We start from the raw sequence: 57,303 nt of genomic DNA on the forward strand, positions 1-57,303 counted from the left end.
CGCCCAGCTCGGCGACATGGTGGGCGTCGTCGGCGCCGGCGCCGTCGCTCTCGACCGGGTGGCGCCGTCCACCGTCCCCTCGACCCTTACGGATCTGCATGTCTGACGCCCCGGTCCCGGACTGGATGAACGAACAGCTCGGCGACCACGTCGCCACCGCGCGCGCCGTCGCGGAGCTCCTGCCCACCGTGCGGGAGGTGGGCGAGACCCTCGTGCGGGTCTACGAGAGCGACCGCGTGCTGTACACCTTCGGCAACGGCGGGAGCGCGGCCGATGCCCAGCACCTCACGGGGGAGCTCATCGGCCGCTACAAGCGCGAGCGCCGGCCGCTCGCCGCGGTCACCCTGACCACCGATCCCACGGTGATGACCTGCATCGCCAACGACTACTCCTACGACGACGCCTTCTCGCGACAGGTCACCGCGCTGGCGCGTCCCGGCGACATGGTCGCGGGGTTCACCACGAGTGGGCGGTCACCGAGCGTGGTCGCCGCGCTCGAGGCGGCGAAGCAGCGGGGCGCGACCACCGTCCTGTTCGGCGGCGGCGACGGCGGCCCGGCGAAGGACTTCGCGGACCACGCGCTGATCGTCCCCTCCACGGCAACCCCCCGGATCCAGGAGATGCACACCTTCATGCTCCACGTCATCAGCGAGATCGTCGACGCCTGGGCGGCGGGAGAGTGAGCGCCCCGGCAGGCGCTCGCCCTCACGGCGGAGCGCCGCTGACGAGCGCGGACACGGCCGCGCACGACGCGGCCGCCCGGGCCCCGATCGCGAACGCGCCCGCGGGGCCGCAGCCCCGGGACATGGCGCCGCAGCCTCGACCCCTGTCGACGCCGGACCGCACCCTCTACATGATCGGCAATGCGCACCTGGACCCGGTGTGGCTGTGGCCGTGGCAGGAGGGCTACCAGGAGGCGCGGGCGACCTTCCGGTCGGTCATCGACCGGATGGACGAGTACCCGGACTTCGTCTTCACGTGCGACCAGATCGTCCTCCTGAGCTGGGTCGAGGAGCAGGATCCCGAGCTGTTCGCCCGCATCACGGAGCGCGTGGCGGAGGGCCGCTGGGTCAACGCGGGCGGCTGGTGGGTCGAGCCCGACTGCAACATGCCGATGGGCGAGTCCTTCGCCCGCCAGGGCCTGTACGGCCAGCGGTACCTGCAGTCCCGCTTCGGCCGGCACGCCACCGTCGGGATGAACGTGGACCCGTTCGGGCACAACGCGATGATCCCGCAGATCCTGCGCGGCCACCGCATGGACTCCTACATGTTCCTCCGGCCCGGACCCCACGAGAGCGTCCTCGAGGAGACGCTCTTCTGGTGGCAGGCGCCGGACGGCAGCCGCGTCCTCGGCTACCGCATCCCCTTCGAGTACGGGAGCCCCCCGGGGGCTGTGGACGGGCAGACCGACAAGTCGCTCGGCGCCCTGGACCGGACCATCGGCGACGCGATGGTGTTCTACGGCGTCGGCAACCACGGTGGAGGACCGACCAAGGCCAACATCGAGTCCATCTACCGGTACGACCGGATGGGCTCCTTCGGAAGGATGCAGATGGCCTCCCCGCGCCGCTACTTCGACGAGGTCCTCGCGCGGGGCGACGGGTTCCTCTCGAGCCTCCCGGTCCGCCGCGACGACCTGCAGCACCACTCGCCCGGCTGCTACTCCGCCCACTCCGGCATCAAGGCGTGGCAGCGGCGGGCGCAGTACGCGGTCCTCACGGCCGAGCGCTGGGCGGCCGTCGCGGCCGTGCAGGCGGGCGTGCCGTATCCGCGGACGGACCTGGAGCGGGCCTGGAAGCAGGTGCTCTTCAACCAGTTCCACGACATCCTGCCCGGCTCGGCGATCGAGACCTCGTACGACGACGCCCGCGACCAGCTCGGCGAGGCCGTGTCGATCGCCAAGCGCATCACGACGCTCGCGCACAACACGATCGCGCGGCAGATCGACATCCCGGTCGATCCGGCGACCCAGCCGGTCGTGGTCTTCAACCCGCACCCCTGGGACGTCGAGACCGACGTCGACCTGCAGTTCGGCTCCAAGCCGAACGGAGCGCACGTCGTCGACGAGGACGGCCGCACCGTCCTGTCGCAGCGGACGCAGTCCACTGCGACCACCGACGATCGGAGCCGGGGCGCGCTCGTGTTCCGCGCCGACGTCCCCGCCCTCGGCTACCGGGTCTACCGGCTCCGCCCGGGCGACCCGGCTCCCGTCGACGGCTCCGCGCTGTCCGTCACCGAGACCGTGCTCGAGAACGCGCACGCGCGGATCGAGATCGACCCGGAGACGGGGTGGCTCTCGTCCTACCTGCTCAAGGACAGCGGCATCGACGTGCTCCGCGGCACGGATCCCTCGACCCACACCCAGATCTGCGAGGACCCCACCGACACGTGGGGCCACCGGGTCCTCAGCTACGCGTGGCCAGGGGCTGCCATGAAGGTCGAGCGGATCGTCGTCCGCGAGGCCGGGCCCCTCCGGTCGCGGGTCCGGATCGAGCGCTCGTGGGGCCGGTCCACGCTCGTCGAGGAGCTGTTCCTGGACGCCGACAGCCCGTACCTGACCGTTCAGGCGACGCTCGACTGGCGGGAGCCCGCCCACCTGATGAAGCTGCGCTTCCCGGTGGCCCTCGAGGACCCCGCGGGCACCTACGAGATCCCGTACGGGAGCCTCGAGCGGCCGGTCGACGGCGCGGAGGAGCCGGGCCAGTCCTGGGTCGACCTCACCGGCACCTCGGGCGGCAGGCAGGCAGGGCTGACGGTGGTGACCACCAACAAGCACGGCTACGACGTCTCGCCCGCTCAGGACGGCGGCACCCCGAGCATCGGCGTGACCGCGGTGCGCAGCCCGGTGTACTCCTGGCACGACCCCCGGCTGCTCTCCGACGAGAGCATCTACGCCTACCAGGACCAGGGCGTGCAGCGTTTCGGCTACCGGCTCGTCCCGCACACCGGCGACTGGCGGGTCGCGCAGCCCGCCCGGATGGCGGCGCTGCTCGGCCAGCCGGTCCGGGCGCAGCTGGAGTCCTTCCACGACGGCGCGCTTCCGTCCGCGTTCTCCTTCCTCTCGGACGGCGGCGGCCAGGTGATGGTGACGGCCGTCAAGGGCAGCGAGGACCCGTCGGACGGGCCCGGGGGAGCGGACGTAGTGGTCCGCGCCGTGGAGACGACGGGTGCTCCGGCGCGAGTGACGCTGGACCTCCCGCTGGTGGGCCGCGCGCTGGACCTGGAGTTCGGGCCGAGCCAGATCCGCACGTTCCGCATCCCGGCGGACCCCTCCGCGGCGGTCGTCGAGGTCGACCTCGTGGAGTGGCCGCTCACGGAGAGCCCGGCCGGCGAGGCCGGGACCCCCGGAACGCCGCAGGCGGAGCCGGTGCCCCCCGGCGGTCCCGTCGACGAGACCGAAGCTCTCACCCCGAGCGAGCGGCTCCTCGGCGGCCCGGAGGACGACCTGCGCGGCGAGACCCGCTAGCCCTCCCCGGCTCCGGCTCCCGGGATCCCGCAACTGCGCGGATCAGGAGATTCCACGCGGATCAGGGCCGGGTGCCGTTCTCGCACGCGGATCAGGACGACACGCCGCGAGGTGGCAGGGAAGTCCTGATCCGCGCAGGTGCGGGCGGGTGTCGAGCGGCTGAAAGCTCCTGATCCGCGCGCAGGTGCCGGGTCAGCCGACGAGCGCGGCGGGCTCCGGCGGCTGCGAGGACCGCGGCGGCGTGTGGGTGATGCGGATCGCACCCGTCGGGGGCGAATGCGGGTCCTGCGGAGGCACCGCGGCGATGTCGCCGACGTCCGAGTGCCAGGACGAGCGCCGCGGGCCGTCCGGTGCCGGCTGGGCCGGGCGGGCGAGACGGACGAGGAGCCGGACGAGCAGGAGTGACTGAGCCACCGTCGCGGCGAGACCCGCGACGGCGAGGACCAGGAGCGCCCGCTCGGTCGGCGTCGCCCGCCTGCTCACGACGAGGTCTTCCTCGTGCGCGGCGCGCGCTTCGGCGTCGACTGGTTCTTGTCCAGGGGGACGGCGCCGCTCTGCAGCGGAACCGTCGGCGCCTCGTGCGGCGCAGCCTCCTCCGCGGGGACGGGAAGCGCGACCGTGGGGGCGTCCGGCGTCGAGATCGTCGGCCGGCTGGGCTCGCTCGCGGTCGGCGCTGCCGGTGCTGGAGCGGAGGCGGGGGTCGCGGTCGGCGCCGCGGCCGCGGGCGACGAGGAGGGACGCCGGCCCGCAGCGGCGCCGGAAGCAGCGGACCGGGGCGGGGCCGCCTGCTGTGCGGCGGCGGGAGCCGGGGGAGCGGCGGGGGCGCCGGAAGGAGTCGGGGCGGCGGTCGCGCTCGGGCGGCTGCCGCTCGGGGCCGCAGCGGACGGCGCTCGTCCGCCGGTCGCGGGAGCGGAGCCGGCGGGGCCCGAGGCCACAGGAGCGGAGCCGGCGGGACCCGAGGCCACGGGAGCGGAGCCGGCGGGACCGGCGGGCGCAGGGCCGGACGGCGCAGGACCGGAGCCGACGGGACCGGAGCCGACGGGACCGGACGGAGCGGGCCCGGACGGAGCGGGGCTCCCGGGAGCCGGAGCACCCGGGGCCGGACCGGACACAGGCGAAGGTCCGCCGGGGCCCGGCGCGTGCGCCGGCGGCCGGGGCTCGTTGTGGCGCAGGTAGATCTGCGCCGCCTTCGTCGCGACCAGCAGGAAGCGCACGAGGAGCACCAGGATCGCGATGAGCGCGACCCAGAACAGGATCGAGAATCCGACGAAGAGAACCTGGATGAAGTTCACACCCCACCCGAACCTGTCAAAATCCATGACCCTCCTCGGCCATCTCCTTGGACTCCTTGTGCACGGTCCCCATCGCGACGGCGAGCGTCAGCAGGGACGCCACCACGCTGAGGTAGAACCGCCAGTCGCGCGGACCCGACGAGCCGGTCCGGTACGTGCTGATCGCGCTCACGGCCGCGCTGAGAATCGCGCCGTTCAGGAAGTACTTGCGCATGGGGGCCTCCTCGGTTCACAACATACCGCGCCCCCCACTGCCCAGTCAGCGGGGGCGCGGGGTTGATTTCTCCTGGTCGGCAGTCCATTAAACGAACCGACCCCTGTCCTGGGGGCGGCCATCGCCCCCATTTCCCCAGCGGACTGACCGATCGGACAGTATTGTCGGTCGAGTGACTGTCCCGTCCTCCGCCCTGGCGCTCCAGCGCATCGCTCTGGAGCAGTTCGCGACCGCCGGATTCGGCGGCACGTCGCTCGGGTCCATCGCGCAGGCGGCGGGGCTCTCGAAGTCGAGCGTCCTGTACCACTACGAGTCCAAGGAGGCGCTCCTCGCGGCCGCCGTGCAGCCGGCCGTCGACGCGCTCGGGGCCCTCGTCGCCGGGTATCCGGGGGATGGGAATCCCGACGAGCACGACCGCTTCGTCGAGCGGTTCATCGACTACCTCTTCGCGCACCGCCTGGCCGTGCACCTCTTCATGAACCAGGGCCGCTTCCTGCAGCACATCGAGCCGGTCGCGACGGCCGACGCCCTCCTCCAGCGCTTCGCCGAGGCCATCGCGGACAGGATCCCCGGTGTCGAGGACCGGATCCGCTTCGGCGTCGCCCTCGCCGGCGCGGCGTACTCCCTGGTCGCCGCCGCCAACTGGTCGTCCGAGGAGCTCGCCGACACCGACGACGTCCGGGATGCCCTGCTGCGAACCGTCTCGTCGCTGCTCTCCTCCTCCCAGCCCGCCCGCTGACACACCCGAAGGACACCGGCATGGCTACCCTCCTGTACCGACTCGGACGCTGGGCCTACGGCCGGCCGTGGCGGGTGCTCATCGCCTGGGTCGTGCTCGGCGCGGCGATCGGCACCGGCGCGGTCCTGCTGGGCGGGCAGACCCAGGAGTCCTACGCGATCCCGGGCACCGAGTCGCAGGAGGCGATCGACAAGCTCGACGCCGTGTTCCCGCAGGCCGCGGGGGCGAACATCCAGGTCGTGTACCAGGCCCCTGAGGGCGATCGGGTCGAGGACGACCGCTACTCCTCCGCGATCGATGAGATGGCGGCGGACCTCGAGCGGGTCGACGGCGTCGAGTCCGTGTCCACCCCGTTCTCCGAGTTCGCGACGGACGCCGTGTCGGACGACGGGCGGGTCGGCATCACCCAGGTCACCCTCGACAGCAGCTCCGAGGACGTGAGCGAGGCGACGATCGAGGAGGTCCTCGCCACCGCCGACTCCGCCCGGGACGCCGGGCTCACCGTGGAGTTCGGCGGGCAGGTGTTCCAGGACAACGAGTTCGGCATCACGATCATCGAGGCGTTCGGCGTCGTGTTCGCGGCGGTCGTGCTCGTGATGACCTTCGGATCCCTGCTCGCGGCCGGATTCCCGCTGCTGGTGGCGCTCGTGGCGGTCGGGATCACCGTCGGCGCCATCACGCTCGTCGCCTCGTTCGCGAGCGTCTCGAGCACCGCGCCGATGCTCGCCCTCATGATCGGGCTCGCGGTCGGCATCGACTACTCGCTGTTCATCGTCTCGCGCCACCGCAACCAGCTCGCCACCGGCATGGATCCGCGCGAGTCGGCGGGATCCTCGATCGCCACGGCCGGAAGCGCGGTCGTGTTCGCAGGGCTGACCGTGATCATCGCGCTCCTGGGCCTCCTCGTGGTCGGGATCCCGTTCCTCTCCGTCATGGGCGTCGCAGCGGCCGGCGCCGTGCTCGTGGCGGTGCTGGTCTCCGTGACGCTGCTCCCCGCGCTGCTGGGGCTGGCCGGGCGCCGCCTCGCTCCGAAGCCGGGATCGCGGGCGGCTCGCCGCGCGATCGCGGCCATGTCCGACAACGGCGCCGCCGCACCCGGCCCCGCGGGTGCATCCGCCGCCGCGTCCGGCCCCGAGGCATCGGACATCGACGCCCTCGCCACATCGGACATCGACACCCTCGGCGCATCCGACACCGACGCCATCCCGGCCGCCACGTCCCCGAGCACCGATGCCGCCGCCCCCACGCGCGACACCCCCGACACCGCCTCCTCACCAGGCGTCGCCGCGGTCCCCGTCCGCGCCCTGGACGCAGAGGACGCGAAGCCGTCCTTCGGCACCCGGTGGGTGCGCCTCCTGCTGAAGGCCCCGATCGTTCCCGTCGTGCTCGTGGTCGGCCTGCTGGGGGCCCTGCTCGTGCCGGCGCTGCAGCTCCAGCTCAGCCTTCCGGACAACGGCTCCGAGCCGCGCGACTCCACGCAGCGCAAGGCGTACGACATCGTGGCGGACGCCTTCGGGCCCGGGCGCAACGGGCCGCTGCTCGTGCTCGTCGACATCACCCAGACGACCGAGGTGCTCGAGGACCTCGAGGAGATCCGGGAGCGCCTCGGCGAGCTGCCCGACGTGAGCGCCGTGGGTCCGGGCACGCCCAACCCGTCGGTGGACACCGCCATCATCCAGGTGATCCCGGAGAGCTCTCCCGACTCCCCGGAGACCACCGCGCTCGTGGAGCGGATCCGCGACCTCGCGCCGTCGATCGAGGAGGAGTTCGGCACACCTCTCGCCGTGACCGGGACGACCGCGGTGATGATCGACATCTCGTCCACGCTCGGACGCGCGCTCATCCCGTTCGCCGCGATCGTGCTCGGGCTCTCGATCCTGCTGCTGATGATGGTGTTCCGGTCCCTGTTCGTGCCCATCAAGGCCGCGCTCGGGTTCCTGCTCTCGATCATCGGCTCGTTCGGTGTGGTCGTCGCGGTCTTCCAGCTGGGCTGGTTCGCCGACGTGCTCGGGGTCGAGCCCGGCCCGATCCTCAGCTTCCTGCCGATCCTCCTCATCGCCGTGCTCTTCGGCCTCGCGATGGACTATGAGGTCTTCCTCGTCAGCGGGATGCGCGAGACCTGGGTGCACACGCGCGACGCGCGCAGGGCGGTCGAGGTCGGCTTCGCCCACGCCGCCCGGGTCGTCACGGCCGCCGCGCTGATCATGTTCTTCGTCTTCGCGTCCTTCGTGCCGGAGGGGTCGGGACCGATCAAGCCGATCGCGCTCGCGCTCGCGACGGGCATCCTGTTCGACGCGTTCCTCGTCCGGATGACGCTCGTGCCCGCGGCCATGGCGCTCGCCGGGCGCGCCGCCTGGTACCTGCCGCGCTGGCTCGGCCGGCTGCTGCCGAACGTCGACATCGAGGGCGAGAGCCTCGGAGCGCACCGCACGGGGCTCGAGTGGGCGCGCGCCCGCGACGGCGCCGCCGTGTCGGCCGAGGGCCTCATCATTCCCGGAGCGGACGCCCCGCTCAGCATCGAGGTGCCCTCGGGCGGCATCGGCGTGATCGCCGCGGACCCCTGGGAGCGGCGCGCCGTCCTGTCCGCCCTCTCCGGGCGGCTTCCGATCATCGCCGGGCACGCCCAGGTGCTCGGGCTCCCGCTGCCGAGCGACGCCACCGGGATCGCCCGCCGTGTCGCGCTCCTCGACATCGCCCCGGTGGTCGAGCCGCCCGTCGGCGAGCTCATCAACGAGCGCCTGACGATGACGCGGCCGCCGTTCGGGTCCCGGAGGGCGTCGGCCCGCGTGATCTTCGAGCGGATGGCGAGCGCTCTCGACCTCGAGGGGCTGCCGCCCGTGCGCCGCGGCGACCGCACCGCCGCGCTGCCGCTCGAGGGGCGGATCGCCGTCGCGCTCGCCCTGGGTGTCGCGTCCGGAGCGGGGGTCGTCGCGATCGACCTGGGCGAGACCGAGGGACGCCGACTCGAGACCGCCCTCAGGCTCGCCGACGCGATCGTCCTGCCCGAGACCTCCGTGCTCTTCGCCGCAGCGGCCGAGCCGCAACCCGAAACCCGACAGAGCCGTCCCCTCGCGACGGCCTCCCTCCGTCGAAAGGCGGTCCTCTCGTGACCTCCCTCGCCTCGCGGCCCGCCCTCCGGGCGCTCGCCCTCGTGATCCTGATCCTGGTGCCGCTCGCGGTCGTCGCCCTGTTCGCGGGCGCGCTCTCGGAGGTCGGGTCGCGTGACGGGCGCATCCCCGCCGCCATCGTCAACCAGGACGAGATGGTCGAGCAGACCGAGGAGGACGGCACCGTCACGCCGGTCCTCGCCGGACGCCTGCTCGTGACCGAGCTCACCGGGAGCGGAACCGGAGGCGGCGCCGGCGCATTCGACTGGCGCATCACGAACGAGCGGGAGGCGGAGGACGCGCTCGCGAGGGGCGACGTCTACGCGGTCCTCCTGATCCCGGAGGACTTCTCCGCCGCGGTCACCTCGCTGTCGACCGAGGACCCGACCAAGGGGCAGGTCTCCCTCCGCACGGACGACGCGCACGGGTACCTGGTCGGGCCGGTGTCCGAGGCGGTCGGCGAGGGCCTCGCCGCGCTGTTCGGCGAGCAGATCTCGCAGCAGTTCATCGCCGGGCTCGTCGGCGGCACCGCCGAGGTCAAGGCCGCCCTCACCACGGCCGCGGATGGCGCCACGGGTCTCGAGACGGGCGCCCGCGGCCTCGCGACGGCACTCACGGCACTGCGGGACGGCGCGTCGGCGACCCAGCAGGGCGCCTCCTCCCTCGCGGGCGGCATCAGCCAGTACACGAGCGGCGTCGGAAGCGTCAGCTCCGGGCTCGCGCAGCTCCGCGACGCCACCGGAGGCCTGCAGCAGCTTCCGGGAGCGGTGGGCAACTACACCTCGAACGTCACCGCCAGCTCGCAGGCTCTCTCCGCTGCCGTCGCCCAGCTCGACCCCGCCACGACGGACCCCGCGGTCTACGCGCAACTCCAGGCCGTGTCCCAGGGGCTCGCGCAGCTCTCCGGCGCCGGTCCCGCCCTCGTGTCCGGCGCCCAGGGAGCCGCGTCCGCCCAGAGCGGCATCTCCTCGATCGCGGGCGCCGCCGCGCGTCTGAACGCAGCCTCGGGCGAGATCAGCGGGGCGGCGGGCTCGCTGAGCGGCGGCCTGTCCCAGCTCGTGACCGGGCTCGACGCGTCCGCGAGCGGTGTCACCACGCTTGCCGACGGGGCCCTGGAGCTCTCGTCCGGACTCGCGGAGGGTGCCGCTCAGATCCCCGACTACAGCGAGGAGGAGACACAGCAGATCGCCGAGGTGGGCGCGTCGCCCATCGGCCTCACCACCCAGCGCGCGCACGAGGTGGACGACCTGCCCCTTATGGCGTCCAGCCTGTTCATCCCGGTGAGCCTCTGGATCGGCGCGCTCGCCACCTTCCTCGCGCTCACCCTGTTCACCCCGCGCATCCTCGCTTCCACGGCGTCCAACCTCCGGATCGCCCGCTACGCGCTGGTCCGGGCCGGCTCGATCGTCCTCGCGCAGGCGCTGCTGCTCGTGGCGCTGCTGCACCTCGGCCTGAAGATCGAGTGGTCCGCCCTGCCCGCCACGCTGCCCTTCGCCCTCCTCATCGGCGCGGTGTTCACCTGCATCCACGCGTTCCTCACGGCGTCGCTCGGACGGTGGGGACTCGTGCTGTCGCTGATGCTGCTCGCCCTGCAGCTGACCGCGACCGGCGGGCTGTACCCGATCGAGATCGTGCCAGAGGCGTGGCAGGCCGTCAGCCCCTACCTGCCGATGACCCAGGCGGTCGTCGGCATGCAGTCGATCCTCACCGGGGTCGGCCCGGCCCCCGTGATCGCCGCCGCCATAGCGCTCGCGGCATGGGGACTCGTCGCCGGCGCGCTCACCATGCTCGCGATCGCCCGGAAGCGCTCCGCGTACGCGCTGGGGCTCGCGCACCCGGTCCCCGCGCAGGTCGCGGCGATCCCCGCGGCACGCGTCTGACCCCGCCTCCCTCGCGTCGCGATGCAGCGCGTGGGAGGAGGGGGCAGCCCCGTCAGCGGAGCGCGCCGTCCTCCGGGGCCGGGGCCGGGACGGCGGTGTGCCGGCGCGCGAACTCCAGCGTCGAGCGCAGGAGTTCGAGCCGCTCGTGCTCGTCGGCGGCGTGCCGGGTGTTCACCTCGGCGACGATCCGGCCGTCCCACCCGCTCCCGGCCAGCCACGCGAGGGTCTCGGCGATCGGCTGGGAGCCGGCTCCCGGGGGCAGGTGCTCATCGAAGGCCGTGCCCTCCTCGGTGGCGACCGGGCCGTCGCACAGGTGGACGTGCCGCAGCCGCGGTCCGAGCGCCGCGGCGAGCTCCATGCCGTCCCTCCCCGAAAGCGCGGCGTGCGAGAAGTCGAGCGTGACGGCGTCCGAGTCGAGCTCCAGCGGATCCCACGAGGGCGCGTACACCGAGATCGTCCGGCCGCGGACGGTCCACGGGAACATGTTCTCCACCGCGACGGTCACGCCGTACTCGTCGGCGGTCGCGGCGACGACGTCGAGGAAGCGGCCGGCATACGCGCGCTGCCAGCGGAACGGCGGATGGACGACGACCGTGCCGGCGCCGACCGCGCGGGCGAGCCCCGCGGAGCGCTCCAGCTTGACCCTGGGGTCGCGGCCCCAGACGAACTGCGTGAACAGGAGCACGGGGGCGTGCACGGAGAGGATCGGGACGGCGTAGCGGTCCGACAGGGCGATCAGGGCACCGGCATCGCGGGTGACCTCGTCGCGCGTCACCATCACCTCGACGCCGTCGTAGCCGAGCTCCGCGGCGGTGGCGAAGGCGCGCTCGGCCCCTTCCGGGTACACGCAGGACGTGCTCACGCCGATCGGGATCATGGTCTCCGAGCGTACGCCGACCGGTTCGGCGGCTCCTCCTCCTCTTGGGTGATCTCCGGCGGCGGTCAGCAGCCGGAGAGGTTGCGGGGCCGCGAGAGGGGGCATCGCCTGCGATCGGTCGGGCGAGCAGCGCCGACTCCCGCCCCGGCGATCCCTCCCGGCGTGTCCGGTACTCTCCCTCGCGTGTCGTCGCCGGGATCGCGGTTCTTCAAGCGCTCCGCGTCGCCCGGGGCTGCGGCGGCGGAGGCCGCGGGGCTCGAGTGGCTGCGGGAGGCGCGCGGCGCGCGCGTGGTCCGTGTCCTCGGCGTCAGCGATGACGGGATCGAGCTCGAGGCGCTCTCGCACGCGCGGCCCACGGCGACCGCGGCGAGGGCGTTCGGTGCCGCGCTCGCACGCACCCACGACGCGGGCGCCGCCTCGTTCGGTGCGCCGCCCGACGGCTGGGCCGGCCCGTGCTTCCTCGGCCGGCAGGAGCTCCCCGTCTCGTCAGGGGAGCGGCCGTGGGGGGAGTTCTACGCGTCCGACCGCGTCCTGTTCTACCTCGACCGTGCGGAGCGGCGCGGCCACGTCACTTCCGATGAGGCGGCGCTCGTCCGGCGGGCGTGCGAGCGGATCGCCAGCGGGGAGTTCGACGACGGCGACCGCCCGTCCCGGCTGCACGGCGATCTCTGGAACGGCAACGTCGTGTGGACGGCCGAGGGCGCCGTGCTCATCGACCCCGCCGCACACGGCGGGCACCGCGAGACGGACCTCGCGATGCTCGACCTCTTCGGCTGCCCCCACCTCGACGAGATCGTCACGGGATACCAGGAGTCGCATCCGCTCCGAACCGGGTGGCGGGAGCGGCTGCCCCTCCACCAGCTGCACCCGCTCGCCGTCCACGCCGCGTCGCACGGCCGGTCCTACGCCGCTCCGCTCGCGTCCGCGACGCGCACCGTTCTCGCCCTCTGAAGCGCCGCTTCCCCGCCGCCCCTCCGGGACCCGCGCACCGGTCCCCGGTAGAATCGGGTCGTGCCGCTCGGTTCGTGATCGGACCCCGCACGCGACGACCGCTGGCCGCCCGACGTACGGAGGAGACATGCTCGTCGTCCTCGGCGCCTTCGGAATCGCGTCCGTGCTCGTGCCGGCGCTCACCCCGCGTCTCGGCACCCGCGTCTTCCTGCTCGCGGCGGTGCCCGCGGTCGCGGCGGTCGTCCACGCGGCCCTGGCGGCGCCCGCCGTGTTCGCGCGCGGGGTCTCCGAGCGCGTGCCCTGGGTGCCCGCCCTCGGACTGACCCTCGACACCCGCCTGGACCCGCTGTCCTGGGTGCTCGCCCTCCTCGTCGGCGGCGTCGGTGCCCTCGTGCTGGTCTACTGCCGCAGCTACTTCCGGAACGACGAGCCGCACCTCGGCGCCTTCGCCGGATCGCTGACCGCGTTCGCCGGGTCGATGTACGGCCTCGTGGTAGCCGACGACGTCTACCTGCTGTTCGTGTTCTGGGAGCTGACCACCGTCTTCTCCTACCTGCTGATCGGCCACTACTCCTCGCGGCGGGCCAGCAGGGGATCGGCGCTCCAGGCCCTGCTGGTGACGACCTTCGGCGGCCTCACGATGCTGGCAGGGTTCGTGCTCCTGACGACGGCGGCGGGCACGAGCAGACTCAGCGAGCTGGCGACCCGGGCGCCGGAGGGCGCCGTCGGGACGGTGGGCGCCGTCCTGATCGTCGTCGGGATCCTCTCCAAGTCGGCGGTCGTGCCGCTGCACTTCTGGCTCCCGGGCGCGATGGCGGCGCCCACACCGGTGAGCGCCTACCTCCACGCCGCGGCGATGGTGAAGGCGGGGATCTACCTCGCCGCGCGGTTCTCGCCGGCCTTCGCCGAGACACCCGGGTGGCGCGAGTCGCTCGTGCTGCTCGGCCTCGTCACCATGCTGGTCGGCGGGTGGCGGGCGCTGCGCGAGACCGACCTCAAGCTGGTGCTCGCGTACGGGACGGTCGCGCAGCTCGGCTTCCTCACCGCGGCGATCGGCTTCGGCACCAGGGACGCCCTGCTCGGCGGCCTCGCCCTCCTCGTCGCCCACGCGCTCTTCAAGTCGACCCTCTTCCTCGTCGTGGGCATCGTGGACCACGACACCGGCACCCGCGACCTCCGGAAGCTGTCGGGCCTCGGACGGGCGGCGCCCGCGCTCGCGGTCGTCGCGGCGCTCGCCGCGGCGTCGATGGCGGGGCTGCCGCCGTTCGCCGGGTTCGTCGGCAAGGAGACGGTGCTCGCCGCGATGGTGCACGCCGGCGAGTCCGGGGACGTCCTCGGCTGGATCGCCCTCGCAGGTTCCACGGCCGGCTCGGCGCTCACCGCGGCCTACGCGGCGCGCGTGTACTGGGGCGCCTTCGCGCGCAAGCCGGGCGTCCCGGACGTCGGCGTTATCCGGGAGTCCCCGGCGTTCCTCCTCGCGCCGGCTGTGCTCGCGGTCCTCGGGCTCGCCGGCGGCATCGCCGCCCCGGGCCTCGACGCGGTGCTCGCCCCGGTCGCGGACGTGCTGCCCGCCGAGGGCGAGGTCGAGCACCTCGCCCTGTGGCACGGGATCGGCATCCCCCTGCTCCTGTCCGCCGTCACCATCGGCCTCGGCCTCGGCGCCTTCCTGCTGCGCGAGCCGATCGCCCGGGTCCAGGCGCGACTCGCGCTGCGGAGGTCCGCGAGCGACGCGTACCGGGGCACCCTCAGCGGAATCGACCGGGTCGCTGCGCGGACCACGAAGGTCGTCCAGCGCGGATCCCTCCCGTACTACCTCGCGGTGATCCTCGTCGTGTTCGTCGTCGCCGTCGTCTCGGCCCTCGTCCGCCTCGCCCCGCCGCTGCCGGAGGCGCGGCTGTGGGACCAGCCGATGCAGCCCGTCGCCGCCGTGGTGATGTCGGTCGCGGCGATCGCCGCGACCGTCGCGGCGAAGCGATTCCAGGCCGTCGTGCTCGTCGGAGTGACCGGGTTCGGCATGGCGCTCCTCTTCGCGGACTTCGGCGCGCCGGACCTCGCGCTCACCCAGGCGCTCGTGGAGCTCGTGACCCTCGTCGCATTCGTGCTCGTCCTCCGGCGGCTGCCCGCCCGGCTCGGCACCAAGCACGGCTCCTCGTTCCGGCTCGGCCGAGCGGCCCTCGGGATCGCGGTGGGCGCGATCATGTCGGTCGTCGCGCTCGTCGCCCTCGCGGCTCGCACGGCGACCCCGATCGCGGTCGAGTTCCCGCGGCTCGCCGTCGACGGCGGACACGGCGTCAACGTCGTCAACGTGACGCTCGTCGACATCCGCGGCTGGGACACCATGGGCGAGCTCAGCGTCATCATTGCGGCCGCCACGGGCGTCGCGAGCCTCGTCTTCCTGTCCAGCCGGAGCGACCGGATGCCGGAGTTCGCGCGGCGATCGGGCCTGTCGCTGCTGCGCGGGCGCTCCGGCCGGCCGTCGGCGGACCACGACGACCGCGGATCCTGGCTGCTCGCCGGCCGCACCCTCGCGCCGCGGAACCGCTCGATCCTCCTCGAGGTCGTCGTGCGGCTGGTGTTCCCCGCCCTCATCGTGCTCTCGCTGTACCTCCTGCTCGCCGGCCACAACGCGCCGGGCGGCGGCTTCGCGGGAGGGCTCGTGGCGGGTCTCGCGCTGGTCGCCCGCTACCTCGCGGCCGGCCGCATCGAGCTCGCCGCGGCGGCCCCGGTCAGCGCGGGGGCCCTGCTCGGCAGCGGCCTCCTGTTCGCCACGGGTGCCGCAGTCGTGCCGCTCTTCCTCGGGGTGGACGCGCTCACGTCCACCTACCTCGACCTCGATCTCGGCTGGTTCGGGTCGGTGTCGCTCGTCACCTCGACGATCTTCGACGTGGGGGTGTACCTGGTGGTCATCGGTCTCGTGCTCGACGTCCTGCGCAGCCTCGGTGCCGAGGTCGACCGCCAGGAGGAGGAGGGCGACGAGCCCTCCCTCGCGGGGCGTCTCGAGGCCGAAGAGCAGCGCCGCTGGACGGCGGGAGCGGGAGCCCGCCGATGACCGCGTCCCTCGCCCTGGTGGCCGTGATGGCCGTCCTCTACGCCTGCGGCGTCTACCTGCTGCTCGAGAAGAGCATGACCCGCGTGATCCTCGGGTTCCTGCTGCTCGGCAACGCGACGAACCTCCTGCTGCTCATCGTGTCCGGACCCGCCGGCTCCGCCCCGATCGTGGACGGGAAGGAGTCCGAGCCGTACTCGGACCCCGTGCCGCAGGCGCTCATCCTCACCGCGATCGTCATCACCTTCGCCGTCTCCGCGTTCCTCATGGCGCTCGTCTACCGCTCCTGGCGCCTCGCTCACCAGGACGAGGTGCAGCTGGACGCCGAGGACGTCGCCGTCGGCACGCGCGAGACGCAGCCGACCGAGGCGCCCGACCGCGGGGAGCCCGACACGCCGCCGAGCAACGACCAGGAGGAGGCGGGGGACCCCGTCCCCGCCGACGAGGGGAGCGCGCGGTGAACCTCCTCGTGCCCCTCGTCGTGCTCCTCCCGCTCATCGGGGCCGCCGCCGCGCTGCTCACAGGGCGTCGGCCGCGCCTCCAGCGCGCCGTCACCGTCGCGACGCTCTCGGCCGTGCTCGCGATCGGGGTGGTCCTCGTCGTCGTCGTGGACGCGTCCGGGCCGCTCGTGATGGACGTCGGCGGCTGGCCCGCCCCGTTCGGGATCGTCCTCGTCGTCGACCGCCTCGCGGCGCTCATGGTGTCCGTCTCCGCCGCGGTCCTCCTCGCCGTCCTCGTGTTCGCCATCGGCCAGGGCCTCGCGGACAACGACGCCGAGACCCCGGTGTCCATCTACCACCCGAGCTATCTCGTCCTGGCGGCCGGGGTCATGAACGCGTTCGTCGCGGGCGACCTCTTCAACCTCTACGTGGGGTTCGAGATCCTGCTCGTCGCGAGCTACGTCCTGCTCACGCTCGGCGGCACGGAGGCCCGCATCCGCGCCGGCACGACCTACGTCGTCGTCAGTCTCCTGTCCTCCCTGCTGTTCCTCGCCGCGATCGCGCTGATCTACGGCGCGACGGGCACCGTGAACATCGCGCAGATCTCGGAGCGGGTCGCCGACCTGCCTCCCGAGCTGCAGACGCTGCTGCACGCGTTCCTGCTGATCGCGTTCGGGATCAAGGCGGCCGTGTTCCCGCTGTCCTTCTGGCTGCCCGACTCCTACCCGACCGCTCCCGCTCCCGTCACGGCCGTCTTCGCGGGGCTGCTGACCAAAGTGGGCATCTACGCGATCATCCGCACGGAGACGATCCTGTTCCCGACGCCGGAGCTCAACGAGACGCTCCTCGTCATCGCCCTGCTCACGCTCGTGGTCGGGATCCTCGGCGCCATCGCGCAGGCCGACATCAAGCGGATGCTGTCCTTCACGCTGGTCAGCCACATCGGCTACATGGTGCTCGGCGTCGGGCTCGGCACCGCGGCGGGCGTCGCCGCTGCTGTCTTCTACACGATGCACCACATCGTCGTGCAGACCACCCTGTTCCTCGCGGCGGGACTCGTCGAGCGGGTCGGCGGGACCACCTCCGTCAGCAGGCTCGGCGGCCTGCTCTCGGCATCGCCGCTCGTCGGCGCCCTCTTCCTGATCCCCGCACTCAACCTGGGCGGCATCCCGCCCTTCTCCGGCTTCATCGGGAAGCTCGGGCTGCTCGAGGCCGCCGCGGAGGTGGGGACGCCGCTCGCGCTCGTCCTCCTCGCCGCGGCCGTCGCCGTCTCGCTGCTGACGCTGTACCCGCTCGCGCGGACCTGGAACCTCGCGTTCTGGCGCCCGCAGCAGGAGGTTCAGGAGTACACCTCGGCCCTCACCGCGGAGCTCCAGGACAACCCGTACGGCGACACCACGGTCGCGACGCGGTCGCTGTCCCGGCTCATGGTCGGGGCGACGATCGGGATGGTAACCCTGAGCGTCGCCCTCACCGTCCTCGCCGGCCCCCTCTACGCGCTGGCCGAGCGGGCGGGCAGCGACCTGCAGGGCACCTCGCGCTACATCAGCAGCGTCCTGGGGGACAGGCCGTGAGCGGGGTCCGGCACGGCGACGGCAGCCGGAGGGGCGCAGCGCACCAGCTCCTCCTCCTCGGCGGCCTGGTGCTGCTCTGGCTGCTGCTCTGGGGATCGTTCACCCCGATCGACGTCCTCGCGGGGATCACCGTCGCGCTGCTCGCGACGCGGGTGTTCGAGCTGCCGCCGGTCCAGCTGACCGGGCGCCTCCACGTCGGCCACCTCCTCCTCTACCTGATCCGCTTCGCCGGGGAGGTGGTGGCGGGATCCGTGCAGGTCGCCGCGCTCGCGCTCGATCCGCGCCGGACTCCGCGCGCCGCGATCGTCGAGGTCCGGCTCACCACCAAGTCGGACCTGATCCTCACGCTCGTCGCCGTCACGCTGTCCCTGGTACCGGGCTCCCTCGTGCTCGAGGTGGACCGGCAGCGCTCGACCCTGTTCCTGCACGCGCTCGGCGTGCAGGACGGCGAGGACGTGCGGCGGATCCGGCACCACGCGCTCGACACCGAGTACCGCCTCCTCCGCGCGATCGGGTCGCGCGCCGAGCTCCGGAAGGCGAGCCGATGAGCGTCGTCGACGTCCTGCACGCGGCCACCGGGATCCTGCTCGCCGCGGCCGCCCTCCTGGTGCTCCTCCGGCTGGTCCGCGGGCCGGCGATCGTCGACCGGATGGTCGCATCGGACCTCCTGCTCACGGTCGTCGTGCTCGCGCTCGTCGCCGACATGGCCATCGGCGGGCACACGCGGTCCCTGCCGCTCGTGCTCGCCCTCGCCGGCACGGCCGTCCTCGGCGCGATCGCGGTCGCCCGCTACGTGTCCAAGCACGACCGCCGCCCCGAGGAGTCCGCGGCCCCAGCCCGGGGTCCGGCGGGAAGGGAGAGCTGACATGCCGGTGGACTGGAGCGAGCTCCTCGCCGCGATCCTCCTCCTGCTGGGGGCCGTGCTCGCGCTCTCGGCCGGCATCGGCGTCCTCCGCTTCCCCGATGCGCTGTCCCGGATGCACGCCGCCACGAAGCCGCAGAACCTCGGACTCATCGCGATGCTCGCGGCACTGGTCCTCGCGTCCAGCTCGTGGATCACGCTGCTCGCGGTGCTGCCCGTGATCGCCCTGCAGCTGATCACGACGCCCATGGCCGCGCACATGCTGGGCCGTGCCGGGTACCGCGTCGGCAGCGTCCGCCAGGATCTGCTCATCCGGGACGAGCTCGAGGACGACATCCGGCGCGCCCAGCGGACGGGGGAGTCGCCGGGCCGGAGAGCTTCCGGGCGCGATCGCTAGACTGGGCCGCCGTTGCACGAGGGATCGGACGACATCATCGACACGAAGAGCTCCGAGCGGTTCGCGTTCGTCGTCGTGTCCAATCGGCTCCCCGTCGACCGGGTCGAGCGCGGCGGGAAGGGCGAGTGGCAGCACTCCCCGGGCGGGCTCGTGACCGCGATCGAGCCGCTCATGCGCGCCAACGGAGGCGCGTGGATCGGCTGGCCGGGCATCGCGGACCGGGAGTTCGAGCCGTTCGAGAGCGAGGGCTCCTGGCTCGTGCCGGTCGCGCTCACCGAGCGCGAGGTCGAGGACTACTACGAGGGCTTCTCGAACGGCACGCTCTGGCCTCTCTACCACGACGTCATCGCCCCGCCCGCGTACCACCGCGAGTGGTGGGAGACCTACGTCGAGGTGAACCGGCGCTTCGCCGAGCAGGCGGCCGCGGTGGCCGAGGACGAGGGCACCGTCTGGGTGCAGGACTACCAGCTGCAGCTCGTGCCGGCGATGCTCCGGCAACTCCGGCCCGACCTCACCATCGGCTTCTTCAACCACATCCCGTTCCCGGCATACGGCATCTACTCCCAGCTGCCGTGGCGGCGCCAGATCGTCGAGGGCCTCCTCGGCGCCGACCTCATCGGGTTCCAGCGCAACGCGGACGCCGGCAACTTCGCGCGCGCCGTCCGCCGCCTCTTCGGCTACTCGGCGAAGGGGACGATCATCGAAGTCCCCGACGAGCGGGCCGGGGGCGGCAGCCGCACCGTCATCGCTCGGCACTTCCCCATCTCGATCGACGCGCAGGGCTACGAGGTGCTCGCCGAGGATCCGGACATCCGCCGGCGCGCGGTCGAGATCCGGCGGGAGCTCGGCGATCCGAAGGTCGTCATGCTCGGCGTCGACCGGCTCGACTACACCAAGGGCATCGGGCACCGCATGAAGGCGTTCGGCGAGCTCCTGGCCGAGGGCCGGCTCACCGTCGAGGAGGCCATCCTCGTCCAGGTCGCGAGTCCCAGCCGGGAGCGGGTGGAGACGTACAAGGCGCTGCGGGACGAGATCGAGCTGACGGTCGGCCGGATCAACGGCGACTACAGCACCATCGGCCACCAGGCGATCAGCTACCTGCACCACAGCTACCCGCGCAACGAGATGGTCGCGCTGTTCCTCGCCGCCGACGTCATGCTGGTCACGGCGCTGCGCGACGGCATGAACCTCGTCGCGAAGGAGTACGTCGCGAGCCGGGTGGACGAGGACGGCGTCCTGATCCTCAGCGAGTTCGCGGGTGCCGCGGACGAGCTCAAGAGCGCGCTGCTCGTCAATCCGCACGACATCGACGGGCTCAAGGACGCGATCATGACCGCCATCGCGATGCCGAAGCGCGAGCGCGCGATCCGCATGCGGGCTCTGCGCCGCCGCGTGCTCGAGCACGACGTGCAGCGGTGGTCGACCTCCTTCCTCCAGGTGCTCGAGCGGACGCGTCCGGCCGGCGCGCCGTCGCTCGTCGCGCCTGACGCGTCGGACGACTCCGCCGAATGAGCGGCCGATGAGCGCGACCGACTCGCGGGTCGGGTCCGCCTCGCCCGGCCTGCCGCGCGCCCTCCGCGACGCGCTCGCGGACCTCGCCGGCACCGAGCGCCTGCTCGTCGCCCTCGACTTCGACGGCACGCTCGCCCCCGTGGTGGACGACCCGGCGAAGGCGCGGGCGCTCCCGGAGAACCGGGCGGCCGTGTCCCGCCTGCAGCAGCTCCCCGCCACACGGGTCGCCCTCGTCTCGGGCCGCGCGATCGACAGCCTCGAGGAGGTCGCGGGCGTCGGCGACGAGGTCCTCCTCGTCGGCTCGCACGGCGTGGAGCTGCGGCTCGATTCGCCCGACGACGCGTTCACCCTCGACGAGGACGAGCAGGCGAGGCTCGGTCTCCTCGGCGAGGTCCTCGACCAGGTCGCCGACAACCTCGACGAGGTGTGGGTGGAGGCGAAGCCCGCCGGCTTCGCCCTGCACACGCGGATGGCCACAGAGCGCAACAGCCGGATCGCGCACCTCGTCGCCCTGTCCGAGGCGCGGGCGGAGATCAACGACCTCACGGTGCGGCGCGGCAAGGACGTCCTCGAGTTCTCCGTCCGGGCGACGACGAAGGGCGAGGCGGTGGAGCACCTCCGCCGCTACACCCGCTCGACGGCTGTGTTCTACGCGGGCGACGACGTCACGGACGAGGACGCGTTCGAGGCCCTGGGCCCGAATGACCTCGCCCTCAAGATCGGCCCCGGCACGACGGTCGCCGACTTCCGCGTGGACGGCCCGGACGAGGTCGCGAGCGTCCTCACGCTCCTCGCCGACCTCCGCGCCGCCTGGGCGGACCGGCACGCCCCGTCCAACTGACGGCGGCCCCCGGTTCTCCGGGTGCCCGTTCTCGGGTCCCCGTTTCCCGTCGAAATGCCACTTGGTGCTCCCAAAAGCGCACTATGGGAGCACCATGTGGCATTTCGATGCGCCATCATCGCCGCATGACGGATCTCACGGCGGAGGCCTACCTCGACGTGGTCCGGGAGCACCAGTCGGCCGCGAACCGGGAGAAGATCCGGCGCTACTACCGGGGCGACGCCGAACCCCTCGGCGTGCGGATGAAGACCGTCTTCGACACGGCGAAGGCGTTCGAGCGGATGCCGCTGGACGAGGTCGAGCGACTCCTGGACAGCGGGATCTACGAGGGCCGGGTCGGCGCGGTGAGCATCCTCGACTTCAAGGCCCGCCAGGGGAGGATCACCGACGACGAGCGCCGCGACCTCTACGAGCTGTATCTGCGGCGGCACGACCGCATCGACAGCTGGGACCTCGTCGACCGTGCCGCGCCGCGCGTCGTCGGCTGGTACCTGGCGGACAAGTCGCGCGCGCCGCTCTATGAGCTGGCCGCGTCGACCGATCCGTGGGAGCGACGGACCGCGATCACGGCCGCGTTCTGGTTCATCCGCGAGCGCGACCTCGACGACGCGCTCGCGCTCGCGGGCATCCTCCTTCACGATCCGGAGGAGCTCGTCAACAAGTCGGTCGGCACGGCCCTGCGGGACATCGGCAGGGTGGACCGGGACCGCCTCGTCGCGTTCCTCGAGGAGCACGCCGCGACGATGCCCCGGGTGACGCTCCGCTACGCGATCGAGCACCTCCCGCCCGAGCAGCGCGCCGCCCTCCTCGCCCGGTAGCCGCTCGAAGAGTCCGTCGAAGTGCCACTTGGTGCTGTCAAAGCGCCCGGATGAGCGCACCAGGTGGCATCTCGACGGAGGGTGTGGACGCGCTCGGCGAGCGGGACGCGGATGCGGCACCCTCCCGGCCATGTCGCGACCGAGCACACCCCTTCCTCGCTGGGCCGAGGAGCCGTTCCGGACGAGAGATGCCGCCGCCCGCGGCGTGACTAAGGGCCGCCTCCGCGGCCCGGACCTCGACGCTCCCTTCCGCGGAGTGCGGACGACGGGCGCCGTCGGTGGCTCCGTCCTCGACCGCTGCGCCGCCTACGCCGCCGTGATGGCTCCCGGCCAGTTCTTCAGCCACCGGACGGCGGCACGGATCCACGGCCTCCCCGTCCCGGGCGCGGACGAGGACGAGCCGCTGCACGTCTGCGTCTACCGTCCCGACCGCGCCCCGAGGATGGCGGGCGTCGTCGGACACCACACGACGGTCGAGAGGGTCGACACGGTGATCTGCAACGGCTGGTTCGTCACCTCGCCGGCGCACACCCTCCGGCAGCTCGCCTCGGAGCTCACGCTCGAGCAGCTCGTCATCGTCGGGGACGCTCTCGTCGGGGGTTCCGCGCCCCTGTGCACGCCCGACGAGCTCGCGGGGCTGCTTCCCCGCGCGGGCGGAGCTCGGGGTGTCGCGACGCTGCGCGAGGCGATCCGCCTCGTCCGTGTCGGGTCGGAGTCGCCCATGGAGACGCGCCTCCGCCTCCTGCTCGCCCAGGCGGGCCTGCCCGAGCCGGCGCTCAACGCCGACATCCACGACGCGCAGGGCCGCTTCGTCGCGCGCGGCGACCTCGTCTACGCCGAGGAGCGCGTCGTCGTCGAGTACGACGGCGACCAGCACCGCAGCGACCGCCGCCAGTACGAGCGGGACGTCGAGCGCCTCGAGGATCTCGCCCGCGAGGGCTGGCGCGTCATCCGGGTCCTCTCGCACCACCTGGCGCAGCCGCACGCCGTGGCCGCGCGCGTCCGCGCCGCCCTCTCCCGCCCGATGAGCTCCCTCGAGATGCCACCTGGTGCTCCCATCCGGCTCGGATGACAGCACCAAGTGGCACTTCGACCGGAATGCGGAACGGCGCGGCACCCGGGCCGGGGCCCGTCGGCGGGAGGGTACCCTCTTTACGTGTCCGAAACGAAGCAGGGCGAGCCCGACATCAAGCCGCGCAGCAGGGTTGTCACGGACGGCATCGAGGCCATGACCTCGCGCGGGATGCTCCGCGCGGTCGGCATGGGGGATGGCGACTGGGACAAGCCGCAGATCGGCATCGCGAGCTCGTGGAACGAGATCACCCCGTGCAACCTCTCGCTCGACCGCCTCGCGCAGGCGGCGAAGGAGGGCGTACACGCGGGCGGCGGCTTCCCGCTCCAGTTCGGCACGGTCAGCGTCTCCGACGGCATCTCCATGGGACACGAGGGGATGCACTTCTCGCTCGTCTCCCGTGAGGTCATCGCGGACAGCGTCGAGACCGTCATGCAGGCCGAGCGCCTCGACGGCGCCGTGCTGCTCGCCGGCTGCGACAAGAGCCTGCCCGGGATGCTGATGGCCGCGGCGCGCCTCGACCTCGCCGCCGTGTTCGTCTACGCCGGGTCCATCGCCCCCGGCTGGGTCCGGCTCTCGGACGGCACCGAGAAGAACATCACGATCATCGACTCCTTCGAGGCGGTCGGAGCCGTGAAGGCCGGCACAATGAGCGAGGCCGACGCCAAGCAGATCGAGTGCAACTTCGCGCCGGGCGAGGGTGCCTGCGGCGGCATGTACACCGCCAACACCATGGCCTCCGTCGCCGAGGCGCTCGGCATGAGCCTGCCCGGCTCCGCATCGCCGCCCTCGGCGAACCGGCGCCGCGACTACTTCGCCCACCGCAGCGGACAGGCGGTCGTCGGGATGCTTGAGGAGGGCATCACCGCGCGCGACATCCTCACCAAGGAGGCGTTCGAGAACGCCATCGCGGTCGGCATGGCGCTCGGCGGCTCGACCAACATCGTGCTGCACCTGCTCGCGATCGCGCACGAGGCCGAGGTCGAGCTCACGCTCGACGACTTCAACCGCATCGGCTCCCGCGTCCCGCACATCGGCGACCTCAAGCCCTTCGGCAAGTACGTCATGAACGACGTCGACCGCCTCGGCGGCCTGCCGGTCCTCATGAAGGCGCTGCTCGAGGCCGGGCTCATGCACGGCGACGTCCTCACCGTCACGGGCAAGACCCTCGCCGAGAACCTCGCCGAGATGGACATCGCCCCGCTCGACGGCGAGGTGCTCCGCCCGCTCGACAACCCGATCCACGCGACGGGCGGCCTCACGATCCTGTCCGGCTCCCTCGCCCCCGAGGGCGCCGTCGTCAAGACGGCCGGCTTCGACGCCGAGGTGTTCGAGGGCCCGGCGCGCGTCTTCGAGCGCGAGCGGGCCGCGATGGACGCCCTCACCGAGGGCGAGATCCGGGCCGGCGACGTGGTCGTGATCCGCTACGAGGGCCCCAAGGGCGGACCCGGGATGCGCGAGATGCTCGCCATCACGGCGGCCATCAAGGGCGCAGGACTCGGCCGCGATGTACTACTGTTGACAGACGGCAGATTCTCAGGCGGCACAACCGGCCTGTGCATCGGCCACATAGCACCCGAAGCGGTGGACGCTGGTCCCATCGCCTTCGTGCGCGATGGTGATCTGATACGGGTCGATATCGCGGCTCGCACGATCGACCTACTGGTCGACCCGGCAGAGCTCGAAGCCAGGGCCGAGAACTGGGCCCCGCTTCCCCCGCGCTACACCCGTGGCGTTCTCGCGAAGTACTCCAAGCTCGTCCAGTCGGCAGCGACGGGCGCGATCACGGGGTAGTTCGCGGCCTTCCCCGCACCGTTCTCACGTCCTTCGAGGATCGACATCCCCATGCCTGCCACTCCGGCGCCCGCAACGCCCAAGCACGCCACCGAAACCGATGCCCCCGAGATGCTGACCGGGGCCGAGGCCGTCGTCCGGACCCTCGAGCTCCTCGGCGTCACCGACGTCTTCGGCCTGCCCGGAGGCGCCATCCTGCCGGTCTACGACCCGCTCATGGACACCTCCAAGATCCGGCACATCCTGGTCCGGCACGAGCAGGGCGCCGGGCACGCCGCCGAGGGCTATGCGACGGCGGGCGCGAAGGTCGGTGTCGCGATCGCGACGTCCGGTCCGGGTGCGACGAACCTCGTCACGGCGATCGCGGACGCGCACATGGACTCGGTGCCGCTGCTCGCGATCACCGGTCAGGTGTTCTCGACCCTCATGGGCACGGACGCGTTCCAGGAGGCGGACATCGTCGGCATCACGATGCCGATCACGAAGCACAGCTTCCTCGTGAAGGACGCGGCGGAGATCCCCGCGACTCTCGCCGCCGCGTACCACATCGCCTCGACCGGACGCCCCGGCCCGGTCCTCGTCGACATCACGAAGGACGCGCAGCAGAACACCGCGCCCTTCGTGTGGCCGCCCAAGATCGACCTGCCCGGCTACCGTCCGGTCACCAAGGCGCACGGCAAGCAGATCGTCGCGGCCGCCCAGCTGATCGCCGAGGCGAAGAAGCCGGTCCTCTACGTCGGCGGCGGCATCATCCGCTCCCAGTCGTCGCGGGAGCTCGTCGCCCTGGCCGAGGCCACGGGTGCGCCCGTCGTCACGACCCTGATGGCGCGCGGGGCGTTCCCCGACTCGCACCCGCAGCACCTCGGCATGCCGGGCATGCACGGGACCGTGCCCGCGGTGCTCGCGCTGCAGGAGGCGGACCTCCTCGTCTCGCTCGGCGCCCGGTTCGACGACCGCGTGACCGGCAAGGCCGCGATGTTCGCGCCGCGCGCGAAGGTGGTGCACGTCGACATCGACCCCGCCGAGATCTCGAAGATCCGCACCGCGGACGTGCCGATCGTGGGCGACCTCAAGGACGTCCTCGTCGACCTCCTCGCCGCGTTCCAGGACGCCAAGGGCACCACGCCGCCCGACTACAGCGCCTGGTGGAGCTACCTGGAGGGCCTGCGCAGCGAGTTCCCGCTCGGCTACACGAGGACGAGCGACGGTCTCCTCTCGCCGCAGCACGTCATCCAGCGCATCGGCGAGCTGTCCGGGCCGGAGTCCGTGTACGCGGCCGGTGTCGGCCAGCACCAGATGTGGGCGGCGCAGTTCATCAAGTACGAGCGCCCGAACTCGTGGCTCAACTCCGGCGGCGCCGGCACCATGGGCTACGCGGTGCCCGCCGCGATGGGCGCGAAGGTCGCCGAGCCACAGCGCACCGTGTGGGCGATCGACGGGGACGGCTGCTTCCAGATGACGAACCAGGAGCTCGCAACCTGCGTCATCAACAACATCCCGATCAAGGTCGCGATCATCAACAACAGCTCGCTGGGCATGGTGCGGCAGTGGCAGACGCTGTTCTACAACGGCCGCTACTCCAACACCGACCTCAACACGGGCCACCAGACGATGCGCGTGCCCGACTTCGTGAAGCTCGCGGAGGCGTACGGCTGCCTCGGCATCCGGGTCGAGCGCGAGGACCAGGTGGATGCCGCGATCGAGCTCGCGCTGGAGACGAACGACCGCCCGGTCGTCATCGACTTCGTCGTGAGCGCCGACGCGATGGTGTGGCCGATGGTGCCTCAGGGCGTGTCGAACAGCTACATCCAGTACGCGCGCGACCACTCGCCGAGCTGGGACGACGACCTGTCGGAGACCGGCCGCGACGACGAGTCGCCGCTGCCGACCGTGACCGGAGGCAACGAATGAGCCACGTGCTCTCCCTGCTCGTCGAGGACAAGCCGGGTCTGCTCACGCGCGTCGCCGGCCTGTTCGCCCGCCGCGGCTTCAACATCGAGTCCCTCGCGGTGGGCCCGACCGAGATCTCGGGGCTGTCCCGGATCACGGTCGTCGTCGACGTCGAGGACCTGCCGCTCGAGCAGGTGACGAAGCAGCTCAACAAGCTGATCAACGTCATCAAGATCGTCGAGCTCGACCCGGGCCAGTCCGTGCAGCGCGAGCACATGCTCATCAAGGTGCGCGCTGACAACACGACCCGGTCGCAGATCCTCGAGGCGGTCAACCTGTTCCGCGCGAAGGTCGTCGACGTGACCTCGGACGCACTGGTGATCGAGGTGACCGGCGACACCGCCAAGACGCAGGCGCTGCTCCGCGTGCTCGAGCCGTACGGGATCCGCGAGCTCGCGCAGTCCGGGCTCCTCGCCATGGGCCGGGGCGCGAAGAGCATCACGGAGCGCGTCCCCGTCGCCAAGAGCTGACCTCCGACTTGCCGGAGAATCGCGGTTCCGGTCCCGCGGAACCCGACTTTCCGGCAAGTCGTCCATGACCTACGCACAGAGAAGGAAGACACGGAAACGATGACCGACATCTACTACGACAAGGACGCCGATCTCGCCCTCATCCAGGGCAAGAAGGTCGCCGTCATCGGCTACGGCTCGCAGGGACACGCCCACGCGCTCAACCTCCGCGACTCCGGGGTCGAGGTCGTCATCGGCCTCAAGGAGGACTCGAAGAGCCGCGGCAAGGCCGAGGACCAGGGCTTCCGCGTCGAGACGCCCGCCGAGGCCGCCAAGTGGGCCGACGTCATCGTCATCCTCGCGCCGGACCAGGTCCAGCGTCACCTCTACCGCGACGACATCGAGCCGAACCTCGCCGAGGGCAAGGCGCTCGTGTTCGGTCACGGCTTCAACATCCGCTTCGGCTACATCAAGGCGCCGGAGAGCGTCGACGTGCTGATGGTCGCCCCCAAGGGCCCCGGCCACACCGTCCGCCGCGAGTACGAGGCGGGCCGCGGCGTTCCCGTGATCGTCGCCGTCGAGAACGACGCCACCAGCCAGGCCTGGGACCTCGCCCTCTCCTACGCGAAGGGCATCGGCGGCCTCCGCGCCGGCGGCATCAAGACGACCTTCACCGAGGAGACCGAGACGGACCTCTTCGGCGAGCAGGCCGTACTCTGTGGCGGTCTCTCGCAGATGGTCCAGTACGGCTTCGAGACGCTGACCGAGGCCGGCTACCAGCCGCAGGTCGCCTACTTCGAGGTTCTGCACGAGCTGAAGCTCATCATCGACCTCATGTGGGAGGGCGGCATCGCCAAGATGCGCTGGAGCATCTCCGACACCGCCGAGTACGGCGACTACGTCTCCGGCCCGCGCGTCATCGACCCGCGCGTCAAGGAGAACATGCAGGCGGTCCTCGCGGACATCCAGAGCGGCGCGTTCGCGGAGCGGTTCATCAAGGACCAGGACGCGGGCGGCCCGGAGTTCCTCGAGCTGCGCAAGAAGGGCGAGCAGCACCCCATCGAGGCCACCGGCCGCGAGCTGCGCGCGCTCTTCGCGTGGAAGCAGTCGGACGCCGACTACACCGAGGGCAGCGTCGCGCGCTGACCTCGGTCCCTCGCTGACGGCAACGGCAGCGACGAACGGCAACCGCGCACGGCTGCCCTTCGTCGCCCAGGTTGCCGCTCCTCGCGCACGAAGCGGCGTCACCCCTCCCCGGGGTGGCGCCGCTTCTGCGTTTCCCCGGGTGGGTCGAGGATCATGGGGGCGTGGGGGAGAGGGATGCCGCGCCGCCGCGGTCCCGGCTGGTGCGACTCGCGGCCGTCGCGGCGAGTGCCGTCGCGTACCTCGCGTATGCCGTCGGCTGGGCGGTCGCCGCCCTCCGCACCTCGCACACCCCCGAGGGTGCGCTGCCCGCCGCCCTGTACGCCGCCGGCGAGCTGCTCGCCGTGGCCTCGGCCCCCGCCTGGTTCGCCGCCTGCCTCCTGCTCCCGCGGACCGCGCGGCAGCGCGCCTCCTGGCTCGCGGTGGGGCTCGTGGTGCTCGCCCCGCTCCCGCTCCTCGTGGGGGCGACGTGACGGGCCGCTCCGACGCGCTCCGGAGGCCCCGTGCCCGCCGCCGCCCCAGCGTTCCCACGGTCGCCGTCGCCCTGGCCTTCGCGGTCCTCTACGCGTGGGACCTCGTCGAGGCGGTCGCCGCACTCGCGGCTCTCCTCGACTTCGCCGCGGCCGCCGGCCATCCGCTCAACTCCTACGCGTGGCTCGTGCTCGGCGCCGGCATCGCGGTGCCGCCGATCGCCTACGCGACCGCGCTCCTCGTCGGACGCGGGCGCGGACCCCTGCTGCTCGCCGCGGTGCTCGCCGTCGGTCTCGCGGCCTCCGCGGCGGTCGGCCTGACCATCGAGGCACTGCTGCGCGCCTGACGAGGCCACGCCGCGATCACCGGGACGTTGCCTCCCGTGACGTCCCGCGACGATCGATGACGGCCCCGCTTCCGGCCCCGTACGCCCCCTCGTTAGCGTCCCGGGCATGACACTCCTCGACGCCACTTCCTCCACCGATCTCGCCACCGAGCGCGCGGAGCGCCTGACCACTGCAGGGCAGGCCTGGTCCGAGCGCATCGCCGCCGACGCCGCCAACGCGCTGCTCACCTACCGCGTCCGCGGCACCGGCGAGGGCTCGGTCGCCACGCGCATCACCGCCGGCAAGCACGAGTGGGTCGTCGACGAGCCGGCCGCGCTCGCCGGCGACGACGCCGCGCCGAGCCCCGTCGAGTACGCCCTAGGCGCCCTGAGCTCCTGCCAGGTCGTCGTCTACCGCCTCTACGCGCAGGCCCTCGGCATCCGCCTCGACGAGGTGAAGGTGGACGTCGAGGGGGACCTGGATGCGCGGGGCCTGTTCGGCATCGACGCGTCGGTGCGCCCCGGCTTCCGCGACATCCGCATCACCATCACCCTGGAGGGCCCGGAGCCGCGCGAGCGCTACGAGGAGCTCCGCGCCGCGGTCGACGCGGCGTGCCCCGTCCTCGACCTGTTCGCGAACGCGACGCCGGTGTCCGCCCGCATCGCCTGATCCTCATCCCGACCGGCGCCGCCGGCGGCGACGGCGGCCCCCACGGTCGCCGGACGCCGCCGGCGTCGCCGTTCCCGAGTCGCCGTCGAGCGGTCGGCGCAACCCCGAGGCTCCGTCGGACGGGGTCCATAGAATCAGGCGCGTGCCTCTGGAGACGAAGAGCGTCTATGTCGCGTCCGCGGAGGGTGACACCGGGAAGTCGACGGTGGCACTCGGCCTCCTGGACACCCTCCTCCGAGAGGTCGACCGGGTGGGGGTGTTCCGGCCCGTCGCCCGCTCGGTGAGCGAGCGCGACTACGTGCTCGAGATGCTCCTCGAGCACGACGGCGTCGACCTCGACTACGACGAGTGCATCGGCGTCAGCTACGACGACGTGCACGCGGATCCGGAGGCCGCGCTCGCCCGCATCCTCGAGCGCTACAAGGCGGTCGAGCAGCAGTGCTCCGCCGTCGTCATCCTCGGCTCCGACTACACGGACGTCGGCACCCCGACCGAGCTCGCCTTCAACGCCCGGGTCGCCGCGAACCTCGGCGCCCCGGTCGTGCTCGTCATCGGCGGCCGCAGCGCCCGCGACGGGAACCGCTTCGGGGGCGGTCCGGCCCGCACCGCGGACGAGATCGCGCAGGTCGCGGAGCTCGCGGTCGGGGAGCTGAAGAGCGAGCACGCGACCCTCCTCGCCGTCGTCGCCAACCGGGTCGACCCGGCCATCCTGTCCGCCGTGCGGTTCACGGTCGGACTGACGCTGCACGACGAGTCGGTGCCCGTATGGGCGATCCCCGAGGACCGCCTGCTCGTCGCCCCCACGATGCAGAACCTCGTGGCCGCGACCAGCGCGACCCTCGTGAAGGGCGACCCGCAGATGCTGCAGCGCCCGGTCTTCGGGGTCGTCGTCGCCGGCATGTCGATGGTGAACGTGCTGCCCCGCCTCACCGAGGGCGCCGTCGTCATCGTGCCCGGCGACCGCACCGAGGTGCTCGTGGCGGCGCTGATGGCGCAGGCGTCCGGCACCTTCCCGACCCTCGCGGGCATCATCCTCAACGGCGGCTTCGAGCTGCCCGACTCGATCGAGCGCCTCATCGAGGGCGTCGATCTGACCCTGCCCATCGTGGCGACCCACCTCGACACGTTCCAGACGACCGTGCGCGTGACCGCGAGCCGGGGACGGCTCGCGGCGGAGTCGCGCGTCAAATACGACCAGGCGCTCGCGCTGTTCGAGCAGTCGGTCGACCGGGCGGCGCTCCTCGAGCTCCTCGCCGTCCCGCACACCGGCGTCGTGACGCCCCTGATGTTCGGGCACCAGCTGCTCGAGCAGGCCCGCGCCGCCGACGCCCACATCGTTCTGCCCGAGGGCGAGGAGGACCGCATCCTGCTCGCCGCGGACCGGCTGCTGCGCCGCAACGTCGCCCGGCTCACGCTGCTCGGGGACGAGACGGCCATCCGCAGCCGGGCGGCCGCGCTCGGGGCGGACATCGCGGAGGCCCGGATCATCGATCCACTGGGCCCCGAGCTGCGGGACCGCTTCGCGGCCGAGTACGCCCGCATCCGCGCGCACAAGGGCGTCACCCTCGACCAGGCGCGGGACGTCGTGGTCGACGTCTCCTACTTCGGCACGATGATGGTCCACCTGGGTCTCGCCGACGGGATGGTGTCGGGCGCCGTGCACACGACGGCGCACACGATCCGGCCCTCGTTCGAGATCATCAAGACCAAGCCGGGCGTCTCGGTCGTCTCCAGCGTCTTCCTCATGGCGCTCGCCGATCGAGTGCTGGTCTACGGCGACTGCGCGGTGATCCCCGACCCGACGAGCGAGCAGCTCGCCGACATCGCGCTGTCCTCGTCCGAGACCGCGGCGCAGTTCGGCATCCAGCCCCGCGTCGCGATGCTGTCCTACTCGACGGGCGAGTCGGGGGCCGGCGAGGACGTGGAGAAGGTGCGGAAGGCGACCGAGCTCGTGCGCTCCCGGCGACCCGACCTGCCCGTCGAGGGCCCCATCCAGTACGACGCCGCCGCGGACGTCGCCGTGGCCCGCACGAAGCTGCCCGGGTCCTCCGTCGCCGGCTACGCGACGGTGTTCATCTTCCCGGACCTCAACACCGGCAACAACACGTACAAGGCGGTGCAGAGGAGCGCCGGAGCGGTCGCGATCGGGCCGGTCCTGCAGGGCCTCAACAAGCCGGTGAACGACCTGTCCCGGGGAGCGCTCGTGCAGGACATCGTCAACACCGTCGCCATCACCGCGATCCAGGCCGGACGGGGCCGCGCGTGACCGCGATCCTCGTCGTCAACAGCGGCTCCTCCTCGCTCAAGTACCAGCTCATCGAGACCGAGAGCGAGCGGATGCTCGCGAAGGGCCTCATCGAGCGGATCGGGCAGGAGCGCGGCGTCAGCACCCACGCCACCCCGGAGGGGGAGTGGTCGGCCGAGCCCAGCACACCGGACCACGAGGCCGCCTTCCGGGCGATGATCGACGCGTTCGAGGAGCACGGGCCGTCCGGCATCGGCGGTCTCGTGAGCGCGGTCGGCCACCGGGTCGTGCACGGCGGCGCGCGGTTCTTCGAGCCCACGGTCGTCACCCCGCAGGTCGAGAAGGACATCGACGAGCTCGCCGAGTACGCCCCGCTCCACAACCCCGCGAACCTGGCCGGCATCCGCGCCGCCCAGGCCGCGTTCCCGGACGTTCCCCATGTCGCGATCTTCGACACCGCGTTCCACCAGACGATGCCGCCCGCGGCGTACACGTACGCGATCGACGCGGACGTCGCCGAGCAGTACCGCATCCGCCGGTACGGGTTTCACGGCACATCCCACAAGTACGTGTCGGAGAAGGCCGCAGCGTTCCTCGGGGTGCCGCTCGAGGAGTCCCGGCTCATCGTGCTCCACCTCGGCAACGGGGCGTCGGCGTGCGCGGTCGACGGCGGGCGCTCCGTCGAGACCTCGATGGGGTTCACACCCCTGCAGGGGCTCGTCATGGGCACGCGGTCCGGTGACCTGGACCCCGCCGTCGTCTTCCAGCTCGCGCGGTTCGGCGGGCTCTCCCTCGACGAGCTCGACAACCTGCTCAACAAGCGCAGCGGGATGCTCGGCCTCGCCGGGTCCTCCGACCTGCGGGACGTCGGCCGCAAGGCCGACGAGGGGGATGAGAGGGCCCGGGTCGCGCTCGACGTGTACTGCCACCGGATCAAGCACTACGTCGGCGCCTACCTGGCCGTCCTCGGCGGCGCGGATGCCGTGGTGTTCACGGCCGGCGTCGGCGAGAACGCTCCCGGCATCCGCGCGCAGTCCCTCTCCGGTCTCGAGGGACTCGGCATCGCGGTCGACGCCGCGCGGAACCGGTCGGGCGAGCGGGGCGAGCGCCGCATCTCGCCCGACGGGTCCCCGGTCGCGGTCCTCGTGATCCCGACCAACGAGGAGGTCGAGATCGCGCGGCAGACCGCCGCTGTCGTGTCCGCCTGACGCGCCCTTCCTCAGCGGGACTCGCGCCGGAGCCGCGACGCTGTCAGTGCTCCGCCCGGTCCGCCGGCTCCGGCAGCGCCTCCGTGTCCGCCGAGCGCGAGTCAAGGTCTCCTTCGCCCGAAGGCCGGCGAGCCGGGACGACCGTCCGTAGTGGCGACCCGCCGAAGAGAAGTACTCCCCTTGGTGTCATCGAGCGTAACCGTCGAGCGCCTGAGGCTGCGCTCCGACGGTGCTGGGGGAAGGCTGTGACGACCCCCTCGATGCCGCCTCGCTAGGATCGTCCTGTTTGTGCCCAGCGCCTGGAGGGTGTCCCTGTGACCAAGCCGATCGTCCTGATCGCCGAAGAGCTCTCGCCCGCCACCGTCGACGCCCTCGGGCCGGACTTCGACATCCGGAACGTGGACGGCACCGACCGGCCGGCTCTGCTCGCGGCCCTCGCCGACGCCAGCGCGGTCCTCGTCCGCTCGGCGACGAGGATCGACCAGGAGGCGATCGCCGCCGCGCCCAGCCTCAAGGTCGTCGCGCGCGCCGGTGTGGGCCTCGACAACGTCGACATCCCCGCCGCAACCGCCGCGGGCGTCATGGTGGTCAACGCGCCGACCTCGAACGTCGTCTCGGCCGCCGAGCTCGCGATCGGGCACCTCCTCGCCGTCGCCCGCCACATCCCGGACGCCAACGCGTCCCTCAAGGCGGGGGAGTGGAAGCGCAGCCGCTACACGGGCGTCGAGCTCTACGAGAAGACCATCGGGATCGTGGGCCTCGGCCGCATCGGCACGCTCGTCGCCCAGCGACTCGCGGGCTTCGGCGCGACGCTCGTGGCGTACGACCCGTACGTGACGCCCACGCGCGCGCAGCAGCTCGGCGTCCAGATGCTCCCGCTCGACGAGCTCGTCGCTACGAGCGACTTCATCACGATCCACATCCCGAAGACCCCCGAGACCACCGGCCTCATCGACGCCGAGATGTTCGCGAAGGCGAAGCCCGAGCTGCGGATCGTCAACGCGAGCCGCGGCGGCATCATCGACGAGGACGCGCTCTACGAGGCGCTCGCGGCCAAGCGGATCGCCGGCGCCGGCATCGACGTGTTCGTGAAGGAGCCGCCGACCGGGTCGCCGCTGCTCGGGCTCGACAACATCGTCGTCACGCCGCATCTCGGCGCGTCGACGGACGAGGCCCAGGAGAAGGCGGGCATCTCCGTCGCGAAGTCGGTCCGCCTCGCCCTCTCCGGCGAGCTGGTGCCGGACGCCGTCAACGTCGCGGGCGGCGTCATCGACCCGTACGTCCGCCCCGGCATCCCGCTGATCGAGAAGCTCGGCCAGATCTTCTCGGGTCTCGCGGACGGTGCACTCACGAGCGTGGACATCGAGGTGCGCGGTGAGCTCGTCAACTACGACGTGAGCGTCCTCAAGCTGGCCGCCCTCAAGGGGATCTTCGCGGGCGTCGTGAGCGAGAACGTCTCCTACGTCAACGCCCCGCTTCTCGCCGAGCAGCGCGGGGTCCAGGTCCGTCTGCTCACCGACTCCGTCTCGGAGGAGTACCGGAACGTGCTGACCATCCGCGGCTCGATCGCCGACGGGACGCAGGTCTCGGTGTCCGGGACCCTCACCGGGACGAAGCAGATCGAGAAGATCGTCGAGATCAACGGGTACGACGTCGAGGTGCCCATCGCGGACCACCACGTCGTCTTCACCTACGACGACCGCCCCGGCATCGTCGCCGTCTACGGGCAGAAGTTCGGCGAGGCCGGCATCAACATCGCCGGGATGCAGATCGCGCGCCGGGGCCGCGGCGGGAAGGCGCTGAGCGTCCTCACCATCGACGGCTCCGCTCCCGACGACCTCCTGGAGGAGATCCGCTCGGCGATCGACGCGGACCTGCTCCGCGAGATCGACGTCGTCGAGCTCGCCTGACGCTCAGATCGCCGCCGTAGCGAAGGAGCTCCGGGTGCGCGGACCTACAGGCGGTCGTCGCGGATGTCGCGCCGCACGCTCTCACCCGTCGCCGGGTCGACGATGCTGCGGCTCTCGGACACCGACCGGCGCTTCCGGCTGAGCAGCACGATGCCGAGGATGATGCCGACCGCTCCCGCGACCATGAGGATGTAGCCCACGACCGTGAGGTCGATCCCCGGAACCTCGACATTGACCGCGAAGGCCAGGATCGCGCCGACCGCGAGTAGGAAGATGCCTGCTCCGAGACTCATTCGCCGTCCTCCGCTTCGAGGGTTCGTCACTCGAAGGCCATCCTTCCACGGGCGCTAGTGTGAAGGCACCCCCGCCGCCTTCTCGTTCCGGAGTGTCATGCCCCGCACCATTCGCCTCGCGTCCATCCCGGGAGACGGCATCGGACCGGAGGTCGTGGCCGAGGCGCTGAAGGTGCTCGAGGCCGCGCTTCCGGAGGACCTGACGCTCGAGGTCACCGAGTTCCGGCTCGGTGCCGCCCGCTACCTGGAAACCGGCGACGTCCTGCCCGACGACGAGCTCGAGGACATCAAGTCGCACGACGCGATCCTGCTCGGCGCCGTCGGGGGAGCGCCGGGCGACCCGCGCCTGGCGGGCGCCAACATCGAGCGCGGTCTCCTGCTCAAGCTGCGGTTCGCGCTCGACCACTACGTCAACCTGCGGCCGACCGTGCTGCACCCGGGCGTCGTGACGCCGCTCGCGGACCCCGGGAACGTGGACTTCGTGGTCGTGCGCGAGGGCACCGAGGGGCCCTACGTCGGGAACGGAGGAGCGATCCGGGTCGGCACGCCCGCTGAGATCGCAACCGAGGTCAGCATCAACACCGCCTACGGCGTGGACCGCCTCGTGCGCTACGCGTTCCGCACGGCCGAGCAGCGGCGCCGCAAGCTCACCCTCGTGCACAAGACGAACGTGCTCACGTTCGCCGGCAGCCTCTGGAAGAGGACCGTCGAGGCCGTCGCGGCCGAGCATCCCGACGTCGTCGTCGACTACCTGCACGTGGACGCGGCCACGATCTTCCTCGTGACCGACCCTGCTAGATTCGACGTGATCGTCACGGACAACCTCTTCGGCGACATCCTCACCGACCTGGCCGGCGCTATCAGCGGCGGCATCGGCCTCGCCGCCTCCGGCAACATCAACCCGGACGGCGCGTACCCCTCGATGTTCGAGCCGGTTCACGGTTCCGCTCCCGACATCGCCGGGCAGCAGAAGGCGGACCCGACGGCGGCCATCCTCTCGGTCGCGCTCCTCCTCGACCACCTCGGTCACGGGGACGCGGCCACGCGGGTGGCCACCGCGGTTACCGCCGACCTGGAAGCCCGGTCCGCCGAGCCGGCGCCGCGCCGCACCTCCGAGACGGGGGACGCGATCGCGGCGCTCCTCCGGCCGCCCACGCCCCATTCGACCTCGTCCAGGACCGATCGATGACCGCAACGACCACGTTCCCTCTCGCCTTCACGACGACCCCCTCGCAGCGCTCCCGCGACGAGGCCGAGCGCGAGGAGATCCTCGCCGACCCCGGGTTCGGCAAGCACTTCACGGACCACATGGTGCAGATCACGTGGACTGTGGACCGCGGCTGGCACGATGCCGAGGTCGTCCCGTACGGGCCCCTCTCCCTCGACCCGGCGGCGGCCGTGCTGCACTACGCGCAGGAGATCTTCGAGGGCCTCAAGGCGTACCGGCACGCGGACGGCTCGATCTGGGCGTTCCGCCCTGAGGCGAACGGGCTGCGCCTGCAGCGGTCGGCCCGCCGGTTGGCCCTTCCCGAGCTGTCGGTCGAGGACTTCGTCGAGTCGATCCGGCAGCTCGTCACCGTGGACAAGTCCTGGGTGCCCTCCGCCCCCGAGACGAGCCTCTATCTCCGGCCGTTCATGTACGCGAGCGAGAGCTTCCTCGGCGTCCGGCCCGCTCACAAGGTCGACTACCGCGTGATCGCGAGCCCTGCCGGGGCCTACTTCCCCGGAGGCGTGAAGCCGGTCTCCATCTGGCTCTCCACCGGATACGCGCGAGCGGGCAAGGGCGGCATGGGCGCCGCGAAGACGGGCGGCAACTACGCCGCGTCCCTCCTGCCGCAGGCCGAGGCGTACGAGCACGGCTGCGCGCAGGTGCTGTTCCTCGACGCCGTCGAGGGCAAGTACCTGGAGGAGCTGGGAGGCATGAACCTGTTCCTCGTGCGGCACGACGGTGTGCTCATCACGCCGGAGACGAGCGGCACCATCCTCGAGGGCATCACCCGCGAGAGCGTGATCCAGCTCGCCCGGGACCGCGGGCACGCGGTCGAGGAGCGGCCCGTCACGATCGACGAGTGGCGCGAGGGCGTCGCATCCGGCGAGATCACCGAGGTGTTCGCGTGCGGCACCGCCGCGGTGATCACGCCGATCGCGGCCCTCAAGGCGCCGGACTTCGAGATCGGCGACGCCTCGGCTCCCGCCGGCGAGCTGACGATGTCGCTCCGCGAGGAGCTCACGGACATCCAGTACGGACGCCGTCCCGACCACCACGACTGGATGACGCGGCTGGTCTGAGCGTGAAGGTCGCCCGGTTCAGCGTCGGAGGGGACGTCTCCTTCGGCATCCTCGACGAGGAGTCCGACGAGCTCGTCGTGCTCGCCGGCGACCCCATGTTCGCCGGCTACAAGACGACCGGCCAGCGCGTCCCGCTCGCCTCGGTGAAGCTGCTCGCGCCGGTCATCCCGCGCTCGAAGGTCGTGTGCGTCGGCCTCAACTTCGCGTCGCACAGCGACGACCTCGGCCAGGAGGCGCCGCAGGACCATCCGCTGATCTTCCTCAAGCCGAACACGTCGGTGATCGGGCCGGGGGAGCCGATCCGGATCCCGCCCGTCGAGGGGCGCATCGTGCACGAGGGCGAGCTCGCGGTCGTGATCGGGCGCATCGCGAAGCAGGTGCCCGCGGAGCGCGCGGACGAGGTGATCTTCGGCTACACGATCGGCAACGACGTCTCGGCGCGGGATCAGATGCTCGCCGACGGGCAGTGGGCGCGCGCGAAGGGGTACGACACGTTCTGCCCGCTGGGTCCGGTGATCGAAACCGAGCTCGATCCGTCGGGCCTCGACATCCGCACCTATGTCGACGGGGAGCCGCGGCGCAGCGGCAACACCTCGGACATGATCTTCTCGGTGCCGGACGTCATCGCGTTCGCGTCGGACGTCTGGACCCTGCTGCCGGGCGACGTCATCCTGATGGGGACCCCGTCGGGCCCCGGCGGATTCGAGCACGGCCAGACGGTCGACATCACGATCGACGGCATCGGCACCCTCAGCAACCCGGCCCTCAACCGCGACTGACGGCGGCGCCGGGCCGTCCCGTCCCTCGGCTCACCCCGCGACTTGCCGAAAAGTCGGGCTTCGAAGGCCCGCGCGTCCGACTTTTCGGCAAGTCGGGTGCGGCGCCCCGGCCCCGGTGACCGCTGGTCCGCGGAACTAGGATCGAGGGCGGTATGGCTTCCTATCCCGTCTCCTCGGCCACCGGCGCCGACATCCGCGTCCGCTTCTGCCCCTCGCCCACCGGCACCCCGCACGTCGGGCTCATCCGCACCGCCCTGTTCAACTGGGCCTACGCCCGGCACACCGGCGGCACCTTCGTCTTCCGCATCGAGGACACCGACCCCGCGCGCGACACCGAGGAGAGCTACCAGCAGCTCATCGAGGCGCTGCGCTGGCTGAAGCTCGACTGGGACGAGGGCGTCGAGGTCGGGGGACCTCACGAGCCCTACCGCCAGTCGCGTCGATACGACATCTTCAACGACGTGATCGCCCGCCTCAAGGACGCGGGTCACCTCTACGAGAGCTACGCGACCGCCGAGGAGATCGAGGCGCGCAACCTCGCCGCGGGCCGGGATCCGAAGCTCGGCTACGACAACTTCGAGCGGGACCTGACCGAGGAGCAGCGCCAGGCGCACCGGGACGAGGGCCGCGTGCCGGCGCTGCGGCTGCGCGTGCCGGACGAGGAGCTGTCCTTCGACGACCTCGTCCGCGGACCGATCACCTTCCCGGCCGGCTCGTTCCCCGACTTCGTCGTCGTCCGGCCGAGCGGCGATCCCCTCTACACGCTCGTGAACCCGGTCGACGACGCGCTCATGGGCATCACGCACGTCCTCCGCGGCGAGGACCTCCTCTCCTCGACACCGCGGCAGATCGCGCTCTACCACGCCCTGATCGACATCGGCGTCGCCACCGAGATCCCGCGCTTCGGGCACCTCCCGTACGTGATGGGCGAGGGCAACAAGAAGCTGTCCAAGCGCGACCCCGAGTCGAACCTCTTCCACCATCGCGAGCGCGGCTTCGTGCCCGAGGGACTCCTCAACTACCTCGCGCTGCTCGGCTGGTCCCTGACCCACGACCGCGACGTCTTCACGCAGGACGAGATGGTCGCCGCGTTCGATGTCGCCGACGTGAACCCGAACCCCGCCCGCTTCGACCTCAAGAAGGCGGAGGCGCTCAACGGGGACCACATCCGGATGCTCGCACCGGAGGACTTCGAGGAGCGGATCGTTCCGTACCTCGCCGGGCTCGTCGGCGACCCGCCGAGCGAGCGGGAGAGCGAGATCCTGCATGCCGCGGCGCCGCTCGTCCAGGAGCGGGTCAACCTCCTCGGCGAGGTCCGCGGGATGCTCGCGTTCCTGTTCACGCCCGACGACCAGCTCGAGGTCGAGGCCGACGCCCTGCCCAAGCCCGACGGCCTCGCGGTGCTCGAGGCCTCGACTCCGGCACTCGCCTCGCTCGACGACTGGACCGCGGCGAGCATCGAGGCAGCGCTCCGCGCCGCGCTGATCGACGGTCTCGGGCTCAAGCCGCGCACGGCGTTCGGCCCGCTGCGCGCGGCGGTCAGCGGTCGGCGGGTCAGCCCGCCCCTGTTCGAGTCGATGGAGATCCTCGGCCGCGAGTCGACCCTGGCCCGGATCGACCGCCTCGCCCGCCGCCTGCGCGATGGCTGACCGGGACGCCGGCCCCAGCGGCTCCTCCCCGGCGGCCCCCGAGGCCGAGTACTCGGTCGTGGTGATCGGCGCCGGTCCCGCCGGCCTCGGCGCAGCCCTGAACATCGTTCGCGCCCGGCACCGGACCCTGATCCTCGACGCGAACCGGCCCCGCAACGCGGCCACGCTGCACGCGCACGGCTACCCGACCCGCGACGGCATCTCTCCGCTCGAGCTGCGCAAGCTCGGCCGGGAGGAGCTCGAGCGGTATCCGGAGGCGGAGGTCCAGAACGGCCGCGTCGCGAGCGTCGCCCGCGACGGCGACGCCTTCCGGATCGAGGCGACGGGCGTGCGCGGGACGCCGGACCGGTCGGTCACCGCGGTGTCCGTCGTCGTCGCGACCGGACTCGTCGAGCGGCTGCCCGCCCTGCCCGGGCTGCGCGCCTTCTACGGCACGAGCGTGCACAGCTGCATCACGTGCGACGGATACGAGCACAGCGGCAAGCCGATCGCGCTGATCGGCGAGACCGACGACCTCGCCGAGCACGCACGCCTGCTCACCCGCTGGACCGACGACCTCGTGGTGTTCGGGCCGGTCGCGGAGGAGGACGAGCGGGAGCTGAGCGCCCGAGGGGTACGCGTCGAGCGCCGGCGCGCGGTCGACGTGATGGGGGACCGGACCGGCCTCACCGGGGTCCTCCTCGAGGACGGCGAGACGGTCCCGAGGTCCGCGGGCTTCGTCCGGCCGGTCTACGAGCCGGCCCTCGGGTTCCTCGACGGGCTCGGTCTGGAGTTCGACGGCGACGGCCTGCTCGTCGTCGACGCCGACGGGCGCACCTCGGTGCCGGGCGTCTACGCGGTCGGGGATGCGGTGGTTCCGGGTCCGCAGCAGCTCATCGTCGCGGCCGGCTCGGGCGCGAAGGCGGCCGCCGCCCTGGTGCGCGACCGGCTCTGACCCCGGCGGGACGGACGGGGCTACTCGCCCAGGCCCGCCTGTCGGGCCCGGACCGCCGCCTGCACCCGGTCCGCGACCTGCAGCTTCGAGAAGATGCTCGTCAGGTGGTTCTTCACCGTCTTGAGGCTGAGGAACAGCGTCTGCGCGATCTCGGCGTTCGTCCGCCCGTCGGCGAGCAGGTCGAGGATCTCGCGCTCACGCTCGGTGAGGTCCGGGAACGGAGAGGACGCGGGAGAGGCGGGCCCCGACATCAGGAAGCGGCGGATGCGTCCGGCGACCCCGGCGCCGTAGACGGCCTCGCCGCGCGCGACCGAGCGCACGGCGTTCAGGAACTCGGCTCCGCCGCTGCCCTTCAGGACGTACCCTCGCGCTCCCGCCCGGAGCGCCGCGAACACGGACGCGTCGTCGTCGCTCATCGTGAGGACCAGGACCCCCATGTCGGGCCGGGCGTCGAGGAGGCGGCGGGTCGCGTCGATGCCGGAGACGCCGGGCATCACGAGGTCCATGACGACGACGTCGGGCTCCAGCGCGAGGGCCAGCTCGACCGCCTCGGCACCGTCCGCCGCCTCGCCGACGACGGTCGCGCCTCCGACGTCCTCGAGCAGCGACTTGAGCCCGTGGCGCAGCAGCGGGTGGTCGTCCACGAGGAGCACCCGCAGGGCCTGGTCCGCCATCGCATCCTCCGTCATCGCGCGAGCGGGAGCTCCGCCTCCACAATCGTGCCGCCTCCCGGCCGCGACGCCCGACGGAGCGCGCCGCCGAGCTCGGCCGCGCGCTCGCGCATGCTGCCGCTGCCGACGCCCTCGCGCACGGCGTCCGGGAGGCCCCGGCCGTCGTCGGCCACCGTGAGCAGGAGCCGGTCCTCCCGCGCGGCGGCGGTGATCTCGACGTCCCGCGCCTCCGCGTGCTTGAGGGCGTTCGCGAGCGCCTCCTGGACGATCCGGTAGGCCGCGACCTCGACCGCGGCGGGCAGGGGCGGCAGGGCCCCGGCAGGAGTCCGCACCGTGACGCGCGGACCGCGCTCGGGGCGGAAGGCGAGGTCCTCGAGCGCGCCGACCAGGCCGAGCTCGTCCAGGGCGGACGGACGGAGGTCATGCACCATGCGCCGCACGTCGGCCACGAGGGTCTGGGTGAGGGAGCGCACGGCGGCGATCGATGGCGCGAGCTCGGCCGGCGCCTTCGCCTCGATCACGTCGAGCCGCAGTCCGATGGCGGCGAGGCCGGGTCCGAGGCCGTCGTGGAGCTCGCGGCGCAGGTAGCGGCGCTCCTCCTCGCGGGCGGTGACGAGGCGCTCGCGGGAGGCCTGCACCTCGCGGAAGAGCCGGGACGCGGCCAGCGCGACCGCGAGGTGGCGCCCCAGGTCGGCCAGCACCGCGAGATCGGCGGGGGAGAGCGGCTCGCCGGGGGAGCGGGGGGCGGCGAGCAGCTCCCCTTCGGTGCGGCCGCCGGACGCGAGCGGGATGCGCACGGCATCGTCCGGGACGCGGCCCGTCGCCGACACTGTCGCGCCGGACCCGTCGACGATCGCGACCCCGGGAAGCCGCAGGGTCGCCGCCACGGTCTCGGCCGCGCCGTCGAGGAGCCGGTCGGCCGCTCCGGACGCCTCTAGGCGCTGGCCGAGCTGCGCCAGGGCGGCGGCGGGGTCGCCGCGATCGCCGAACAGCAGCCTGCCGATCGCCCGCTGCACGACGTCCCGCAGGGGGGCGAACGCGACGGCGACGACCGCCGTCGCGAGCAGCTGGACGAGGACCCCCGCCTCCGCGCCGAGGAGCGTGTGGAAGGTGGCGACGACGGCGAGGTACACGGCGAGCAGGACGCCGGTGACGACGGCGTAGACGACGGTGCGCCGGACGTACACCTCGACGTCGAAGAGGCGGTGGCGGAAGATCGCGATCGCCGTCGCGATCGGCAGCAGGGGAAGGGTCAGCGCGAACAGGGTGATGCCGACCGGGGAGTGCTGGGGGAGCAGCGCGTCCGTGACGACCGAGCCGGCGAGCAGCACCACCGCGGCGAGGATCGGCGTGAGCCGGCGCCGCTGGTCCGCGTCCCGGCGCACCCGGACGACGAGGGCGGCCGCAGCGGTGACCGCCGTCGCCACGACGACCGCCGCGAAGAGCGGAGCGACCACGGTCTCGGTCGGCGCGAGTCCGACCGGGTTCGGCGTCTCGCGTCCCCAGAGCCAGATCCGGTCACGGAACATCAGCAGAACCGTGAGCGCCCCGATCGCGATGCCGAGGGCGAGCGCGACGGGGCGCCAGCGCGGGGAGGGGAGCCGGCCGTCCGGCACCAGCAGGGGCAGGAGCAGCAGCGGACCGAGCCCGAGGAAGAACACCCAGTTGCCGACCCACGCCGCGACATCGGTGCCCGGCCAGCCGAGGAGCGAGCCCTGCGCAGCGTAGCCGCCTGCGAGGGCCTGCAGGGCGAGGCCAGCGCCGCCGAGGGAGAAGAGCCAGCCGACGGGCTGACGCGGGTTCCGAGCGGCGATCAGGGCGCCGACGATGGGGTACGTCACGCCGACGACCGCGTCGACCACGAGGTATCCGATGTCGGCGGCTCCGGAGGCGAGGGTGAGCACCACACCGGCGGCCACCGCGAGGATGCTGAGGACGGGGATCGTCCAGGGCGCGCGGGAGGGCATGCGGCCATCCTGGCGGCCGGTCCGCCGCTGCCGGAATAGGACCCGGGTCCTGTTCGGCCTAGGACCATCGAGCGCGTGCGACCGCGCGGACGAACGGGACCCCGAGGGGACCCGGGGCTCAGGCGCAGGGACCCGCTGGCGCGCTGGACTGCCGTCATGACCACTCTCGCTTCCGCTCCCACCGCGTCCCGACCGCGGCTCTCCACCCGCCGCCAGCTCGCCGTCTTCTTCGTGACCCTCGCCGCCCTCGTGCTGCCCGCCGTCGCCTACGCGGTCTCGCAGGGCATCGACCTGCGCTCCCTCGAGCAGGCTCCCGTCGGCGCGCAGCTCGCCCTGTTCGCGCAGTCCCTCGCGCCGGCTCTCGCCGCCCTCCTGACCTGGGCGGTCGGCGGCGCCGCGCCCGTCTGGGGCTTCCGGCGGATGCCGTGGCGGACGATGGGGGCCGGGTGGCTCATCGGGCTGCTCGCCGTCGGGCTCGCCTACGGCACCGCCTGGCTCCTCGACCTCGCGCCATTCTCGCCGGAGGCGCTGTCGGCGGGACTCGGGCTGCCTGCTCCCGTCGTCGCCTTGATCGGGCTGCTGCCCGGACTGATCCCGTACCTCCTGCTCGCGATGGGGGAGCAGCTCGGCTGGAGCTCCTTCCTCGTGCCCCGCCTCGCCGAGACCCGGTCGCCCGCGGTCGTCGCGGTCCTGCTCGGGCTCGCCTGGGCGTCCTTCCACCTGCCGCTGATGCTCTTCGTGCCCGGCGCCATCGCTGAGGGCGTCCCGGGGGTCCAGGCGGTCGCTCTGTTCACGGTGCAGTGCGTCGCCCTCGCCTTCCCGCTCACCTGGCTGCGCCTGCGGACCGGCAGCATCTGGCCCGTCCTGGTCCTGCACGCCACGCTCAACGCGGCCATCTACCTCGTCGCCAAGCCGGCCACCGTGCCGACCGCCGGAGCGGCGTGGTGGCTGGGCGAGGGCGGCGTCCTGACGACGGCCGGCGTGGTCGCCGCGGTCCTCGCGACCATCCCGCTGTGGCACCGCCGACTGGAGGGGGACGCGCGCGGCTGAGCGCACGCTGCCTCTGAACTCGAACCGGCCCGGAGAGTCCGCCATGTGCAGGCTCTCCGGGCCGCCATCGTTGCCGGCGACCGGCCGTTCATGTCGCCCTCCCCGGGACGCGCGTCCTCCTTCGCGCCCGACGCGTCAGCGGCGGTCGCCGATATGGGCTAAAGTCGTATGTCGGTCCGGGTCGCTCCGGATCCGCCTGGAAGCGCCCGAGGCGCTCCGATGGGGTGTGGTGTAATTGGCAACACGGCTGATTCTGGTTCAGTTGTTCTTGGTTCGAGTCCAGGCACCCCAGCAAGCGTTCGCCCGGGAATCCGCGGCACACTGACTCCTCACGTCTCGTCTCCGGGGGCCCGAAAGGGCTCAGGTGAGCGGCAACGAGACCGGGTCACCCTCTTGAACCGGTCTCTTCTCGTACCCGCTCAGACCGGTCGACGGCGCACCTGATAGCGCAGGTGAAGCACCCGGTTGCCCTGGATCACCACGTCGGGATCCTCCAACAGGTGCTGAGCGTCGACCGATCCGAAGTAGCGCTTGCCGGACCCGAACACGACGGGCACGACGTCCATGCGCACCTCGTCGACGAGGCCCGCGGCGAGCGCCTGGCCACCGACCTCGCCCGCGGCGACCTCCACCAGGCGGTCACCCGCGAGCTCCTGCGCCTTAACCAAGGCTGCCTCGATGCCGTCGACGAAGTGGAACGGCGCCTCCCGGTCCCACCCCTCGGGCGCCGGCCGGTGAGTCACGACGACCATGTGGTCGACGCCGCTCGGAGGCTTTCCGTCCCAGCCGTCGGTCATGTCGAAGACGTGGCGGCCGACGATCGTCGTTCCGATCTGGTCCCAGTACGCCCGGGGTGGTAGTCGTAGGACGCCTGCGACACCTTCAGCGCGCCGCTGTCGTCCAACGGGACGTCACCGCTGGTCAACCAGTCGAACAGCGGTCCGGGCTGGTCGTCCGCGTCGGCGGTGAATCCGTCGACCGACACCGAGCTGTACATCACCACCTTGCCCACGAGGCTCTCCTTCGTGTTGAGATGCCCCCAAGTTAGGCGCCGAGCCGGAGGATGGGGGAGCTTCTGGTCTCACGGAGCCGGCGTCCCGGCGTGCGGCGCGACGAGCGCGAGTTCCACGGCGATCGCCGTGAGCGCGCGGACGATGTCGCTGCCCGCGGGCTGGACCTGCACGCACACGTGGTCCGCTCCGGCATCGAGGTGAGCCCAGGTCGCAGCAGCGAGCACCGAGGCATCGCCGTGAGCGACGATCGCGTCGATCAGCCGATCGCTGCCGTCGCCGGCGATGTCCTCGGCGGTGAAACCGCCGCGCAGCATGGTTCTCGTGTAGTTCTCGAGTCGCAGGTAGTGGCTGAGGAAGGCGCGGGCGATGCGCCGCGCGGAGTCGGGATCGGGGTCGAGCACGACGGTCTGCTCCGGCGCGATGAGGGCCTGAGGGCCGAGCACCTCTCGCATCTCCCGGGTCTGCGACGGGATCGTCAGGTACGGGTGAGTGCCGGCGCTGCGTTCTGCGGCCAGCTCGAGCATGCGCGGCCCGAGCGCGGAGAGCACGAGGGCGCCGGCCGGCACGCCCTGCTCGTCGAGGACGTCGAGGTAGCGGGCCATGGCCTCGAGAGGACGCTCGCGCTCCAGGATGGCCTCGCGGTGACCGGTCCCGATCCCCAGCAGGAGGCGTCCGGGGTGCCTCTCCTCGATCCGGTGGTACGAGTCCGCCAGCTCGGCCGCATCCGATCGCCAGATGTTGACGATGCCGGTTGCGACCTGCAGGCGCGTCGTGGCGTCCAGGAGATCCTCGGCACGTCGCAGGGTGGAGCCCGGTGAAGCCCCAAGCCAGATCGTGCCGTAGCCCAGCTCCTCGACAGCCCTTGCGAGTGCAGGAGTCGTGTCCTTCACCCCTCGCCAGACGCCGACGGCGCCGAGGCGACTGCTCCACGTGGGGGTTGCGGGATGGTCATCGGTTCGCGGATTCACGCAGTCAGGCTACGCGGGGAAGGAGCGAACCCGGAGCGATGAGGGTGGAGAGGCGCCGGGGAGGCGAACCCTCGCCTCACGCAATATTCCTAATAATCCTTGTGATAGGGGTAGACCGCTCCTAGGCTGATTTGCGCAGCCGCGGTTTGTTGTTGGAGTGGACGAAACCCCTCCTTCGGGTGGCGGTCAGTCGGGCGGTTGCAGGGGCCCAGAGGCGGGTTTCCCAGTTGATGCAACGGTGCTCAGCGCCCGAAAGGACCAGTGATCACATGCTGAAGAGAAGGGCCTTGCTTGCTGCAGGTATGACGGCGGCAGTGAGTGCCGCGCTCATGGGCTGCTCACCCGGCGGTGGCGGCGGGGGAGGCGGCGCGAGCGAAGACACGTGCACGAACGAGATCAAGGTCGAGGACGTGCCCATCGTCACGTATTGGGCGTGGCACGCTGACAGCCCGGACACCGTGGACGCCTACAACGAAAGCCACGACGACGTGCAGATCTGCTGGACCAACGCGGGCCAGGGACCGGACCAGTACACCAAGCTCTCCACGTCCCTGCAGTCCGGTTCCGGGGCGCCGGACATCGTCGTGATCGAGTACGACTGGCTCAGCAGCTTCATCATCCAGGACGGGCTGGTCAACCTGAGTGAGCACGGCGTCGAGGAGTACAAGGACAACTTCACCGAGGGTGCCTGGCGGGACGTGTCGAGCGGGGACAGTGTGTACGGCGTCCCGACCGACCTCGGACCCCTGGGCATGTGGTATCGCGCCGACATCTTCGAGCAGCACGGCATCGCGGTGCCCACGACGTGGGACGAGTACTCCGCGGCGGCCCAGCAGCTGAGGGACGCCACCGGAGGAGAGACCCTGATCGGGAACTTCGCTCCGAACGGGTCGGGCCAGCACTACGCGTTCCTCGACCAGGCCGGCGCGGTTCCGTTCGACTTCGACAGCGGGAACCAGGGCGAGATCGGCATCAATGTCAACGACGAGGCCAGCAAGAAGGTGTTCGAGTACTGGCTCGGCCTGGTGGACCAGGGCCTCGTGGGCACTGACGAGGCCTGGACCCCGGAGTTCAACACCAAACTCGGGACCGGTGGGTACGCGACCGCCGTGTACCCCGCCTGGTACAACATCCACATCCCCGGGTTCGAGGATGCCGATGCCGACGCCCAATGGCGTGCCGCTCCTGTGCCCCAGTGGGACGCAGCGAATCCCGTGCATGTCAACTGGGGCGGCAGCGCGCTCGCTGTGACGGCGCAGGCCGACGACCCGGAGCTTGCCACGAGGGTGGCAGCCGAGCTCTACGAGCCCGAGGACGTCAGGCAGAACGCGGTCGAGGCAGGCGGGCTCTTCCTGGCCTCCCCGGATGTCATCGAGGCCGAATGGTTCCAGAACCTGGAGTACGAGTTCTACGGCGGTCAGAAGGTCAACCAGGACGTCTTCGTCCCGGCGGCTCTCGGATACGAGGGCGTGACGTACGGTCCGTTCTCGCAGTTCTACTACGACGAGCAGCAGCGACTCCTGTCGGAGGCGATCGCGGGCAACCTCGCCCCGTCGGAAGTGGCTGACGAGCTCCAGAAGGTGCTCGAGTCCTACGCCACCGAGCAGGGTTTCACCCTCAAGTGAGATAGCGGCCCATGCGGGCGGGTGGGAACCCGCCCGCCCGCATCGGTTCGTTCGCGTCGCAAGGAAGTGACACAATGACCGCTCAGGTTTCCGCGACCGCCCGCCCGCCCGTTCAGCGGCGGCGAAGCGGCGCAAGTCTCGACCGGAAGCACGCGCGCTTCGGCTGGGTCTTCCTGGCCCCGTTCGCCGTGGTGTTCCTGGTGTTCCTCGTCCTGCCGCTCGTCTACGCGTTCTGGATGAGCCTCCACACGAACACGCTCGCTCAAGGAGAGCAGTTCGCCGGCCTCGCCAACTACTTCAGAGCGTTCGCCGACGAGCGCTTCATGACGGGAATGCTGCGGGTCGCCGCCTTCGCCGTCGTCTTCGTGCCGATCCAGATCGGGCTGGCTCTGATCTTCGCGCTCGTCCTTGACGACGTCCGAACCCGTTTCGCCCGGTTCTCTCGGCTGCTGATCTTCGCGCCGTACGCCATCCCGGGTGTCATCGGGGCTTTGATGTGGGGCTTCCTGTACAGCCCCTCGTTCGGCCCCTTGGTGTCGTTCTTCGACTTTCTCAACCTGCCGGCTCCCGACTTGCTGAGCCGCGACACGATCTTCGCGTCGCTGACGAACATCGTCACGTGGCAGTGGACCGGCTACTACATGATCATTTTCTACGCCTCGCTGCAGTCGATAGACCCGTCTCTCTACGAGGCGGCCCGGATCGACGGGGCGACGAAGCTGCAGACGGCACTGCAGATCAAGCTGCCGATCATCACGTCATCGATCGTGTTGACGATCGTGTTCTCACTCATCGGGACGCTGCAGTTCTTCACGGAACCGCAGGTGCTCGCTCCGCTCGCCGGTAACGCGATCGACGCCGCGTACACGCCCAACCTGTACGCCTACAACCTGGCGTTCTCTTATCAGCAGTTCAACTACGCGTCGGCCATCTCGTTCGCACTGGGCCTGATGGTGTTCCTCGCCTCCATCATCTTTCTCGTCGCCACGCGCAAGAAGAGCGGACTCCGCTGATGACGACCTCTCCCGCACCCCTCGTCGACGAGGCGATCACCGCCTCGGGCACCCGCAAGCAGCGGGCCAGGTCGGCGCCACGGCGCAGGCCGGCCATCGGCTCCCATCTCCTTCTCGCGATCGCCGCGCTCTACTTCCTGCTGCCGCTGTGGTGGCTCATCGTCGCCGGCACCAAGAGCACGAGCGGCCTCTTCGCGGGAAGGCCCCTGTGGTTCGCCGACGAGTTCGCGCTGTTCGACAACATCGCGCAACTCGCGACGTACAACGACGGCATCTACCTGCGCTGGCTCGGGAACTCGTTCCTGTACGCGATCGCAGGCGGCGTCGGCTCCACCGTGCTCGCCGTTCTGGCGGGCTACGCCTTCGCGAAGTACCGCTTCCGCGGCAGCGGCCTCAGCTTCATGATCCTGCTGGCGTCGGTGATGGTCCCGCTCACGGCGCTCGTGATTCCGACCTACGTGCTGTTCAACAACCTCGGCCTCACCAACACGATCTGGGCCGTGATCCTCCCGACGCTCCTGAGCCCGTTCGGGGTGTACCTGATGCGCGTCTATATCCAGGACGCAATACCCGACGAGCTGCTCGACGCCGCGCGGGTCGACGGCTCCGGCGAGTTCAGGACGTTCGGGACGATCGCGGTGCCGCTCATGCGACCGGCGATCGTGACCGTGATGCTGCTCAACATCGTCGGAGGCTGGAACAACTACTTCCTGCCCCTCGCGATGATCTCGGACCAGAGACTGCTCCCCGTGACAGTGGGTCTCAACTACTGGCAGGTGCAGTCGAACTCGGCCACCGCAGGCAGCATCATCTGGAACCTCGTGACGAGCGGGTCGCTGATCTCCGTCGTGCCGCTCATCATCGCGTTCCTGATGCTGCAGAAGTACTGGCAGGGCGGTCTGTCCATGGGCAGCCTCAAGTAGCCGGAGACTTTCGGTATCGGTCGTGCCTGACCGGCAGCTGCTGCCCGCGCCCGCGCCGGGCGCCGCGCAGCTGCCCGGCGCCCCATTCCGCGCCGGGTCGGGGCTCGCGCTGCCCACTCTCGCCACCCCTTCACCCCCGAAAGGAAGTCCATGTCCTCTGCACACGTGACCGTGAACCCGGCGTTCGTCGTGGGGCCGGTCCGCCGGCGGCTCTTCGGATCGTTCATCGAGCACATCGGGCGCGCCGTCTACGGGGGGATCTACGAGCCGGACCACCCGTCCGCCGACGAGGAGGGATTCCGCCAGGACGTGCTCGAGGTCGCGAAGGAGCTCGACCTCTGCGGCATCCGCTACCCCGGCGGGAACTTCGTCTCCGGCTACAACTGGGAGGACGGGGTCGGCCCCAAGGAGCAGCGGCCGGTCCGGCGGGAGCTCGCCTGGCACTCCACCGAGACGAACGAGGTCGGGCTGCACGAGTTCGCGTCCTGGGTGAGCAAGCTCGGCACCGATCTGATGCTCGCGATCAACCTCGGAACCCGCGGCACCGCCGAGGCGATGGAGCTCCTCGAGTACACGAACGGCCCTGCCGGCTCCACGCTCGCGGACCGGCGGGTGACGAACGGCGCGGCGGAGCCCTTCGGCGTCAGGACGTGGTTCCTCGGCAACGAGATGGACGGACGGTGGCAGCTGGGCAACCGCAGCGCCGACGAGTACGGAGCACTGGCGCGGCGCACGGCGCTGGCGATGCGCCAGTTCGATCCCGACCTCGAGCTCGTGGCCTGCGGCTCGTCGCACTTCCGGATGAAGACGTTCGGCGAGTGGGAGCGGACGGTGCTGTCCCACACCTACGAGGAGGTGGACTACATCTCCTGCCACGCCTACTACGAGGAGAAGAACGGAGACCTGCGCTCCTTCCTCGCGTCAGCAGCGAACATGGACGAGTACATCGAGGCCGTGATCGCGACGGCGGACCACGTGAAGGCGCTCAAGCGGAGCACGAAGACGCTCAGCATCTCGTTCGACGAGTGGAACGTCTGGTACCTGCAGGATGGGCTGCGGAGCGAGGGCTTCTACCGCAGCGAGGACATCCTCGGCTCGGATTGGCCGGTAGGGCCGCGCGTCGCCGAGGACATCTACTCGGCGGCGGACGCGGTCGTGGTCGGAAGCCTGCTGATCTCGCTGATCAAGCACGCCGATCGGATCACCTCCGCGTGCCTCTCGATGCTCGTCAACGCCATGGCCCCGATCCGGGCGGAGCGAGGGGGGTCCGTCTGGCGTCAGACGACGTTCCATCCCTTCGCCCTCACCTCGAAGTGGGCCCGGGGAACGGCGCTCGATGTGCGCGTACGGTGCGACGACTACGACACCGAGGAGTACGGGTCGGTTCCGCTCGTGCACGCGGTCGCGACCTACGACGAGGAGGCCGGAGAGTACGCGGTCTTCGTCGTGAACCGGAGGATCGACCGCCCACTCGAGCTGAACCTCGACGTCCAGCACGACGGCGCACTCTCGGTCATCGAGGCGATCACCCTCAGCGACCCGGATCCCTACGCGAAGAACACCGCCGAGGACCCGAACCGGGTGCTGCCGCAGGCGAACGATTCGGCCCAGGTGGTGGACGGAGGCGTCACCGTCACCCTCCCCCCGGTGTCCTGGACCGTGATCCGCCTCGCCGGCGACGCGCAGCAGCCGGAAGCCCGCCGGTCCTGAGGCCGGACGACGACAGGAGCACAGCGATGACCGACGACAGAGGCGATTTCCTCCGAGCCAGGGAGATCTGTTCACCGGCGGTCTCGACCTCTACGGGGACTCGCGTCAGCTGTTGTCGAAGGGAGGCTCGCCCCCACGGAGGTCGCTGTCGGACTCGCGGAGGGCGTATCGCATGGCCGCCTCCGCCTCTTCGGGATCCCCGGCGATGACGGCCTCGAGGACCCGGCGATGATCGGGAACAGGATCCATCCACGGCGCTCCCGGGTGGTGCTGGATCCGGTTCCTCGCGTCGAGGGCATGCGCCACGACGACATCCAGCCTGATCATGAGCTCGTTGTGAGTCGCCCGCAGGAGCTGCAGGTGGAAGTCGCGATCGGCCGCCTCCAGCCGTCGCACGTCCTGGCCGGCCGACGCGAACTCCGCGAACGCGCGTTCGAGCTGGGCGATATCGCTGTCATCGCGGTACTGGGCAGCGAGCCGGGCCGACGCGGGCTCGATCACGTCCCGCAGCTGCGAGAGGTCGGAGAGCAAGCGGTCATCATCGCGCCGCGTGGCGCGACGCCACATGATCACGTCTCCGTCGAGGAGCTTCCAGTCGTCGCGACTCCTCACGAACGTGCCGCGTTTCGGCCAGGAGTCGATCAGGCCCTTCTCGCGTATGACGCGCAGCGCCTCGCGGATGGCGGTCTTGCTGGCTCCCATCACCGGCTCGAGGGCGTCCACATCGATGCGCGTGCCCGGAGGCCAGTCGCCCCGCACGATGCGCAGGCCGAGCTCCTCGACGAGCTCGGCGTGAAGGTCGGCCATGTCAGTGGACCCTAGTGCTCACGTGCGCCGAGCAGGACTTCTCGTGGATCGTTCTTTGTCCATTCTCGATGTTAATCCGGAAAGCGCTCGCTGCAGGCGTGCGATGCGCCGCATACAAGAAAGCGACCCACGATGACGGAACTACCACTGCGATGAGAATCACCGCACTAGAGACGGTCGTCGTCGATTTCTATCGCACGAATCTCGTCTTCCTCATCCTGAACACCGACGAGGGCCTGACCGGGGTGGCGGAGGCGACGCTCGAAGGCCAGGAGCACGCGGTGCGCGGCGCCATCGCGGTGCTCGCCGAGGCCGTACGGGGGAAGGATCCGCTGCGGATCTCGCAGACGATCTACGAGGCGAACCGGGACGCCTACTGGCGAGGCGGCCCCGTCACCATGACCGCCCTCAGTGCCCTCGAGATGGCCATGTGGGACGTGTCGTCCCGGGCGCTGGAGGTGCCGGTGCATCGCATGCTGGGCGGACAGGTCCGCGACCGGGTCCGTGCCTACGCCAACGGGTGGTTCTCGGGAGCCAGGACCCCAGAGGACTTCGCGGCAGCCGCCGTCGCTACCGTCGAGCAGGGGTTCCGGGGACTGAAGTGGGACCCGTTCGAGGCGGCGGATCTGCAAGTGACGCCGCGGGACCTGCGACGGCTGCTCGAGCCGGTCGCCGCGGTCCGCGAGGCGGTCGGCGACGACATCGAGCTCTTCATCGAAGGCCACGGCCGCTTCGACGTGCCGACGGCGATCCGGGTGGCGCGGGAGCTCGAGCGGTTCCAGCCGGTGTTCTTCGAGGAGCCGAGCCCGCCGGAAGGGATCGACGCGCTCATCGAGATCCGCTCCAAGTCGCCGGTCGCGATCGCCGCAGGAGAGCGGTGGTTCGGCCGTCACGCGTTCGTGCCGGTCCTCGCCCGGAACGCCGTCGACTTCGTCCAGCCCGACATCACCCACTCCGGCGGCTTCCTCGAGCTGAGCTTCATCTCCACCCTCGCGGCAGCCCACTACGTGCCCTTCGCGCCGCACAACCCGAGCGGCCCGCTCAGCACCGCGGCCACCCTCCAGCTCGCCGCTGCCCTCCCCAACTTCCGATACCTCGAGATCATGGCCGTCGACGTGCCGTGGCGCAGCGACATCTCCGACGAGGCGCTCGTGCTCACCCCGGACGGCGACGTCATGATCCCGAGCGGAGCGGGGCTGGGCATCGAGCTGGACTTCGATGCCATCGCCGAGCACCCCTATTCGCCGCACCCCATGCGGCTGTTCAGCGACACCGTGGCGGACATCCGCCCGCCCGACGCCCGCTCCTACTTCAATTTGGTCCCGGCGACCGTGCCGTGACGGGTGGTGCGACGCGCGGAGTCCGGCCACACCGTCATCCGCCGGTTGTGCCTTCCTGGTTGACGGCCTGGTCCCGCCGCGGATGGGCTGACGCGCGGATCTCGGCACGGCCCTGTGCATACGCCAAGGTCTCGATCGCTGCGACGGCGCCCGTGATGGCCACGGCGATGGCGAGCGACGCGAGCGCCGGCACAGCGGCACCCAGGGGGATGACGGCGATGAGCAGCGCGGCCGCACCGAGGCGCCAGGTCTTGAGTCGGCCGCCGGCCCTCCACCAGAACGCCGCATGTCCCGCAAGGTAGAGGGAGGTGCCGCCGAAGAGGGCGACGCCGGCGAAGAGGCCAAGCGGATCGCTGTCGTTCACGTGGTGCATGGCCTGTTCCACACCGAGAGCCGAAAGCACGACGCCCGCGATGATGAGGAAGTGGAGATAGGTGTAGCCGTCGATGGCGAGGTTCGCCCGGTCGGCGCCTTTCCGGCGGGCGAGCTCGTGCTCGGCCGCGATGGCGACGACGTCGAAGTACAGCCACCAGAGCGCCACGGACAGGGCGATGGCGAGCAGCGAGCCGATCACGATCTCGGTGGTGATCGGTTCCTGCGCGACGCCGACGCCGATCGCCACGATCGACTCGCCCAGGGCGAGGATCACGATCAGCCCGAACCGCTCCGCCCAGTGCGCCGCCGAGTGCACGCGCCAGTTCCCGCCGTGACCGGTCAGGTAGGTGTACGCCACGTCGAGCGTCAACCCGAGGAGCCAGAGCCACGTCTGAGCCGGTCCGCCGACGATCGCGCCCGCGAGCACGAAGCCCGTGCCGAGGAACATGGCGACGAACGTCCGGAGCACCTGATCGCGGAGCGGACGGTCGTCCGCGGCGGCGCCGAGGTACAGCAGGAGGTGCGCGAGCCGGACCACTAGATAGGAGACGGCGAATACCAGCGGCGCGTGCAGACCGCCGGGGAAGTCCTCGAACGCCTCGGGGATGACGAGCGCCACGAGGAACATCGCCGCCATCGCGACCGACATCCCGACCCGGACCATCCCCTCGTCCACGAAGGTCTGGTTGGCGAGCCAGCTGTAGGAAACCCACGACCACCACAGGATTCCGAGGATGATCATGGCCTGGAGCACCCCGAGGGCGCTGTGGCTGTCCGACATGTAGTGGGTCACCTGCGTGAACGCGAAGACGAACACGAGGTCGAAGAACAGCTCGAATGTCGTGACTCGGTGTGACTCGTCTGAGGTGCGGAATCGAAGCGCCGCTCGGCGTTCTCGTCCTGGTTCGCTCATGGGGTCCCTCCGGATGTGCGTCAGCGTACCGGCGACGCGCCCGGCAGCTGTTGTTCCAGCGGTGCGGTCCGACTGCGAGACGGCGAAGTGCCGGGCCGCATCAACTGCGGCCCGGCACTCGATGCGCCGGCGACTACTTGGGCTGGATGTTCCAGAGGTAGGGCCAGGTGTTGCCCGTCTGCATCTCGATCTGCGTGGCGGCGTCGGCGGCCTTGGTGTTCTGGCTCCGGTAGAACGGCGCGAACCAGGCATTCTCGACGATGTGCCGGTTGAGCTCCTGTCCGGCGGTCTCCGCGGTGGTCTCGTCTCCGGTCTGGATCTGCGTGATCAGGTCCTCGACCGTCGGGTCCGCCACGTGGAACACGTTCCAGGTGGAGTCCGCGGCGATCTGGAACTTGGCCAGCTGGAAGTCCGTCGGGTCCTGCTGCAGGCGGAACCAGGTCATCGAGTACTTCTGACCCAGGATGCTGCTGATGAAGTCGCTGACCTGGAGCTCGTCGAAGGCGACCCGGATGCCGATCTGGGCGAGCTGGTCGGCCATGAGGGTGAACTGCGCGGCGGGCACCGTGCTCGCCCGTGGCATGACCAGGTCGAACCCGTCGGCGTAGCCCGCCTCGGCCATCAGATCCTTGGCCTTCTCGACGTCGTAGTCGTAGTACGTGTCGAGCTCCGCGTCGTAGCTCGGCGAGTAGGTCGGGAAGACCTGCCCCGTCACGGTGCCGTAGCCGGCGCCGAGCGTCTCGAGGAGCGCCTCACGATCCAGAGCGTGGTTGATCGCCTGACGGACCTTGACCTCCTTGAGAGCGGGCGTCAGCTTGCCCTCGCGGTCGGCCAGCAGGAATCCGGTCCAGTCGAGCTCCTGGCCGACGGCCGTGAATCCGGCGCCCTCGATCTGCGGGATCACCGTGTTGTCGCTGACGACCGACACGTTGACCTGGCCGCCCTGGATCGCGCTCAGCTGCGACGTGGCGTCCGTGTAGACGTTGATGACGAGCTTGTCGTAGTGCTGTCCGTCCGGGTTCCAGTAGTCCTCGTTCTTGTCGAAGACGTAGCTGCTGCCCACCACCCTCGCCGGTGTTGAGGATGTACGGGCCGGAGCCGTCCGGGACGGTGGCGATGGTGGCGGGGTCGGTCTCGGGGCTCTGCACGAGGCCGGCGTTCTGCGTGAGGTAGGTCAGCAGAGCCGGGTCGGGCTCGGACAGGGTGATCTCCAGCGTGGAGTCGTCGACGGCCTTCGCGTCCGCGACGTTCGCGAGGTTTCCCTTGTTCGGTGAGGCCCCATCGCGGAACGCGAGCAGGCTCTTGGCGGCCGCATCGGCGGTCAGCTTCTCGCCGTCGGTGAAGGTGACGTCGTCGCGCAGGGTGAGAGTGAGGACGGTCCTGTCCTCGTTGTACTCCCACTCGGTGGCCAGGTTCGGCTGGATGGTGCCGTCCGGGTCGGCCTTCAGCTGCGAGTCGTACACGGCCTGCATGTAGGGGGACTCGTTCGCCCATCGGGCGTCCTGGGCCGCGAAGGTGGAGGCGGGCACCTGCACGCCGAGAGTCAGAGTGCCGCCGGTGGGGGAGGATCCCTCGCCTCCGCCGGTGCCTCCGGTGCCGCCCGCGGCGCACCGGCGAGCGCAGTCCCGGTGACGGTTCCCTCGGATTCGGAGCGCGATCGCGACCGCGAAAGGGAAGAGCCGTCAGCTGACAGCGGGGCCGGAGTCCACCCTCCGGCTTCGACCTCTCCCG

The 57,303-nt window shown here is 71.3% G+C and carries 50 protein-coding genes, 1 tRNA gene and 2 pseudogenes (2 of these 53 only partly in view); 39 read left to right on the forward strand and 14 right to left on the reverse strand.

Annotation, left to right across the window (positions count from 1 at the left end; translation table 11 throughout):
• The 3 genes in view from J3P30_RS09010 to J3P30_RS09020 are tightly spaced (each overlapping or abutting the next) and all read left to right on the forward strand, a layout consistent with a single transcriptional unit that may run on beyond the window.
• Positions 1-106: the 3' portion of an ROK family protein gene (locus J3P30_RS09010; protein WP_210480713.1), read on the forward strand. The gene continues 920 nt to the left of window position 1, outside the view; only the last 106 of its 1,026 coding nucleotides appear in the window; the start codon falls outside the window, past its left edge; its stop codon occupies positions 104-106.
• Positions 99-683, forward strand: a complete 585-nt coding sequence (locus J3P30_RS09015) for an SIS domain-containing protein (protein ID WP_246852743.1) — start codon at positions 99-101, stop codon at positions 681-683. Before J3P30_RS09010 ends, J3P30_RS09015 begins: the two co-directional genes overlap by 8 nt.
• On the forward strand, positions 680-3,466 hold the full coding sequence (locus tag J3P30_RS09020) for a glycoside hydrolase family 38 C-terminal domain-containing protein (protein WP_307807450.1): 2,787 nt from the start codon (positions 680-682) through the stop codon (positions 3,464-3,466). Before J3P30_RS09015 ends, J3P30_RS09020 begins: the two co-directional genes overlap by 4 nt.
• 192 nt (positions 3,467-3,658) lie before the next feature.
• Here J3P30_RS09020 and J3P30_RS09025 read toward each other — a convergent pair whose 3' ends face one another.
• From J3P30_RS09025 to J3P30_RS09035, 3 genes are read right to left on the reverse strand one after another with little or no spacing between them, the layout of a single operon-like run.
• Complete coding sequence (locus tag J3P30_RS09025; RefSeq protein ID WP_210480714.1) at positions 3,659-3,949, reverse strand: hypothetical protein; 291 nt, start codon at positions 3,947-3,949, stop codon at positions 3,659-3,661.
• Positions 3,946-4,785 (reverse strand): hypothetical protein, encoded by an 840-nt coding sequence (locus J3P30_RS09030; protein ID WP_210480715.1) that lies wholly within the window; start codon positions 4,783-4,785, stop codon positions 3,946-3,948. Before J3P30_RS09030 ends, J3P30_RS09025 begins: the two co-directional genes overlap by 4 nt.
• A complete protein-coding gene (locus J3P30_RS09035; RefSeq protein ID WP_210480716.1) occupies positions 4,775-4,972 on the reverse strand; it encodes a hypothetical protein in 198 nt (65 codons plus the stop codon). Before J3P30_RS09035 ends, J3P30_RS09030 begins: the two co-directional genes overlap by 11 nt.
• A gap of 172 nt (positions 4,973-5,144) precedes the next feature.
• Here J3P30_RS09035 and J3P30_RS09040 point away from each other — a divergent pair, with 172 nt between their 5' ends.
• The 3 genes from J3P30_RS09040 to J3P30_RS09050 are packed head-to-tail and all read left to right on the forward strand — an operon-like array spanning position 5,145 to position 10,698.
• Positions 5,145-5,711: a TetR/AcrR family transcriptional regulator gene (locus tag J3P30_RS09040; protein WP_210480717.1), complete on the forward strand. Its 567-nt coding sequence runs from the start codon at positions 5,145-5,147 to the stop codon at positions 5,709-5,711.
• Positions 5,712-5,731: 20 nt separating this feature from the next.
• Positions 5,732-8,821, forward strand: coding sequence for an MMPL family transporter (locus J3P30_RS09045; protein ID WP_210480718.1), 3,090 nt, complete (start codon positions 5,732-5,734; stop codon positions 8,819-8,821).
• Positions 8,818-10,698 (forward strand): YhgE/Pip domain-containing protein, encoded by a 1,881-nt coding sequence (locus J3P30_RS09050; protein ID WP_210480719.1) that lies wholly within the window; start codon positions 8,818-8,820, stop codon positions 10,696-10,698. Before J3P30_RS09045 ends, J3P30_RS09050 begins: the two co-directional genes overlap by 4 nt.
• A gap of 52 nt (positions 10,699-10,750) precedes the next feature.
• Here the strand turns inward: J3P30_RS09050 and J3P30_RS09055 are convergent, their stop codons facing one another.
• Positions 10,751-11,575 (reverse strand): sugar phosphate isomerase/epimerase, encoded by an 825-nt coding sequence (locus tag J3P30_RS09055; protein ID WP_210480720.1) that lies wholly within the window; start codon positions 11,573-11,575, stop codon positions 10,751-10,753.
• Positions 11,576-11,758: 183 nt separating this feature from the next.
• Here J3P30_RS09055 and J3P30_RS09060 point away from each other — a divergent pair, with 183 nt between their 5' ends.
• From J3P30_RS09060 to serA, 21 genes are all read left to right on the forward strand, one after another.
• Positions 11,759-12,526 carry a fructosamine kinase family protein gene (locus J3P30_RS09060; RefSeq protein ID WP_307807451.1) on the forward strand — a complete coding sequence of 256 codons (768 nt, stop codon included), beginning with the start codon at positions 11,759-11,761 and terminating at the stop codon, positions 12,524-12,526.
• Between the two features lie 127 nt (positions 12,527-12,653).
• Entirely contained in the window at positions 12,654-15,575 is a 2,922-nt protein-coding gene (locus J3P30_RS09065) for a Na+/H+ antiporter subunit A (RefSeq protein WP_210480722.1), read from the forward strand.
• Positions 15,572-16,033, forward strand: coding sequence for a Na(+)/H(+) antiporter subunit C (locus J3P30_RS09070; RefSeq protein ID WP_210480723.1), 462 nt, complete (start codon positions 15,572-15,574; stop codon positions 16,031-16,033). The genes J3P30_RS09065 and J3P30_RS09070 overlap by 4 nt, the downstream gene beginning before the upstream one ends.
• Complete coding sequence (locus J3P30_RS09075; RefSeq protein WP_210480724.1) at positions 16,030-17,586, forward strand: Na+/H+ antiporter subunit D; 1,557 nt, start codon at positions 16,030-16,032, stop codon at positions 17,584-17,586. Before J3P30_RS09070 ends, J3P30_RS09075 begins: the two co-directional genes overlap by 4 nt.
• The gene (locus J3P30_RS09080) at positions 17,583-18,134 is read left to right on the forward strand and encodes a Na+/H+ antiporter subunit E (RefSeq protein WP_210480725.1); all 552 of its coding nucleotides are present in this window, start codon (positions 17,583-17,585) and stop codon (positions 18,132-18,134) included. Before J3P30_RS09075 ends, J3P30_RS09080 begins: the two co-directional genes overlap by 4 nt.
• Positions 18,131-18,451 carry a monovalent cation/H+ antiporter complex subunit F gene (locus J3P30_RS09085; protein ID WP_210480726.1) on the forward strand — a complete coding sequence of 107 codons (321 nt, stop codon included), beginning with the start codon at positions 18,131-18,133 and terminating at the stop codon, positions 18,449-18,451. Before J3P30_RS09080 ends, J3P30_RS09085 begins: the two co-directional genes overlap by 4 nt.
• A gap of 1 nt (position 18,452) precedes the next feature.
• A complete protein-coding gene (mnhG, locus tag J3P30_RS09090; RefSeq protein ID WP_210480727.1) occupies positions 18,453-18,845 on the forward strand; it encodes a monovalent cation/H(+) antiporter subunit G in 393 nt (130 codons plus the stop codon).
• 12 nt (positions 18,846-18,857) lie between these two features.
• On the forward strand, positions 18,858-20,357 hold the full coding sequence (locus J3P30_RS09095) for a trehalose-6-phosphate synthase (protein ID WP_246852745.1): 1,500 nt from the start codon (positions 18,858-18,860) through the stop codon (positions 20,355-20,357).
• Between the two features lie 7 nt (positions 20,358-20,364).
• Positions 20,365-21,198, forward strand: a complete 834-nt coding sequence (otsB, locus tag J3P30_RS09100; protein WP_210480728.1) for a trehalose-phosphatase — start codon at positions 20,365-20,367, stop codon at positions 21,196-21,198.
• A gap of 125 nt (positions 21,199-21,323) precedes the next feature.
• Positions 21,324-22,016: a DNA alkylation repair protein gene (locus J3P30_RS09105; RefSeq protein WP_210480729.1), complete on the forward strand. Its 693-nt coding sequence runs from the start codon at positions 21,324-21,326 to the stop codon at positions 22,014-22,016.
• Positions 22,017-22,146: 130 nt separating this feature from the next.
• The gene (locus J3P30_RS09110; protein ID WP_210480730.1) at positions 22,147-23,088 is read left to right on the forward strand and encodes an endonuclease domain-containing protein; all 942 of its coding nucleotides are present in this window, start codon (positions 22,147-22,149) and stop codon (positions 23,086-23,088) included.
• 84 nt (positions 23,089-23,172) lie between these two features.
• Complete coding sequence (gene ilvD / locus J3P30_RS09115) at positions 23,173-24,882, forward strand: dihydroxy-acid dehydratase (protein WP_307807452.1); 1,710 nt, start codon at positions 23,173-23,175, stop codon at positions 24,880-24,882.
• A gap of 51 nt (positions 24,883-24,933) precedes the next feature.
• Complete coding sequence (locus tag J3P30_RS09120; RefSeq protein ID WP_210480732.1) at positions 24,934-26,793, forward strand: acetolactate synthase large subunit; 1,860 nt, start codon at positions 24,934-24,936, stop codon at positions 26,791-26,793.
• Positions 26,790-27,302: an acetolactate synthase small subunit gene (gene ilvN / locus J3P30_RS09125; protein WP_210480733.1), complete on the forward strand. Its 513-nt coding sequence runs from the start codon at positions 26,790-26,792 to the stop codon at positions 27,300-27,302. Before J3P30_RS09120 ends, ilvN begins: the two co-directional genes overlap by 4 nt.
• Positions 27,303-27,401: 99 nt before the next feature.
• Positions 27,402-28,427, forward strand: a complete 1,026-nt coding sequence (gene ilvC / locus J3P30_RS09130; RefSeq protein ID WP_210480735.1) for a ketol-acid reductoisomerase — start codon at positions 27,402-27,404, stop codon at positions 28,425-28,427.
• A 161-nt stretch (positions 28,428-28,588) separates the two neighbouring features.
• A complete protein-coding gene (locus J3P30_RS09135; RefSeq protein ID WP_210480736.1) occupies positions 28,589-28,897 on the forward strand; it encodes a hypothetical protein in 309 nt (102 codons plus the stop codon).
• Entirely contained in the window at positions 28,894-29,241 is a 348-nt protein-coding gene (locus tag J3P30_RS09140; protein ID WP_210480738.1) for a hypothetical protein, read from the forward strand. The genes J3P30_RS09135 and J3P30_RS09140 overlap by 4 nt, the downstream gene beginning before the upstream one ends.
• A gap of 106 nt (positions 29,242-29,347) precedes the next feature.
• Entirely contained in the window at positions 29,348-29,890 is a 543-nt protein-coding gene (locus tag J3P30_RS09145; protein ID WP_210480739.1) for an OsmC family protein, read from the forward strand.
• A gap of 142 nt (positions 29,891-30,032) precedes the next feature.
• Positions 30,033-32,156, forward strand: coding sequence for a phosphate acetyltransferase (pta, locus tag J3P30_RS09150; RefSeq protein ID WP_374058546.1), 2,124 nt, complete (start codon positions 30,033-30,035; stop codon positions 32,154-32,156).
• Entirely contained in the window at positions 32,153-33,343 is a 1,191-nt protein-coding gene (locus tag J3P30_RS09155; protein ID WP_210480740.1) for an acetate/propionate family kinase, read from the forward strand. Before pta ends, J3P30_RS09155 begins: the two co-directional genes overlap by 4 nt.
• 314 nt (positions 33,344-33,657) lie before the next feature.
• The gene (gene serA / locus J3P30_RS09160) at positions 33,658-35,253 is read left to right on the forward strand and encodes a phosphoglycerate dehydrogenase (RefSeq protein ID WP_210480741.1); all 1,596 of its coding nucleotides are present in this window, start codon (positions 33,658-33,660) and stop codon (positions 35,251-35,253) included.
• Positions 35,254-35,297: 44 nt separating this feature from the next.
• On the opposite strand, the gene J3P30_RS09165 is transcribed toward serA, so the two are convergent.
• Positions 35,298-35,546, reverse strand: coding sequence for a DUF6458 family protein (locus J3P30_RS09165; RefSeq protein WP_210480742.1), 249 nt, complete (start codon positions 35,544-35,546; stop codon positions 35,298-35,300).
• 97 nt (positions 35,547-35,643) lie between these two features.
• Between J3P30_RS09165 and J3P30_RS09170 the strand changes: the two genes are divergently transcribed.
• The 5 genes from J3P30_RS09170 (at position 35,644) to J3P30_RS09190 (ending at position 41,197) form a co-directional block, all read left to right on the forward strand.
• Positions 35,644-36,735 (forward strand): 3-isopropylmalate dehydrogenase, encoded by a 1,092-nt coding sequence (locus J3P30_RS09170; RefSeq protein WP_210480743.1) that lies wholly within the window; start codon positions 35,644-35,646, stop codon positions 36,733-36,735.
• Entirely contained in the window at positions 36,732-37,835 is a 1,104-nt protein-coding gene (locus J3P30_RS09175; RefSeq protein WP_210480744.1) for a branched-chain amino acid aminotransferase, read from the forward strand. The genes J3P30_RS09170 and J3P30_RS09175 overlap by 4 nt, the downstream gene beginning before the upstream one ends.
• A 2-nt stretch (positions 37,836-37,837) precedes the next feature.
• Positions 37,838-38,614, forward strand: coding sequence for a fumarylacetoacetate hydrolase family protein (locus J3P30_RS09180; RefSeq protein WP_210480745.1), 777 nt, complete (start codon positions 37,838-37,840; stop codon positions 38,612-38,614).
• Between the two features lie 152 nt (positions 38,615-38,766).
• Complete coding sequence (gltX, locus tag J3P30_RS09185; RefSeq protein WP_210480746.1) at positions 38,767-40,263, forward strand: glutamate--tRNA ligase; 1,497 nt, start codon at positions 38,767-38,769, stop codon at positions 40,261-40,263.
• Positions 40,256-41,197 carry an NAD(P)/FAD-dependent oxidoreductase gene (locus J3P30_RS09190; protein ID WP_210480747.1) on the forward strand — a complete coding sequence of 314 codons (942 nt, stop codon included), beginning with the start codon at positions 40,256-40,258 and terminating at the stop codon, positions 41,195-41,197. Before gltX ends, J3P30_RS09190 begins: the two co-directional genes overlap by 8 nt.
• Before the next feature lie 20 nt (positions 41,198-41,217).
• On the opposite strand, the gene J3P30_RS09195 is transcribed toward J3P30_RS09190, so the two are convergent.
• Together J3P30_RS09195 and J3P30_RS09200 are read right to left on the reverse strand one after the other, a co-directional pair.
• Positions 41,218-41,871, reverse strand: coding sequence for a response regulator transcription factor (locus J3P30_RS09195; RefSeq protein ID WP_210480748.1), 654 nt, complete (start codon positions 41,869-41,871; stop codon positions 41,218-41,220).
• A gap of 11 nt (positions 41,872-41,882) precedes the next feature.
• Positions 41,883-43,835: an ATP-binding protein gene (locus J3P30_RS09200; RefSeq protein WP_210480749.1), complete on the reverse strand. Its 1,953-nt coding sequence runs from the start codon at positions 43,833-43,835 to the stop codon at positions 41,883-41,885.
• Between the two features lie 156 nt (positions 43,836-43,991).
• Between J3P30_RS09200 and J3P30_RS09205 the strand changes: the two genes are divergently transcribed.
• Positions 43,992-44,885, forward strand: a complete 894-nt coding sequence (locus J3P30_RS09205; protein WP_210480750.1) for a CPBP family intramembrane glutamic endopeptidase — start codon at positions 43,992-43,994, stop codon at positions 44,883-44,885.
• Positions 44,886-45,105: 220 nt separating this feature from the next.
• Positions 45,106-45,177 (forward strand) — tRNA-Gln (locus J3P30_RS09210).
• Between the two features lie 127 nt (positions 45,178-45,304).
• On the opposite strand, the pseudogene J3P30_RS09215 reads toward J3P30_RS09210, so the two are convergent.
• Positions 45,305-45,897, reverse strand: a pseudogene (locus J3P30_RS09215) (dihydrofolate reductase family protein).
• A 69-nt stretch (positions 45,898-45,966) separates the two neighbouring features.
• On the reverse strand, positions 45,967-46,866 hold the full coding sequence (locus J3P30_RS09220) for an LLM class F420-dependent oxidoreductase (RefSeq protein ID WP_210480751.1): 900 nt from the start codon (positions 46,864-46,866) through the stop codon (positions 45,967-45,969).
• A gap of 302 nt (positions 46,867-47,168) precedes the next feature.
• On the opposite strand from J3P30_RS09220, the gene J3P30_RS09225 reads away from it, so the two are divergent.
• From J3P30_RS09225 to J3P30_RS09240, 4 genes are all read left to right on the forward strand, one after another.
• Entirely contained in the window at positions 47,169-48,491 is a 1,323-nt protein-coding gene (locus J3P30_RS09225; protein WP_210480752.1) for an ABC transporter substrate-binding protein, read from the forward strand.
• Between the two features lie 74 nt (positions 48,492-48,565).
• Positions 48,566-49,504: a carbohydrate ABC transporter permease gene (locus J3P30_RS09230; protein WP_210480753.1), complete on the forward strand. Its 939-nt coding sequence runs from the start codon at positions 48,566-48,568 to the stop codon at positions 49,502-49,504.
• Positions 49,504-50,427 (forward strand): carbohydrate ABC transporter permease, encoded by a 924-nt coding sequence (locus J3P30_RS09235; RefSeq protein WP_210480754.1) that lies wholly within the window; start codon positions 49,504-49,506, stop codon positions 50,425-50,427. Before J3P30_RS09230 ends, J3P30_RS09235 begins: the two co-directional genes overlap by 1 nt.
• 150 nt (positions 50,428-50,577) lie before the next feature.
• A complete protein-coding gene (locus tag J3P30_RS09240) occupies positions 50,578-52,137 on the forward strand; it encodes an alpha-N-arabinofuranosidase (RefSeq protein ID WP_210480755.1) in 1,560 nt (519 codons plus the stop codon).
• 105 nt (positions 52,138-52,242) lie between these two features.
• Here J3P30_RS09240 and J3P30_RS09245 read toward each other — a convergent pair whose 3' ends face one another.
• Positions 52,243-52,944, reverse strand: a complete 702-nt coding sequence (locus J3P30_RS09245; RefSeq protein WP_210480756.1) for a FadR/GntR family transcriptional regulator — start codon at positions 52,942-52,944, stop codon at positions 52,243-52,245.
• A 152-nt stretch (positions 52,945-53,096) separates the two neighbouring features.
• Between J3P30_RS09245 and J3P30_RS09250 the strand changes: the two genes are divergently transcribed.
• A complete protein-coding gene (locus tag J3P30_RS09250) occupies positions 53,097-54,284 on the forward strand; it encodes a mandelate racemase/muconate lactonizing enzyme family protein (RefSeq protein WP_210480757.1) in 1,188 nt (395 codons plus the stop codon).
• 34 nt (positions 54,285-54,318) lie between these two features.
• Here J3P30_RS09250 and J3P30_RS09255 read toward each other — a convergent pair whose 3' ends face one another.
• The 4 genes and pseudogenes from J3P30_RS09255 to J3P30_RS09265 form a co-directional block, all read right to left on the reverse strand.
• The gene (locus tag J3P30_RS09255) at positions 54,319-55,572 is read right to left on the reverse strand and encodes a low temperature requirement protein A (RefSeq protein WP_210480758.1); all 1,254 of its coding nucleotides are present in this window, start codon (positions 55,570-55,572) and stop codon (positions 54,319-54,321) included.
• Positions 55,573-55,705: 133 nt separating this feature from the next.
• Positions 55,706-56,638 carry an ABC transporter substrate-binding protein gene (locus J3P30_RS09260; RefSeq protein WP_210480759.1) on the reverse strand — a complete coding sequence of 311 codons (933 nt, stop codon included), beginning with the start codon at positions 56,636-56,638 and terminating at the stop codon, positions 55,706-55,708.
• A 13-nt stretch (positions 56,639-56,651) separates the two neighbouring features.
• Positions 56,652-57,044: pseudogene (locus J3P30_RS15695) on the reverse strand (ABC transporter substrate-binding protein); the annotation flags it as partial.
• 210 nt (positions 57,045-57,254) lie between these two features.
• Positions 57,255-57,303, reverse strand: the 3' end of a protein-coding gene (locus J3P30_RS09265) for an MFS transporter (protein WP_210480760.1). 1,280 nt of this gene lie beyond the right edge of the window; 49 of the gene's 1,329 nt are visible here — the last part of the coding sequence; the start codon falls outside the window, past its right edge; it ends in the stop codon at positions 57,255-57,257.

This window comes from Naasia sp. SYSU D00948, from assembly GCF_017916515.1.
Classification (GTDB): domain Bacteria; phylum Actinomycetota; class Actinomycetes; order Actinomycetales; family Microbacteriaceae; genus Naasia.

Bases quoted from the DNA above. Each gene is read 5' to 3' on its own strand.
- J3P30_RS09015 (WP_246852743.1), top strand. From the start codon at position 99: ATGTCTGACGCCCCGGTCCCGGACTGGATGAACGAACAGCTCGGCGAC.
- J3P30_RS09030 (WP_210480715.1), bottom strand. From the start codon at position 4,785: ATGGATTTTGACAGGTTCGGGTGGGGTGTGAACTTCATCCAGGTTCTC.
- J3P30_RS09035 (WP_210480716.1), bottom strand. From the start codon at position 4,972: ATGCGCAAGTACTTCCTGAACGGCGCGATTCTCAGCGCGGCCGTGAGC.
- J3P30_RS09045 (WP_210480718.1), top strand. From the start codon at position 5,732: ATGGCTACCCTCCTGTACCGACTCGGACGCTGGGCCTACGGCCGGCCG.
- J3P30_RS09055 (WP_210480720.1), bottom strand. From the start codon at position 11,575: ATGATCCCGATCGGCGTGAGCACGTCCTGCGTGTACCCGGAAGGGGCC.
- J3P30_RS09065 (WP_210480722.1), top strand. From the start codon at position 12,654: ATGCTCGTCGTCCTCGGCGCCTTCGGAATCGCGTCCGTGCTCGTGCCG.
- J3P30_RS09070 (WP_210480723.1), top strand. From the start codon at position 15,572: ATGACCGCGTCCCTCGCCCTGGTGGCCGTGATGGCCGTCCTCTACGCC.
- J3P30_RS09085 (WP_210480726.1), top strand. From the start codon at position 18,131: ATGAGCGTCGTCGACGTCCTGCACGCGGCCACCGGGATCCTGCTCGCC.
- mnhG (WP_210480727.1), top strand. From the start codon at position 18,453: ATGCCGGTGGACTGGAGCGAGCTCCTCGCCGCGATCCTCCTCCTGCTG.
- otsB (WP_210480728.1), top strand. From the start codon at position 20,365: ATGAGCGCGACCGACTCGCGGGTCGGGTCCGCCTCGCCCGGCCTGCCG.
- J3P30_RS09105 (WP_210480729.1), top strand. From the start codon at position 21,324: ATGACGGATCTCACGGCGGAGGCCTACCTCGACGTGGTCCGGGAGCAC.
- J3P30_RS09110 (WP_210480730.1), top strand. From the start codon at position 22,147: ATGTCGCGACCGAGCACACCCCTTCCTCGCTGGGCCGAGGAGCCGTTC.
- J3P30_RS09120 (WP_210480732.1), top strand. From the start codon at position 24,934: ATGCCTGCCACTCCGGCGCCCGCAACGCCCAAGCACGCCACCGAAACC.
- ilvN (WP_210480733.1), top strand. From the start codon at position 26,790: ATGAGCCACGTGCTCTCCCTGCTCGTCGAGGACAAGCCGGGTCTGCTC.
- ilvC (WP_210480735.1), top strand. From the start codon at position 27,402: ATGACCGACATCTACTACGACAAGGACGCCGATCTCGCCCTCATCCAG.
- J3P30_RS09145 (WP_210480739.1), top strand. From the start codon at position 29,348: ATGACACTCCTCGACGCCACTTCCTCCACCGATCTCGCCACCGAGCGC.
- J3P30_RS09165 (WP_210480742.1), bottom strand. From the start codon at position 35,546: ATGAGTCTCGGAGCAGGCATCTTCCTACTCGCGGTCGGCGCGATCCTG.
- J3P30_RS09170 (WP_210480743.1), top strand. From the start codon at position 35,644: ATGCCCCGCACCATTCGCCTCGCGTCCATCCCGGGAGACGGCATCGGA.
- J3P30_RS09175 (WP_210480744.1), top strand. From the start codon at position 36,732: ATGACCGCAACGACCACGTTCCCTCTCGCCTTCACGACGACCCCCTCG.
- gltX (WP_210480746.1), top strand. From the start codon at position 38,767: ATGGCTTCCTATCCCGTCTCCTCGGCCACCGGCGCCGACATCCGCGTC.
- J3P30_RS09190 (WP_210480747.1), top strand. From the start codon at position 40,256: ATGGCTGACCGGGACGCCGGCCCCAGCGGCTCCTCCCCGGCGGCCCCC.
- J3P30_RS09195 (WP_210480748.1), bottom strand. From the start codon at position 41,871: ATGGCGGACCAGGCCCTGCGGGTGCTCCTCGTGGACGACCACCCGCTG.
- J3P30_RS09200 (WP_210480749.1), bottom strand. From the start codon at position 43,835: ATGCCCTCCCGCGCGCCCTGGACGATCCCCGTCCTCAGCATCCTCGCG.
- J3P30_RS09205 (WP_210480750.1), top strand. From the start codon at position 43,992: ATGACCACTCTCGCTTCCGCTCCCACCGCGTCCCGACCGCGGCTCTCC.
- J3P30_RS09225 (WP_210480752.1), top strand. From the start codon at position 47,169: ATGACGGCGGCAGTGAGTGCCGCGCTCATGGGCTGCTCACCCGGCGGT.
- J3P30_RS09230 (WP_210480753.1), top strand. From the start codon at position 48,566: ATGACCGCTCAGGTTTCCGCGACCGCCCGCCCGCCCGTTCAGCGGCGG.
- J3P30_RS09235 (WP_210480754.1), top strand. From the start codon at position 49,504: ATGACGACCTCTCCCGCACCCCTCGTCGACGAGGCGATCACCGCCTCG.
- J3P30_RS09240 (WP_210480755.1), top strand. From the start codon at position 50,578: ATGTCCTCTGCACACGTGACCGTGAACCCGGCGTTCGTCGTGGGGCCG.
- J3P30_RS09245 (WP_210480756.1), bottom strand. From the start codon at position 52,944: ATGGCCGACCTTCACGCCGAGCTCGTCGAGGAGCTCGGCCTGCGCATC.
- J3P30_RS09250 (WP_210480757.1), top strand. From the start codon at position 53,097: ATGAGAATCACCGCACTAGAGACGGTCGTCGTCGATTTCTATCGCACG.
- J3P30_RS09255 (WP_210480758.1), bottom strand. From the start codon at position 55,572: ATGAGCGAACCAGGACGAGAACGCCGAGCGGCGCTTCGATTCCGCACC.